The following is a 57,671-nucleotide window of genomic DNA, read 5'->3' on the forward strand; positions in this document are numbered from 1 at the left end:
TGCGCGTGCGCGGCCAGGGCGCTGATCTCGTCGACGGTGTACAGGGTGCCGAGCTCGGTCGACTGGGTGATCGAGACCACGAGCGGCTGGGCGCGGTGCTCGTCGCCCCAGCCCCAGGCTTCGCGGTCGACCAGTTCGGGGGTGAGCTTGCCGTCGTCGGTGGGGACGGTCAGCAGCTTGATCCCGCCGACGCGCTCGGGGGCACCGCCCTCGTCGACGTTGATGTGCGCGGTGGATGCCGTGATCACGGCGCCCCAGCGGGGGAGCATCGACTGCAGCCCGACGACGTTGGCGCCCGTGCCGTTGAAGACCGGGTAGGCCTCGACGCCGTCGCCGAGCAGGCCGGTGAACAGCTCCTGCAGGCGGGCGGTGTAGACGTCTTCGCCGTAGGCCACCTGGTGGCCCTCGTTGGCCGCGGTGATCGCGGCGAGGACGTCGGGGTGGATGCCGGAGTAGTTGTCGGAGGCGAAGCCGCGCACCGATGCGTCGTGGAGGGGAGTCACCGCTCCAGCGTAACGACCAGGGGCGCAACCCCTCCTCCCCAGGGCGCGAAGTCGGACTCCGCTCCCCATTCGGCCCGGCGCGCCGACCGGAGGTCGTCTGACCCGACGAGAATGAAGGGATGCACATGGACCCCGAGGCGCTCAGCATCGCCGGCGAGTTGTTCTCGCCGTCGGCGATGGCGCGTGCCGACCGGCTCCTCGTGTACGGCTCCGTCGAGGTCGGCGAGGTCAGGACGCTCGACGGTGTCCTCGTGGTGACGGCGCAGTCGTTCGGAGCCGCGGGCTACGAGCACCTCGAGCTGCGGGTGCCCACCGACCTCTCCCGTCTCGCCGGGTGGTGCTCGTGCGGGCGCGGACCCGAGTGCGAGCACGGGTGCGCGGCCGCGCTCGTGCTGTTCGATCGCGTGCTGTCGGCGGGTCGCCCGACGCGTCCGGAATGGCAGCGGTCTCTCGACGAGCTCTTCGCGGTCGCGCCCGCGGCGGCCACCGACGAAGACCCCGTCGAGCTCTGTCTGTTTCTCGCCGTCCGTCGCGGGGGTGGGCATGGCCGCAGCACAGCCCTCACCCTCACGGCACGTCCCGGCATGCGCGGAACGCGCGGAACCTGGATCAAGGGGCGGGCCGGCTGGGCGGCGCTGTCGTCGCTCCCCGCCGATCCGCGGGCGCGCGCCGCCCTCGACAGTCTGGGCCGCGTCGGTCGATCCGGCCCCGGCGCGTTCCTGTCCGACGAGTGGATGCCGTTGTCCGCCGTTCCCCCGCACTCGCTGTGGTTGCACCTCGAGAACGTGCTCGCGGCCGGAGTGCCGATCGTGTCGAGCGCGGGCGCCCACCACCCGGTTCACCTCCCCGACGACCCGGCGGTGCCCGCGATGGCCGTCGATCGCCGTGGCTCCGCGGTGCTCCTGCGGGGGATCGTCGAGGGGATGGCCGACGAGGTCGCGGCGCGGCCGTCGTGGGTCGTGGGAGACCCCGCCGTGGCGGTGGCCTTCGTCGCGGATCGCGACGGAGACGACGAGCGCATCACCCTCGCTCGCCTGTCGACGCCGGTGGCCGACCCGCTGCGCGGTCTGCTCGCGCGCACGGGAGCCCTCACCATCGACGATGGCGGGTCCGAGACCTTCTTGCGCGAGTATCTGCCCCGTCTCCAGCTCGAGGCGCCCGTGGTGTCGCCGCGCGGCACCGTCGAGCTCCCCCCGGCGCCGCGGCCGGTCCTCGAGGTGCTCGTGGCGCACGGCTCGGGCTCGGCGACGCTCGCCACCCGGTGGGACCGTTCGGCGACGCGCGGACGCCGCGACGACGAGCACGAGCGCGGGGTGATCGCCGCCGTCGACGCCATCGGCGCCGACCTGCGCATCTCCCTTCCCCGTCCCCCGGCGACGGGTACGACTCCCGCCCGGGCGCTGACCGCGGCCGATGCCGCGATCCTCGCCGTCGAGGCCGCACCGCGCCTCGAGGCGCTCGACCACGTGCGGGTGCTCGTCTCCGGCGACGCGCTGACCTACCGGATCGCGTCGGAGGCCCCGTCCGTGCAGCTGAGCACGGGAGCCGACGACGGGAGCGACTGGTTCGACCTCCACGCCCGCGTGACCGTGGGCGACGCCGAGGTCGACTTCACCGATCTCTATACGGCCCTCGCTCTCGGCGATCGGGCGCTCTTCCTCGGCGACGGAACGTACGTGCGGCTCGACACCCCCGAGTTCGACCGACTGCGCGCGGTCATCGACGAAGCGCGCACCCTCGCCGATCGCCCCGAGGCGGGGATGAAGCTCAACCGCTACAACGTGGGACTGTGGGACGACCTGGCCGAGTTGGGCATGATCGCCGCGCACGAGGCCGAGTGGTGGCTGCGCGTCCGGGGCCTCACCGACGAGGCCGCCCTCGCCTCGATCGACCCGCCGGCCGGACTCCGCGCCACGCTGCGCGACTACCAGCGCGCGGGCCTCGACTGGCTGCACTTCCTGCGCGCGCAGGGGCTGGGCGGGATCCTGGCCGACGACATGGGCCTCGGCAAGACGGTGCAGACGATCGCGATGATGCAGGCGGCGCTCGAAGCCGATCCGCTCATGCCCCCCTTCCTCATCGTGGCTCCCACCAGCGTGGTGGGCAACTGGGCGCGGGAGTGCGCCACGTTCGCCCCCGGGCTGCAGACGGTCACGGTCACGGCCACGCGGGCGCGACGGAAGACGAGCATCGCCGAGGCCGCCGCCGGGGCGCACGTCGTGGTGACCAGCTACGCGCTGTTCCGTCTCGAGCAGGAGCAGTACGCCGAGGGGGAGTGGTCGGGCCTGGTGCTCGACGAGGCGCAGCAGATCAAGAACCCCGCCTCGCGCGGGTACCGTGCGGCACGGGCCCTGTCGGTGCCCTTCACGCTCGTGGTCACGGGCACGCCGATGGAGAACAACCTCCTCGAGCTCTGGGCCCTGGTGTCGCTCGTCGCTCCCGGTCTGCTGGGCACCCGCGAGTCGTTCACGACGCTGTACCGCACGCCGATCGAGAAGCATTCCGATGGCGCACGGCTCGACCTGCTGCGCCGGCGCATCCGCCCCTTCCTGCTCCGACGCACCAAAGAGCTGGTCGCCGCCGAACTCCCGCCGAAGCAGGAGACGATCCTCGAGGTCACCCTGCACCCCGCGCATCGCAAGCTCTACGACCGTCGCTTCCACCGGGAGCGTCAGCGGCTGCTGGGGCTGCTCGACGACGCCGACGGCAATCGCTTCGCGATCTTCCGCTCCCTGACGATGCTGCGCCAGCTCGCCCTCGACCCGGCCCTCGTCGACGAAGGAGAAGCGCCGTCGGCGAAGCTCGACGCGCTCGAAGAGCTCCTCGTCGAGGCCGCCGCCGAGGGGCACCGCGTCCTGGTCCTCAGCCAGTTCACGCGGTTCCTGCGCGCGGCGCGGCAGCGGTGCACCGACGCCGGGCTCGCGTCGGGCTACCTCGACGGCACGACGACCCACCGCCAGGCCGAGATCGACCGCTTCCGCGACGGCACCGATCCCGCGTTCTTCGTCTCGCTCAAGGCGGGAGGCGTGGGGCTCAACCTCGTCGAAGCCGACTACGTCGTGCTGCTCGACCCGTGGTGGAACCCCGCGGTCGAGGATCAGGCCATCGACCGCGCTCACCGCATCGGGCAGACGCGCCCGGTGATCGTGTACCGGCTCGTGTCGTCCGACACCGTCGAAGAGAAGGTGGTGGCGCTGCGCGAGGCCAAAGCCGACCTGTTCTCGCGCGTGCTCGACGGGGGCTCCGACGAGGGCGACGGCGTCTTCGCGGGTGGCCCGCGCCTCACCGCCGACGACATCCGCAGCCTGCTCGACTGATCGTCCCGCCGGCGGCGCCGAGCGCCGGGGTCTGGCCGATGTCGGAGGTCGGGTCTACCGTGTGGCTATGTCCGCATCGCCGCCCTCCGCCGCCGCCCCGGCCGGCGCTCCGACGACCGGGAACCGCACCTTCCTCGCGGTGCTCGTCAACACCGCCGCGGCGAACGTCACGACCAGCTTCCTGTGGTTCGCGCTCACGTTCTGGGTCTATCTCGAGACCCGCTCGGTGCTGGCCACCGGAATCGTCGGCGGGGCGTACATGCTGCTGCTCGCCGTCTTCGCGATGTTCTTCGGGTCGCTCGTCGACCGCCACCGCAAGCATCGGGTCATGGTGTTCTCCGGCCTCGTCACCCTGACGGCGTTCCTCGTCGCGGGCGCCCTGTGGCTGGCCTTCCCCGAGGCGGCGCTGCTCGATCTGGGCGGTCCCTGGTTCTGGCTCTTCGCCGGCGTCATCCTGGCCGGAGCGGTCGTCGAGAACATGCGCAACATCGCGCTGTCGACCACGGTCACGCTCCTCGTCCCCGTCGAGCGCCACGCGAACGCGAACGGTCTGGTCGGCACGGTGCAGGGTCTGGCCTTCGTGGTCACCAGTGTCTTCAGCGGCTTGTCGGTGGGCTTCCTCGGCATGGGCGGCACCCTGGCCATCGCCATCGCGCTGACACTCGTCGCGCTGGTGCACCTGTTGACCATCCGCATCCCCGAAGAGCGCCCGGCCGCGGGCGCCGAGCCCGGCCCCCTGGTCGACGTGCGCGGGGCGATCCGCGCGGTGCGAGCGGCTCCCGGACTCTTCGCGCTGCTCATCTTCTCCACCTTCAACAACCTCATCGGCGGCGTCTACATGGCCCTGATGGACCCCTACGGTCTCGAACTGTTCGACGTGCAGGTCTGGGGCGTCGTCCTCGGCGTCACCGCGACGGGGTTCATCATCGGCGGCGGGCTCGTGGCGCGGTTCGGACTCGGCCGAAACCCCATCCGCACGATGCTGTGGCTCGTCATCGCGATGGGGGCGCTCGGTGCGATCTTCACCCTGCGGGACTGGTGGTGGCTCTACGTCGCCGGCATCTGGGTGTACATGGCGCGCATCCCCCCGGTCGAGGCCGCCGAGCAGACGATCATCCAGAAAGTCGTGCCGTTCGAGACGCAGGGGCGGGTGTTCGGTTTCGCCGCCGCCTTCGAGTCGGCGGCCGCGCCCGTCACCTCGTTCCTCATCGCCCCGATCGCCGAGTTCGCGATCATCCCCTACATGCGGGGCGGTGAGGGTCAAGCGACGTGGGGCTGGCTGGTCGGCGACGGAGCCTCGCGCGGCATTGCGCTCGTGTTCGTCTTCGCCGGACTGTTCATGGTGGTGGCCGCGTCGCTCGCGTTCCTGACGCGCTCGTACCGCACCCTCTCGCGGCAGTACCGCACGGCCGAGGTCAACGCCGACGTGGCGGACGGGCCCTCTCCCGTCGATGACCGCGAGGTGTCGGTGCACAACGCCGCCGCCCCGCCGATCGCCGACGCCGCAGCGACGACCGCGGCGTCTCCCGCGCGGACCGCCGACGCCGCAACGTCGACCGCGCACGCGACGCCGACCGCGCTTGCGACGCCGGACGACCCGCGCGGCTGACCCTGTCCGCGACGCCGCGAGACGCGCGCGGCTGACGCTGTCCGCGACGCCGCGAGACCCGCGCGGCTGACCCTGTCCGCGACGCCGGGAGACGCGCGCGGCTGACGCTATCCGCGACGCCGCGGAACCCGCACCGCTGACGCGGTCAGGCGGGAGCGTCGATACCGATCGTCACGTCGTTCCAGGCGGTCGCGTCGTCGTCCCAGAGGGCGATGAACGACGCGGCGAGGGCGTCCTCGAGCCCCGACAGGCTGGTGACGCGGAAGATGACGGCCGCGGCCGTCGGCTGCCGCCCGGCGTCGCGGGCCGCTTTCGAGTAGCCCTGCGCAACCGCGCGCACCCAGGTCTCCGATGCCGCCTTGGCCGTCGCGTAGTTCGCCCCACCCGCGAGCGGACGTTCCACCGCGTTCGACGACACGATCGCCAAGCGCCCCGCGGAGGAGGCGCGCAGGTCGTCGTCGAACGCGCGGCTCACGTGCCGGAGCGCCGTCACCGACTGCAGCAGGAAGGCGAAGTCGTCGTCGCTCTGTCCGGCCAGACCCCCGCCGCCCCGCCAGCCACCGACCAGGTGCAGCAGGCCGTCGATGGGACCGTACTCGGCGCGCACGCGATCGCGCAGTTCACCGACGGCACGCTCGTCGGTCAGATCGCAGCGTTCGACGGCGATGCCGGGCAGGTCCGCCACCATCGCCGCCAGACGTTCGTCGGAGCTTCCCACCACGACGACGCGCGCCCCGGTGTCGAGCAGTGCGCGCGCGCAGGCGTGTCCGGCGGCGCTCGTTCCGCCCGCGAGCAGCACCGTGCGCCCCCGCACTCCCTCGTCGTCGTTCCGTGCGTCGGTCATGGTCATCCCCTCGCCCCCAGCGGGCCCCGTCGCCCACGTCGTCGATCCCGCGAGAGCCAGGGTACGGCCGTACCCCGCTCCCGCGTCAGTCCGTCCCGCGGATCCCCTCGGTCGATGCGATCACGGGCCGCATCTTCTTCTCGAGCGCTTCGAAGAACATCGACAGCGGGAACTCGTCATCCAGGACGGCGTCGGTGTACCCCTTCGGGAGCCCCGCGAGTACGTCATCCGAGAGTCCCCGCGCCCACACCGAGGCGGGGTGCGGGGTGACGACCGCGCGCACGAGGTCGTACGCGGCGAGCCAGTGCGCGACCTTGGGGCGGTCGATCGAGCGCCAGTACAGCTCGTCGATCGCGTCGGCCAGCGCGATGACCGCGGCGGGCACCTCGTCCCAGTCGAACGCGAGCGAGGTGTCGGTCCAGTGCAGCACGCGGTGCTGGTGCAGCCAGGCGAAGAGCAGCTGTCCGCCGAGGCCGTCGTAGTTGCGCACGCGCGAGCCGGTGATGGCGAAGCGGAAGATACGGTCGAAGATCACGGCGTACTGCACGAGGCCGGCGTGCTCGCGCATGGCGATCTCGGCGGCATCCAGGTCGTCGCGGGCCGACAGTCGGGCCTGCAGCGACACGCACTCGCGGAACGCCGTGAGGTCGCAGCGCAGCTCTTCGAGCGAGTAGAGGAAGAACGGCATCCGCTGCTTGATCATGAACGGGTCGAACGGCAGGTCGCCGCGCATGTGCGTGCGGTCGTGGATGAGGTCCCACATGACGAACGTCTGCTCGGCGAGGTCCTGGTCATCGAGCAGACGCGCGGCCTCGGCGGGCAGCTCGAGCTTGGTGATGTCGGCGGCGGCGCGGGTGACGCGACGGTAGCGCGCGGCCTCGCGGTCCTGGAAGATCGCCCCCCACGTGAAGGTGGGGACCTCGCGCATGGCGACGGTCTCGGGGAACAGCACCGCGGAGTTCGTGTCGTACCCGGGTGTGAAGTCGATCAGCCGCAGCGAGACGAACAGGCGGTTGGTGTACTCGGTCTCGAGGCGCGCGATGAACTCGGGCCAGATGGCCTCGACGAGCACGGCTTCGACGTGGCGGTTGCTCGAACCGTTCTGGGTGTACATCGGGAAGACGACGAGATGACGGATGCCGTCGACCCGGTGCTCCTGCGGCTGGAAGGCGACGAGCGAGTCGAGGAAGTCGGGTGTGCCGAGGCCCTCGTCCTGCCAGCGCCGGAAGTCGGCGACCGAGGCCGTGAGGTAGGCGTCGTCGTGGGGGAACAGTGGGGCGAGGGCGTCGATGGCCTCGGCGATCTCGTCGACGAGGGGACCGGCGGCGGCGGTGTCGTCGATCGAGCCGTCCTTCGCCTGCAGCGTGTGCAGCGCGGTGGCGGCTCGTTTGAGCTGAGCCCACGCGGGGGTGTGTTCGACGTCGTCGACGGCTCGGCCGTCGAGCAGATCGTGCGCGGCACGGGAAGGCGTGGCGATGGTCATGGCATCCTCCGATCAGGCTGTAAATATTCCTGCTGAAGTGGCATGCTAACGGAAAACTTACGGACACCGCCAGGTCGGCCCCCGCACGCCCTGCTACTGTCGAGCGCATGACCGAGGCCCCTGCCCGCGCCGCGCGCCTGGAGGACTCCGTCGACGCCGCGATCGTCCGCGAGATCTCGCTCGACGCGCGCGCCACGCTCTCGCACCTCTCGGAGCGCGTCGGGCTGTCGGTGTCGGCCGTGCAGTCCCGACTGCGCCGACTGGAGTCGCGCGGCATCGTGCGCGGATACCGCCCCGTGCTCGACGCCGAGGCGCTTGGCCGGCCCCTCGCCGCCTTCGTCGAGATCACGCCGCTCGATCCGGCCCAGCCCGACAACGCCCCCGAACTCCTGTCGCACCTGACCGCCATCGAGGCGTGCCATTCCATCGCGGGCGAGGCGGCGTACATGCTCTTCGTGCGCGTGCCCACGCCGCGCGACCTCGAGACGCTCATCCGCGACATCCGGGCGGCAGCCCAGGTCAACACCCGCACCACGGTGGTGCTGCAGACCTTCTTCGAGGCGCGCCCGATCGAGCCCGCCGCCTTCCCCGCGTGAGCGCGGCCGAGATACATCGCGAGACGGATGCCCAGCCCACCCGCGGCGCGTAGCGTGGCCGCGATGTTCACTCCGCGCCCGCTGCAGCGATACCAACTGGTCACCGACCTCGGCATCGCCCTCGTCTTCGGCCTGCTCGCCATCGCCACGGAACTCGCGGGCGGGTCGGGCGCCACCGCCGGCGTCGACCTGGCCCTCGAGACGCTCGGCGGGATGCTGGTGGCCGTGGCCCTGACTGTGGCCGTGGCGCTGCGCCGCCTGCAACCGGCCCTGGCGCTGATCTTCGCCTGGGCGGGGGCGCTGCTGCAGATGGGTTTCGGGCGGCAACCGTCGCCCAGCGACGTCGCCATCTTCGCGGTGCTCTACGCCACCGCGGCCTACGGGACGCGCCGCGTGTTCTGGGGCGGCTTCGCCTCGGCGATCGCTGGGGCGATCATCGTGCCGTTGTACCTCGTCGGTCGCGGGGTGACGGCGCCACTCACCGCGAACGAGTGGTTCGCGGTCGCCGCGTTGCTGCTGGCATCCGGGTTCGCGCTCATGCTGGCGTGGGTGTCGGGGGCGCTGGTGCGCACGGCCATGCGTGCGACCGCCAACAGCAGGGCGCAGCGGGCGGCCGAGGCCGAGACGATCGCCGAGCAGCAGCGGGTGCGCATCGCCCGCGACATGCACGACGTCGTCGCCCACTCGCTCGCCGTCGTCATCGCGCAGGCCGACGGTGCGCGCTACGCTGCCGCGACCGACCCGCAGGCCACGACGGCTGCGCTCTCGACGATCTCGTCGACGGCGCGCGCCGCCCTCGGAGACGTGCGCCTGCTGCTCACGCAGCTGCGCCACAGCCAGGCCGAGGGGCCGCAGCCCACCCTCGCCGACATCGAGACGCTGTACACCCGCATGCGCGCGGCGGGCCTCGTGGTCACGGCCGAGGTCGATCCCTCCCCGCCCGGCGAGCCGCCCGCCGCCATCCAGCTCGCGGTCTACCGCATCATGCAGGAAGCCCTCACGAACGCCCTGCGGCACGGCGTCGACCCACGTGTCCGCGTGCACCTGGCGTGGTGGCCCGACCGGGTGGAGCTGTCGATCCGCAACGCCCGTGCCACGGCATCCGTCGCCCCGGCCGCGCCGGGCGGTCACGGCCTCATCGGCATGCGCGAGCGCGCGCAGTTGGTCGGCGGCCGACTCACGGCCGAACCCGAGTACGGCGAGTTCGTGGTGCGGGCGATCCTGCCGATCGGGCGCCCGGCGTGAGCCCCGCCCCCGCCCCCGCCGGACTCGATCGGCGCCAGGGATGCCGCACCCTCGCTCGACCAGAAGAGGAACCGCCCGCATGACCGCTCCCATCCGTATCGTCCTCGTCGACGACCAGGTCCTGTTCCGCGCGGGCATCCGCATGGTGATCGACTCGCAGCCCGATCTCGAGGTGGTGGGCGAGGCCTCCGACGGGCGCGAGGGCATCGACGTGGTGCGGGCGACCCGCCCCGACCTCGTGCTCATGGACGTGCGCATGCCCGTCATGGACGGCCTGACCGCCACGGCGGAGATCCTGAGCGAACCCGCGCCCCCGCGCGTCGTCGTGCTGACCACCTTCGACCTCGACGAGGCCGCCGCGCGGGCCATCCAACGCGGAGCGAGCGGGTTCCTGCTGAAGGACTCGGAGCCCGAGTTCCTGCTCTCGGCGGTGCGCACCGTGCACGCCGGCTCCGCCGTGATCGCCGCCGAGGCGACGCGGACGCTGTTCGCGCACATCGCCGAAGGCGGCGCCGAGCCGGTGCCCGCGAGCTACGCGAGCCTCACCGACCGCGAGCGCGAGATCTTCGCGCTCGCCGCGGCGGGCCTGAGCAACGCCGAGATCGCGGAGCGCGAGTTCCTGTCGGAGGCGACGGTGAAGACGCACATCAGCCGCGTGCTCACCAAGCTCGCCCTGCGCGACCGCGTGCAGCTGGTGGTCTTCGCGTTCCGCCACGGCCTGGCCTGACCCGCGCCTCGCGTCGAGTCCGCGCCTGCCTGCACCCCACGCCGGCGCGAAGCGGTCAGGGCGTGGAGGGAGATGCCTCGGGGTCGTGGGCCCAGGTCGGGGCGAGCGCCCGGATGCGTGCCGCGCGCCACTGCCACGTCGCCCACAGTCCCGGCCAGAGCGCCGGGGCGGCGGCGCCGCCGATGGTCAGTCGCTCGCGCCAGAGGGTGCGGCCCGCCTCGCCCGGGGCCGCCGAGACCGCCATCTGGTGGTCCCAGACATCGAGGCTCGCCAGCGGGCCGGTCAACGGGACCCCCCAGTCCCGGAACACCCGCACGCGGCCGTTGCCGTCGTTGGTCTCACGATCGGCGACCGAGATCAGCTGCCGGCCGACGGGGAAGATGCCCGCGACGCTCATCTGCACCGGAACGTCGTCCCCCGACTCGAACGAGGTGGGCATCGTGCCGAGCGCGTCGACCTCGAGCAGGGGGCCGTACAGCTCCGCGACGGCGCGCGGGGAGTGCAGCGCCCGCCACGCGGCATCCGGGTCGCAGTCGATGACGAACTTCAGCAGAATGCGCATGTCACCGATCGTGCCCGACGTGGCCGTCTTCGCCGGTACCGCTTGACGAACACGCGGTGACGCTCCACCGTTCTAGGCTCGAAGGATGCCGAAACACCCCGCCCTCTCGCAGTCCGACTACCAGGTGCGGCTGGAGTGGGGTGGCGCGGGTCTCTCCCGCCTGGCCGACGCCCACGTCGTGGTCCTCGTGCAGACCCTCGGCCTGTCGGCGCGCGCCCTGGCGGCGGCCGAAGCCGGGGCGCCCCTCGACGCCGTCGACGATGGGGCCGCGGCCCTCGTCCGCGCCTCGGCCGCGACCGGGGCGCACGTCGTGGTGGGAGGCCTGCGCAACGCTGCCGCCGTCGCCGCGCACGTGCTCGAGGTGCAGCGCACGCGCGGCGAGCGCACGAGCATCTCGATCGTCGCGGCGGGGTACCCCGACGGCGCGGACGCCGAGGGACTCCGCTTCGCCGTCGACGACCTGCTGGGCGCCGGGGCCGTCGTCGCCGCTCTGGGCGACCTCGGTATCGACCACGCCTCGCCCGACGCCGCCGTCGCCGGCGAGGGTTTTCGCGCTCTCGGCGGGGCCGTGCGCCACCTGCTCACGGCCAGCGGCACGGGGCGTCGGCTCGCCGCCGACGGGCAGCGCGAGCAGGTGTTGGTCGCGGCCGCGCGCGACGCCGCATCGGTCGTGCCAGTACTGCGCGACGGAGCGTTCGTCGCCCCCTGACGCGCGCTCAGCGCGGCGTGGAGGCGGCCAGGCGCACCGCGGGCGAGATCTCGCGCCGCACCCACGACAGGGCGAAGCGCGGCTCGAAGGTGGGCGCGCACTTCGCGCACGAGGTGGGACGCGTGGCCTTGCGATGCCGGTAGGCGACGTGGCCGGCGGGACAGGTGCCGACCCACGGCGCGAGCTCGGTGGCCGTCTCTCCCGCGTGCGTCGTTCCGCCGACGTACCCCAGCTCGCGCGCGGTGCGTTTCCACGCCGCGCCGTGGCCGGCCCGGGCTCCGGCGAGCGCGTGCGCCACCTCGTGCAGCAGCGTCTGGTGGTTCGTGTCGTCGTCGTAACGCGCGGTGAGGTAGCGCGAGACGCTGATGCGCTTGCGGCCGTAGTCGCACAGACCCGCGCGGCGCTTGGCGTTGTCGAACGCGAACGTCCACGACGCGTCGAGGTGCAGGGCGATCAACGCCTCGGCCCAGACGCGTACGCGGTGCAGATCGGACATGACGGGAAGCCTAGGCGGGGCCTACGACACTCAGCTCGCGACGACCTCGCGCGTGCGTCGACGCTCGGCGGCATCGATCGCCAGCAGGGTCGACTCGAGCTGCGCATCGGTGGCGCCGGCGTTCTGGCGCAGGAAGAGCGCCTGCTTGAAGTCGCGGCGCGCGGCGTCGTAGTCGCCCTCGTCGTAGTGCACCTTGCCGCGGTGCTGCAGGGCGAAGGCGGCGATGCTGGCCCACCCCTGGCCCTCGGCCTCGTCGGCGCACATGGTGAGTTCCTGCTCGGCGGCGGCGAACGCCCCGCGGCACTGCAGGATCGTGGCGTGCAGGATGCGGGCGCGCAGCAGGTCGCGGCGGGTGCCGGCCATGCGGGCGACGCGCACCGACTGGTCCGAGATGACGAGCGCCTCGTCGAAGCGGTCGAGCACCTTCAGTAGCCACACGCGTTCGAGCAGGGCGTGGAGGCTGCGCTGCGAACCGATCTCCTCGAGTCGTTCCGCGCACTCGCGAGAGTCGGTGACCTCGCGCAACGTGTCGGGGTCGTACCCGTGGATGTAGCTCACCGTCGCTCCTCTCGGTCGGGCAGGAGTTCCAGTTTGCGTGGCAGGCGCGCTCAGAACGCCCGCGCCACGCGGTCGGGGCGCGAACACGCCGCCGTCACCGTTCGAAGATCGACGCCGAGGGCTTGGGCGACGGCGTCGCGTCGGCATCGGTGGACGCCCGCGCCCCGCGCATGAACTCCTCGATCTCGGCCCCCTGGGCCACTTTCGCCGGGTGGGGACCGGCCGCCATGAGACGCGGGAGCCATTCGACGGGCAGGGGAGCGGCGGAGGCGGCGACGACGAGATTGCCGAAGCGGCGGCCCTTCAGCACCTGCACCTCGGCGAGCACGATCACCTCGGGCAGCACCGCGCGGATCGTGGCGACCTGTCGGCGGGCGAAGGCGAGGCCGGGGCCGTCCGACACGTTGACGAGCAGGACGCCGTCGGGGGCGAGCAGCCGCGCGGCGTCACGGTAGAACTCCACCGTGGTCAGGTGCGCCGGGGTCTGCGCGCCCGAGTACACGTCGCTCACGAGCAGATCGACGGCGCCGGTGAGACCGGCGGGGAGCTTGGCGAGACCGGCGCGCGCGTCGCCGATGCGCACGCGGATCGCGGCGCCGCGGGGAAGGGGGAGGTTCTCGCGCACGAGATCCCACAGCGCCGGCTCCAGCTCGATCACCTGTTGGCGGGAGCCGGGGCGGGTGCTCTCGACGTAGCGGGGGAGGGTGAGGGCCCCCGCGCCCAGGTGCACCGCGGTCAGCGGCTGTCCCGGCATCCGCAGGCGGTCGATGACCGCTCCCATGCGCGCGACGTATTCGAAGTGCAGGTGGGTGGGATCGTCGAGGTCGACGTGCGACTGGGGGGTCGCGTCGACGACCAGCTCCCATCCCGAGACGAAGCCCGACGGCGACACCCGCGCGGTCGATCCGTCCGACAGTCGCGCCGTGGGGGCGTCGTCGGGTTCGATGCGCATGCGTGCCATCCCTCCACGCTAGCCGGGCCCCGTCGCGCGAGATGCCGAACCCCGACGCACGCATTGGCCGCGAAGCGACGACTCTCGGCTCCTCGCGCTGCCCGAGGCGGGCAGGGTGCGCACCGCGGCGGCGGGGGGATGGGCGGAATGCGCCATCGGTGGCCTGCGAGGGCATCAGGATGCCGGATTCTCGAAACACGATCGATACACGCGGGCAATGGGCACGACGCCGCCCGCCCTGTACGGTCGGGGGAACACAGCAAGCGGAGCGCGGCACGATGACGTGACAGCGCCGTCGTTCTCCTCCCTTTCCCCCCGGAAGGTGTACCGAAAATGCTCAGTTCTCTTCGACGACGTCTGCTCGTCGGCGGCGCCACCGTCGCCATCGGCGCGCTCGCCCTGTCGGGCTGCACGAGTCAGCGCGACGACGACGGCGGCGGCGACGCCGGCGGTGACGTCGACTCCACATTCGTGTTCGGCGCCTCGGGCGATCCGTCCAGCCTCGACCCCGCCTTCGCCAGCGACGGAGAGTCGTTCCGCATCTCGCGCCAGATCTTCGAGGGCCTCGTCGGCGTGGAGTCGGGCACCGCCGACCCCGCCCCCATGCTCGCCGAGAGCTGGGAGCAGTCGGACGACGGCCTGTCGTACACCTTCACGCTCAAAGAGGGCGTGACCTTCCACGACGGCACCGAGTTCAACGCCGACGCCGTCTGCTTCAACTTCGATCGCCAGAACAACTTCACCGGCATCGCGCAGTCCGAGAGCCTGTCCTACTACTGGGGCAAGATCATGCGCGGATACGCCGACACCGGCACCTCGATCTACGGCGGCTGCGAGGTGGGAAGCCCCACCGAGGTCACCATCACGCTGACCGAACCGTTCGCCGGTTTCATCCCCGCGCTGTCGCTGCCCGCGTTCGCGATGCAGAGCCCCACCGCGCTGCAGGAGTACCAGGCCGACGAGGTGGGCGGAACCTCCGAGGCGCCGACCCTCAGCGAGTACGCCCAGGGCCACCCCACCGGCACGGGTCCGTTCCAGTTCGACTCGTGGGAGCCCGGCGCCGAGGCGACCGTCAACGCCTACGAGGGCTACTGGGGTGACCAGGGCCAGGTGCAGAAGGTCATCTTCCGCGTGATCGGCGACACCACGGCTCGTCGCCAGGCGCTCGAGTCCGGCTCGATCGACGGGTACGACCTCGTGGCCCCCGCCGACCTCGGCGCGCTCGAGTCCGCGGGCTACATGCTCACCAACCGCGACCCGTTCAACATCCTGTACCTCGGCATGAACCAGGCCGACCCGGCGCTCGGCGACATCCGCGTGCGCCAGGCCATCGCCCACGCCATCGACAAGCAGCAGCTGGTCACCCAGGTGCTGCCCGAGGGCACCACGGTGGCCTCGCAGTTCATGCCCGAAAGCGTCATCGGCTTCAACTCCGGCGTGACCACGTACGACTTCGACCAGGCCGCCGCCAAGGCCCTGCTCGCCGAAGCCGGCTTCACCGACGCCAACCCGCTGACGCTGACCTTCAACTACCCGGTCAACATCTCGCGCCCGTACATGCCGAACCCCGAGCAGATCTTCACGAACCTCCAGTCGCAGCTGCAGGCCGTCGGCATCGTGCTCAACCCGGTGTCCAACGAGTGGGGCGAGTACCTCGACCTGATCCAGGGCGGCAGCGAGCACGGCATCCATCTGCTCGGCTGGACCGGCGACTACAACGACCCCGACAACTTCGTGGGCACGTTCTTCGGCGGCACGTCCAACGAGTGGGGCTTCGACAACGCGGAGCTGTTCTCGGCTCTCACCTCGGCCCGCGGCCTCGCGACCGAGGCCGAGCAGGACCCGGCCTACCAGGCCGTCAACGAGCAGATCGCGACGTTCCTCCCCGGCATCCCGCTGGCCAACCCCGTGCCGACGCTCGCGTTCGCACCCCGGGTGAAGTCGTACCCCGCCAGCCCCGTGCAGGACGAGGTCTACAACGAGATCGAACTCACCGAGTGATCCGGATGCCGCGGGCTCCGCGTCGTGACGACGCCGGGGCCCGCGGTTCCGCGTCCCCCCGTTCCCGACACCCTGTGAGAACCCGTGCTCCGCACCATCGGCAGGCGCCTGCTCCTGCTCATCCCCACTCTGTTCGGTCTGTCCGTCCTGCTCTTCGCCTGGGTGCGCGCGCTCCCGGGCGGCCCCGCCGTCGCCCTGCTGGGTGAGCGGGCCACCCCCGCCGCCGTCGCTCGCATCAACGAGCTCTACGGCTTCAACGAACCCCTCTACGTGCAGTACTTCACGTGGCTCGGGCGTCTGATGACCGGAGACTTCGGCTCCTCGATCCAGACGGGCCGGCCCGTGCTCGAGGAGTTCGTGCGTCGATTCCCCGCCACCCTCGAGCTGTCGATCGGCGCGCTCATCGTCGCGGTGGGCATCGGCATCCCGCTCGGCTATTGGGCCGCGCGCCGTCACGGCAAGATCTGGGATCACACCGCCGTCGTGCTGAGCCTCATCGGGATCACCATCCCGGTGTTCTTCCTGGCGTTCATCCTCAAGTACGTCTTCGCCGTGCAGCTCGGCTGGCTGCCCTCCGACGGTCGCCAGAACCCGCGCATCGACGCGACGCACTACACGAACCTCTACGTCTTCGACGGGCTCATCACCGGGGAGTTCGACGCGTCGTGGGATGCCGTGCTGCACCTGATCCTGCCCGCGGTCGCGCTCGGCACGATCCCGCTCGCGATCATCGTGCGCATCACGCGCGCCTCGGTGCTCGAGGTGCAGAACGCCGACTACGTCCGCACCGGCCGCGCCAAGGGCATCGGCCGCTCGACGCTGCGCAACCGCTTCATCCTGCGCAACGCCATGCTGCCGGTCATCACCACCGTGGGACTGCAGGCGGGCCTGCTCATCTCGGGGGCGGTGCTCACCGAGACGGTGTTCGCCTTCCCGGGCATCGGGCAGTTCCTCGCGCGGGCCATCTTCACGCGCGACTTCCCCGTGCTGCAGGGGTTCATCATCTTCATCGCGATCGCGTACGCGCTCATCAACCTGCTGGTCGACCTGTCGTACAGCGTCATCGACCCGAGAGTGAGAGTCCAGTGAGCTCCGGCATCCTCCCTCCCGCCCCCAGCGGCGGTCCCGTCGACGACAACGCGATCGTCGACGGCCAGCTCCTCGCCGCCCAGGCGCGCGGGGGCGGATTCTGGCAGGACGTGTTCCAGCGGCTCCGCCACAGTCCCGTCGCCTGGATCGGCGCGATCATCGTGCTGGCGTTCCTGCTCGTGGCGGCCCTCGCGCCGCTGCTCGCGCCGTACCCGGCCGAGTCCCTGCCCGGACAGCGCTTCATCACGCCCACCGACATCCCGGGGCCGGGCGAGATGGCCGAGTTCCCCCTCGGCCTCGACCGCTTCGGCGGCGACGTGCTGTCGAAGCTCATCTGGGGCGCCCAGGCGTCGCTGCAGATCGGTGTCATCTCGACGGCGATGGGCCTCATCGGCGGCATGGCGCTGGGGCTGCTGGCGGGCATGTTCGGCGGGTGGGTCGACGCGGTGGTCATGCGCTTCGTCGACATCCTGCTCTCGGTGCCGAACCTGCTGCTCGCCGTTTCGATCGCCGCCATCCTCGGCCAGAGCCAGCTCGCGATCATGATCGCGATCGGTGCGTCGCAGGTGCCGGTGTTCGCGCGGCTCCTGCGCGCCTCGATGCTGCAGCAGCGCGGCGCCGACTACGTGCTGTCGGCGCAGACCCTGGGCCTCAGTCGACGGACCATCACGATGACCCACGTGCTGCCCAACAGCGTCGGGCCGGTCATCGTGCAGGGTACGCTCACCCTCGCGACCGCCGTCATCGACGCGGCCGCACTGTCGTTCCTGGGCCTCGGTGGCGGACTGCCGCAGACCGCCGAGTGGGGCCGCATGCTCACGTACGCGCAGGCCGAGCTGGCGATCGCGCCGTGGCTGGCGTTCCTGCCGGGCATCTGCATCGCCGTGACCGCGCTGGGCTTCACGCTGCTGGGCGAGTCGCTCCGCGAGGCGATGGACCCCCGCACCCGCGCGCGGTAGCGGGCGCCCGGCCCCGGCCCGCTCGCGCGGGTCGGGGCCGCGGCGTTGTCGGCGCGGCATCCATGTCCCACTTCGTGCAGTGTCATCGACCGTTTCTCGCACGAAGCGGGACATGCCCCGGCGCGTGAGCCGCTGCGCCGCCGGCGGTGGGTGCCATGTCCCACTTCGTGCAGGTCTGCCGACCTTTGCTCGCACCAAGTGGGACATGCCTCAGCGCGCGTGCCGCGGGGCCGTGGGCCAGCGGGTGCCGGGGGACATCGCCCGCTGCACCGCGAGCTGCCTCAGCCCGCCAAGCCCAGCTCGTTGCCCGGGATCGACGCCAGCAGGCGGCGCGTGTACGGGTCGCGGGGGTTGGTGAAGACCTCTTCGCTGGATGCCGCCTCGACCAGGCGTCCGTCCTTCATCACGCAGACGTAATCGCTGATCAGGCGCACCACCGCGAGGTCGTGCGAGATGAAGAGGTAGCTCAGGCCGTACTCGCGCTGCAGGTCGCCCAGCAGGTCGAGGATCTGCGCCTGTACGAGCACGTCGAGCGCCGACACCGGCTCGTCGCACACGATCAGCTCGGGCGAGAGGGCGAGGGCCCGGGCGATCGCGACGCGCTGCCGTTGCCCGCCCGACAGTTCCGAGGGGTAGCGGCGCAGCATGGATGCCGGCAGGGCCACGTCGTCCATCAGCTGGCGCACCCGCTTCGCGCGTTCCGCCTTCGAGCCGCGCTTGTAGAACGACAGGGGCTCCTCGACGATGCGCTCGACGGTGAACATGGGGTTCAGGCTCGAGTACGGGTCCTGGAAGATCGGCTGCACCTTCTGGCGGAACTGCCGCAGGGCGTCGCCCTTCAGAGCCGCGACGTCCTGCCCGTCGAACGTGATCGATCCGCTCGTGGGCTCGACGACCTTCAGCAGCATGCGCGCGGTCGTGGTCTTGCCCGACCCCGACTCGCCGACGATGGCGACGGTCTGACCGCGGGGGATCGCGAGCGACACGTCGTCGACGGCGCGGAAGTCGTCGCCCCGCCCCCTCGTCGGGTACACCTTGGTGAGGTTCGAGATCTCGACGATGTGGTCGCGTACCGGCTCGGCGGCGCGCGAGCCGCGGAAGTCCTCGGGGCGCAGTCGCACGGCCGCGACCGAGGGCGCCGCCGCCACCAACGACTTCGTGTACTCGTGCTGGGGGTTCTCGAGGATCTGACGTGCGGGCCCCTGCTCGACGACGCGCCCGCGGTGCATGACCACGACTCTCGATGCGCGCTCCGCGGCGAGACCCAGGTCGTGGGTGATGAGGAGCACGGCCGCGCCCAGCTCGTCGGTCTGCTTGTCGATCTGGTCGAGGATCGTCTGCTGCACGGTGACGTCGAGCGCGCTCGTCGGCTCGTCGGCGATCAGCAGGCGCGGTCGGCAGGCGAGGCCGATCGCGATGAGCGCGCGCTGGCGCATGCCGCCCGAGAACTCGTGCGGGTACTGCGTCGCCCGCTTCTCGGCATCCGGCAGTCCCGCGGCCTCGAGCGCCTCGACGACCTTGCCCTTGACGTTCGCGCGTTCGGCCAGGCCGTGGGCGAGCAGCGTCTCGGCGACCTGCGTGCCGATCTTCGCGACGGGGTTGAGGTTCGACATCGGATCCTGGGGCACCAGGCCGATCTGCCGGCCGCGTACCTGACGCATGCGGGCCTCGCCGAAGGTGGTGAGGTCCTCGCCGTCGAGCAGGATCTGGCCGCGGGCCACGCGGCCCCCGGAGGCGAGCAGACCGATGATCGCCATGGCGGTCGTCGACTTGCCGGAGCCGGATTCGCCGACGATGGCGATGGTCTCACCCGCGTGGATGTCGAGATCCACCCCATCGACGGCCCGCACGGGGCCGTCCATGGTGGCGAAGTCGACCGCGAGATCACGGACCGAGAGAAGGGGCAGGGGGGATGCCGGAGCGGGGGGACCGGCGACATCGGAGGTCATCCCACCATCCTCGCCCGCGCCGCCCGTTCTGCCCACCCCCTCCGCCCGATCGTCACACCCCCGTAACGCGCTCGGATCCGCACGACTCCGGCGGATGCGCCCGCTCACCGTCGGTGTGCGCCCGCCGCGCGGACGGTGCAGGAGCTGTGCGCGCCGTGCGCCGGCAACCGTCCGCGACGGGCCGCGCCGCCCCGCGCCGCCGACCCCCGTGCGCGCGCATCGCGGCGTTACGGTGGCACCATGCGCGTGGACCTCAACGCCGACCTCGGCGAGACCGTCGACGGGATGCCGACCGCCGACGACGAGGCCATGTTCGCCGTCGTCTCCAGCGCCAACGTCGCCTGCGGGGGACACGCCGGAGACGCCGTCTCCATGCGCGCCTCGGTCGAACGGGCGGCGCGGTTCGGTGTCGCGGTCGGCGCGCATCCCTCGTACGACGACCGCGCGAACTTCGGCCGTGTCCGGCGCGACCCCGCCCCGGACGATCTCCGGGCGAGCATCGCCACCCAGCTCGACGCGCTCGCCGCGGCCGGCGCCGACCTGCGCTACGTCAAACCGCACGGGGCGCTGTACCACGCGGTGATCGACGACGCCTCGCAGGCCGCAGCCGTCGTCGCCGCGGTCGCCGACCTCTCCGCCCGGCTCGGCCGCGCCCTGCCGGTGCTGGGTCTTGCGGGGGCGATCGCCGAAGCCGCGGCAGCGGCGGGCCTGCCCTTCGTGCGCGAGGCGTTCCTCGACCGCGGGTACACCGCCCACGGGCAGCTCGTGCCCCGCGGTGAACCGGGGGCGCTCGTCGACGACCCTGCGCGCGTCGCCGAGCGGGCGCTGCGTCTGGTGCGCGAGGGTGAGGTCGTGGCCGTCGACGGCACGCGCATCGCGGTCGAGGCGGCCTCCCTGTGCCTGCACGGCGACACTCCCTCGGCGGTCGCGATGGCCCGGGCGGTTCGCGGGGCCCTCGACGCCGCCGGCATCGAGGTGCGCGCGCCGTGGTGACGCTCCGGCCGATGGGGGAGCGGGCCGTGCTCGCCGAGGTCGCCGACCTCGCCGCGGTCCTGGCGCTCCACGCCGCGCTCGCCGCCGACCCGCCCGCCGGCGTCGACGAGCTCGTCCCCGCCGCACGGACCGTCCTCGTGGGCTTCGATCCCGCGCGCACGTCGGCCGACGCCGTCCGGTCCTGGATCCGCTCCGCCGCCGGCACGACGGCGGATGCCGTCGCACCCGGCCCCCTCGTCGAGGTGCCGGTGCGCTACGACGGCGCCGACCTCGACGACACCGCCGCGCTCCTCGGCATCCGCGTCGCCGATCTGGTGGCTCGGCACACCGGGGTGGAGTGGACGGTGGCGTTCACGGGCTTCGCCCCCGGGTTCGCCTACCTCGTCAGCGCCGACTGGCCGTTCGACGTGCCGCGCCTGGCGCAGCCGCGCACCCGCGTGCCCGCGGGGGCGGTGGCTCTGGCCGCGGAGTTCAGCGGAGCGTACCCGCGCGAGACCCCCGGCGGCTGGCGCCTGATCGCCTCGACCGACGCCGTGCTCTTCGATCCGGATGCCGCCGACCCGGTGCTTCTCCCGCCTCGCTCGCGCGTGCGGTTCGTGGCGGAGCGCGCCCGCGTCGCCGCCGCCGCACCCTCCGCGCCGGGATCGGGGGCGAGCGGAGGGCGAGGGGCGAGCGGAGGAGGGGATGCCGGTGACTCGCCCTCCCCTCATCCCTCGCCCTCCCTTCGTCCCGCGCCGGAGGCGGATCCTCCGCCCGCCCTCCGCGTGCTCGCCCCCGGCGGCTTCACCACCGTGCAGGACCTGGGTCGACCCGGCCGCGCCGCCCTCGGCGTCGCGCGTTCGGGAGCGCTGGACCGCGCCGCGCTGCGCATCGCCAACCGCCTCGTCGGCAACGACGGGGGTGCCGCGGGCCTCGAGATCGCCCTCGGCGGCTTCCGCGCCCGGGCCGAGAGCGACACGTGGGTGTGCGTCACGGGCGCGTTCGCCGAGGTGCGCGTCGAGGGAAGGACCGTGGATGCCTACGCGCCGGTGCTCGTGCCCGCCGGAGCCGAACTGCAGATCGGGGCCGTCCTCGCCGGGCTGCGCTGCTACCTCGCCGTACGGGGCGGCATCGTCGCACCGGTGGCCCTGGGCTCGCGCGCGACCGACGTGCTGGCCGGGCTCGGCCCCGCGCCTCTCCGCGCGGGCGAGGGCGTCTGCGCGGGGGACCCGGCATCCCCGATCCCGGTCGTCGATGCGTTCCCGTGGTCGGTGCCGCCGAGCGTGATCGAGGTGCGCATCGCCGCCGGTCCCCGCGCCGACTGGTTCGCTCCCGCGGCGTGGGCGACGCTGGTCGACGCGGAGTGGACCGTGTCGACCCACTCCGATCGCGTGGGCATGCGTCTCGACGGACCCCCGCTGGAGCGCACGCGACACGACGAGCTGCCCAGCGAGGGCATGCGCCCCGGCGCGATCCAGGTGCCGCCGCACGGGCGACCGGTGGTGCTGCTCGCCGACGGGCCGGTGACCGGGGGATACCCCGTGATCGCCGCGGTGACGGATGCCGCGCTCGACGCGCTGGCGCAGGCGCGCCCGGGTGATGCGGTGCGATTCCGGCGTGCCTGACCGCCGATCCGGCCGCCCCGCCGAACAGGCGTGCGCGTTTATACCGCAGGTGTGCGAGGTCGTCAAGAATCGGACTGGACACGGCGCGTCCTCCCGCGTATGCTTGGACTTTGCGCTCCTCGATTCCCCCTGCCCTCATATGGTGGTCGGCTGAGCCTGCCCGTCCCCGCTTCATCGCGGTGTGCGACGGTGGGTTTTCGGGGCAGGAACGCACTCCACCTGACGACAAGGAATCACGAGCCCCTCGCCCGGGCTTCTGGAGGTTATTCCCTTGGCTGCTGCGAACACCGCATCCACCACCACCACCCCCAAGAGCGGACGCGGCGCATCCCGCCTCTCGTTCGCCAAGATCTCCGACAAGCTGACCGTTCCCGATCTGCTCGCCCTGCAGACCGAGTCGTTCGACTGGCTCGTCGGTAACGAGGCCTGGAAGGCGCGCGTCGCCGAGGCTCAGGCCGTCGGCCGTACCGACGTCCCCGAGATCAGCGGTCTGGAAGAGATCTTCGAGGAGATCTCCCCGATCGAGGACCTGAGCGAGACCATGCAGCTCTCGTTCACGAACCCCTATCTCGAGCCCGAGAAGTACTCGATCGAAGAGTGCAAGGAGCGCGGCAAGACGTACGCCGCCCCGCTCTACGTCGAGGCCGAGTTCATGAACCACCAGACCGGTGAGATCAAGACCCAGACGGTCTTCATGGGCGACTTCCCGCTCCAGACCGACAAGGGCACGTTCATCATCAACGGCACCGAGCGTGTCGTGGTCTCGCAGCTCGTGCGTTCGCCCGGTGTCTACTTCGACAAGACCCCCGACAAGACGTCCGACAAGGACATCGTGTCGGCCCGCGTCATCCCCTCGCGAGGTGCCTGGCTCGAGTTCGAGATCGACAAGCGCGACCAGGTCGGCGTGCGCATCGACCGCAAGCGCAAGCAGTCGGTCACCGTCTTCCTCAAGGCCCTCGGCCTGACCAGCGAAGACATCCTCGCCGAGTTCGCCGGCTTCGACTCGATCGAAGAGACGCTCTCGAAGGACACCATCCTCACGAAGGAAGATGCCCTCCGCGACATCTACCGCAAGCTGCGTCCGGGCGAGCAGGTCGCCGCCGAGGCCGCCCGCGCGCTGCTCGACAACTTCTACTTCAACTCGAAGCGCTACGACCTCGCCAAGGTGGGTCGCTACAAGATCAACCAGAAGCTCGGTCTCGACAAGCCGCTGAGCGACTCGGTGCTGACCGTCGACGACATCGTCGCCACGATCAAGTACATGGTGCGTCTGCACCGCGGCGACGCGTCGTTCGACGGCGTGCGCGGTGGCCAGTCCGCCGACATCCGCCTCGACACCGACGACATCGACAACTTCGGCAACCGCCGCATCCGCGCTGTCGGCGAGCTCATCCAGAACCAGGTCCGCACCGGTCTGTCCCGCATGGAGCGCGTCGTCCGCGAGCGCATGACCACGCAGGACATCGAGGCGATCACGCCGCAGACCCTGATCAACGTGCGCCCCGTCGTCGCCGCGATCAAGGAGTTCTTCGGAACCTCGCAGCTGTCGCAGTTCATGGACCAGAACAACCCGCTCGCGGGTCTGACCCACAAGCGTCGCCTGTCGGCGCTGGGCCCGGGTGGTCTGTCGCGTGAGCGTGCCGGCGTCGAGGTCCGTGACGTCCACCCCTCGCACTACGGCCGTATGTGCCCCATCGAGACGCCCGAAGGCCCGAACATCGGTCTGATCGGCTCGCTCGCCTCGTTCGCGCGCATCAACGCGTTCGGCTTCATCGAGACCCCGTACCGTCGCGTCGTCGACGGTCGCGTGACCGACCAGATCGACTACCTGACCGCCAGCGAAGAGAGCGACCACATCGTCGCTCAGGCCGGTGTCGCGCTGCAGGCCGACGGTCACTTCGTGGAGGACCGCATCCTGGCCCGCCGCGGTCAGGGTGGCGAGGTCGACCTGTTCCCGAACGACGAGATCGGCTACATGGACGTCTCGCCGCGCCAGATGGTGTCGGTGGCGACCTCGCTCATCCCGTTCCTCGAGCACGACGATGCCAACCGCGCCCTCATGGGTGCGAACATGCAGCGTCAGGCCGTGCCGCTCGTGCGCAGCGAGTCGCCCATCGTCGGAACCGGTATGGAGGGCTTCGCCGCCATCGACGCCGGTGATGTCGTCACCGCCGACAAGGCCGGCGTGGTGCTCGAGGTCTCGGCCGACGTCGTGACCGTCCAGCTCGACGAGGGTGGCACGCAGGACTACTTCCTCCGCAAGTTCGACCGCTCCAACCAGGGCACGTCGTACAACCAGCGCGTGGTCGTCTCGGCCGGCGAGCGCGTCGAGGCCGGCGAGGTCATCGCCGACGGTCCCGCGACCGAGAACGGCGAGCTCGCCCTCGGCAAGAACCTCCTCGTGGCGTTCATGACCTGGGAAGGCCACAACTTCGAGGACGCGATCATCCTCAGCCAGGACCTCGTGAAGGACGACACGCTGTCGTCGATCCACATCGAGGAGTACGAGGTCGACGCGCGCGACACCAAGCTCGGCAAAGAGGAGATCACCCGTGACCTCCCCAACGTCAGCCCCGACCTGCTGAAGGACCTCGACGACCGCGGCATCATCCGCATCGGTGCCGAGGTCCGCCCCGGCGACATCCTGGTCGGCAAGGTCACGCCCAAGGGCGAGACCGAGCTCTCGGCCGAGGAGCGTCTGCTCCGCGCGATCTTCAACGAGAAGAGCCGCGAAGTCCGTGACACCTCGCTGAAGGTGCCCCACGGCGAGCAGGGCACGATCATCGCCGTCAAGGAGTTCAACGCCGAAGACGGTGACGACGAGCTCGGCTCGGGCGTCAACCGCCGCGTCGTGGTCTACATCGCCCAGAAGCGCAAGATCACCGAGGGCGACAAGCTCGCCGGCCGCCACGGCAACAAGGGTGTCATCGCCAAGATCCTCCCGATCGAGGACATGCCCTTCCTGTCCGACGGCACGCCGGTCGACATCATCCTGAACCCGCTCGGCATCCCGGGTCGAATGAACTTCGGCCAGGTGCTCGAGCTGCACCTCGGATGGATCGCCCAGCAGGGCTGGAAGGTCGAGGGCACGCCCGAGTGGGCGGCGAAGCTGCCCGAGGCTGCCCGCGAGGCCGCCCCCGGCACGAAGGTCGCCACCCCGGTGTTCGACGGTGCGTTCGAGGCCGAGATCGCGGGTCTGCTCGATTCGACGATCACGAACCGCGACGGCGACCGTCTGGTCGACTCCACCGGAAAGACGCTGCTGTTCGACGGCCGCTCCGGAGAGCCGTTCCCGGCGCCCATCTCGGTCGGCTATATGTACATCCTGAAGCTGCACCACCTCGTCGACGACAAGATCCACGCGCGTTCGACGGGCCCGTACTCGATGATCACCCAGCAGCCGCTCGGTGGTAAGGCGCAGTTCGGTGGCCAGCGCTTCGGTGAGATGGAAGTGTGGGCGCTCGAGGCCTACGGTGCCGCGTACGCGCTGCAGGAGCTCCTGACGATCAAGTCCGACGACATCCTCGGCCGCGTGAAGGTGTACGAGGCCATCGTAAAGGGCGAGAACATCCAGGAGCCCGGCATCCCCGAGTCGTTCAAGGTGCTCATGAAAGAGATGCAGTCGCTCTGCCTGAACGTCGAGGTCCTCTCGGCCGACGGCACGGTTGTGAACCTCCGTGACACCGACGACGACGCCTTCCGCGCTGCGGAAGAGCTCGGCATCAACATCTCCAGCCGCTTCGAGTCCTCGTCGATCGACGAGATCTGAGCTCCTAGCTCAGCGACCCAGCTCAGATTTCAGAGAATTCCGACACAGGAGAACCAGTGCTCGAATCAACCACTTTCGATCAGATCCGTATCGGTCTGGCCACCGCCGACGACATCCGTCGTTGGTCCTTCGGTGAGGTCAAGAAGCCCGAGACGATCAACTACCGCACGCTGAAGCCCGAGAAGGACGGCCTCTTCGGCGAGCAGATCTTCGGGCCCTCCCGCGACTGGGAGTGCGCCTGCGGCAAGTACAAGCGCGTGCGCTTCAAGGGCATCGTCTGCGAGCGCTGCGGCGTGGAGGTCACCAAGAGCTCCGTCCGTCGCGAGCGCATGGGCCACATCGAGCTCGCCGCGCCCGTCACGCACATCTGGTACTTCAAGGGCGTCCCCTCGCGCTTGGGCTACCTGCTCGACATGGCGCCGAAGGACCTCGAGAAGGTCATCTACTTCGCCGCCTACATGGTGATCTCGGTCGACGAAGATGCTCGTCACCGCGACCTCGCCATGCAGGAGAACAACATCCGCCTCGAGCTGAAGACGCTCGGCGACCGCCGCGATGCCCGCATCGCCGCCCGCCTGGCCAAGCTCGAAGAGGAACTCGCCGCCCTCGAGGCGGAAGGCGCCAAGGCCGACCAGAAGAAGAAGGTCAAGGACGCCGCCGAGAAAGAGATGACGGCCACCCGCAAGGGTGCCGACGAGCAGATCGCCAAGCTGGAGCGCGTGTGGGAGGACTTCCGCACGCTCGAGGTCGGTGCCCTGAAGCCCGAGGACGACGTCTTCCACGAGCTGCAGGACCGCTTCGGCCAGTACTTCGAGGCCCACATGGGCGCGGAGTCGATCAAGCGTCGCCTCGAGATCTTCGACCTGGCCGCCGAGAGCGAGAACCTGCACCTGCAGATCTCCGAGGGCAAGGGCCAGCGCAAGATCCGCGCGATCAAGCGACTCAAGGTCGTCAACTCGTTCCTGCAGACCGGCATGTCGCCGGCCTCCATGGTGCTCGACGTCGTTCCGGTGATCCCGCCGGAGCTGCGTCCCATGGTGCAGCTCGACGGTGGCCGCTTCGCGACCTCCGACCTCAACGACCTCTACCGTCGTGTGATCAACCGCAACAACCGCCTCCGTCGCCTGATCGATCTCGGTGCCCCCGAGATCATCGTCAACAACGAGAAGCGCATGCTGCAGGAGGCCGTCGACGCCCTGTTCGACAACGGCCGCCGTGGTCGCCCCGTCACCGGTACCGGCAACCGCGCCCTGAAGTCCCTGAGCGACATGCTCAAGGGAAAGCAGGGTCGCTTCCGCCAGAACCTGCTGGGCAAGCGCGTCGACTACTCGGGCCGTTCGGTCATCATCGTCGGACCCCAGCTCAAGCTCCACCAGTGCGGTCTGCCCAAGCAGATGGCTCTCGAGCTGTTCAAGCCCTTCGTGATCAAGCGCCTGATCGACCTGGGTCACTCCCAGAACATCAAGGCCGCCAAGCGTGCGGTCGAGCGCTTCCGTCCCGAGGTCTGGGACGTGCTCGAAGAGATCATCCGCGAGCGCCCCGTGCTGCTGAACCGTGCACCCACCCTGCACCGTCTCGGCATCCAGGCGTTCGAGCCCCAGCTCGTCGAGGGCAAGGCCATCCAGCTCCACCCGCTCGTGTGCGCGGCGTTCAACGCCGACTTCGACGGTGACCAGATGGCTGTGCACTTGCCCCTGTCGGTCGAGGCTCAGGCCGAGGCTCGCGTGCTGATGCTCGCGTCGAACAACATCCTGAAGCCGTCGGACGGCCGTCCGGTCACCCTGCCCTCGCAGGACATGATCATCGGTCTGCACCACCTCACCACCCTCAAGGAGGGTGCGTCGGGCGAAGGCCGTGCGTTCGGTTCGGTGGGCGAAGCGATCCTGGCCAAGGACGAGGGCACCCTCGACCTGCAGGCCAAGGCGCGCATCCGCATCCCGGGTCTGACGTTCCTCGAGGGCCAGGCGCCCGAGGGCTACGAGAAGCACGGTCTCGTCGACGCCTCGCTCGGTCAGGCGATCTTCAACGACACGCTCCCCAAGGGCTACCCGTTCGTTCGCGAGCAGGCCGACAAGGGCAAGCTGTCGCAGATCGTCAACAAGCTGGCCGAGGAGTACCCCAAGGTCGAGGTCGCGGCATCGCTCGACCGCATCAAGGACGCCGGCTTCTACTGGGCCACGCGCTCCGGTGTGACGGTGGCCCTGAGCGACATCCTCACGCCCCCCAACAAGGGCGAGATCGTCGCGGGCTACGAGAAGCAGGCCGCGAAGGTCCAGGCGCAGTACGAGAAGGGTCTCACCACCGACGCCGAGCGTCGTCAGGAGCTCATCAAGATCTGGACCGAGGCCACCGACGAGGTCCAGAAGGCGATGCGGGACAACTTCCCCGCCGACAACACCATCAACCGCATGGTCTCGTCGGGCGCCCGTGGTAACTGGCTGCAGATCCGCAACATCGCGGGTATGCGCGGCCTGGTGAACAACCCCAAGGGTGAGATCATCCCGCGTCCGATCATCTCGTCGTACCGTGAGGGTCTCTCGGTCGCCGAGTACTTCATCGCGACGCACGGTGCTCGTAAGGGCCTGGCCGACACGGCTCTGCGTACCGCCGACTCGGGTTACCTGACCCGTCGTCTGGTGGACGTCTCGCAGGACGTCATCATCCGCGAGGAAGACTGCGGCACGTCGAAGGGCCTCGAGCTCCCGATCGCCGCGGCCGACTCGAGCGGTGCGCTGGTCATGGATGCCAACGTCGAGAACTCCGTGTTCGCCCGCACGCTGGCGACCGAGGTCGTCGACGCGCAGGGCACGGTTCTGGCCGAGGCCGGCGACGACGTGGGCGACGTGCTCATCGACAAGCTGGTCGCCGGTGGCATCGAGTCGATCAAGGTCCGCTCGGTCCTGACGTGCGACTCCGCCGTCGGTGTGTGCGCGAAGTGCTACGGCCGTTCGCTCGCGACCGGCAAGATCGTCGACATCGGCGAGGCCGTCGGCATCATCGCGGCCCAGTCGATCGGTGAGCCCGGTACCCAGCTGACGATGCGTACCTTCCACACCGGTGGTTCCGCGTCGGCCGACGACATCACGCAGGGTCTGCCCCGTGTGCAGGAGCTCTTCGAGGCTCGTACCCCCAAGGGTGCGTCGCCGATCGCCGAGGCCGACGGCCGCATCACGATCGACGAGACCGACAAGGCCAAGAAGGTCATCCTCACGCCCGACAACGGCGACGAGCCGGTGGTCTACCCCGTCCTGAAGCGCGCGACGCTCCTGGTCGAAGACGGCCAGCACGTCTCGGTGGGTGAGCCCCTCCAGGTCGGAACGCTCGACCCCAAGGAGGTCATGCGCGTGCAGGGTGCCCGCGAGGTGCAGAAGTACCTCGTGAACGGCGTCCAGGGCGTGTACCGCTCGCAGGGTGTGCCGATCCACGACAAGCACATCGAGGTCATCGTCCGTCAGATGCTCCGCAAGGTCACCGTCGTCGACCACGCCGACACCGACCTGCTCCCGGGTGAGCTCGTCGACTTCAAGCGGTACCAGAACATCAACCGCGCGGCGGTCGGCGAGGGCAAGCGTCCCGCGTCGGGTCGTCCCGAGCTGATGGGTATCACGAAGGCGTCGCTCGCGACGGAGTCGTGGCTGTCGGCCGCGTCGTTCCAGGAGACCACCCGCGTCCTGACGCAGGCGGCCATGGAGGGCAAGAGCGACCCGCTCGTCGGCCTCAAGGAGAACGTCATCATCGGAAAGCTCATCCCCGCCGGAACCGGACTTGCGAAGTACCGCAACGTCACGGTCGAGGCGACGGAAGAGGCCAAGAGCGAGCGGTACCCCAACCGCATCTTCGCCTCGGACGGCGCGTACAGCGACGCCGACCTGAGCTACGTCGATTTCGACAGCTTCTCGTCGGACGACTTCACGCCCGGTACGTACAACTGAATCGACGGATGCCGCACCTCGGTGCGGCATCCTGATTCCCCCGAAGGCCCCCGGTTCACGCCGGGGGCCTTCGTCGTGTCGGCGAGGATGGCGTGCGCGACCGGATCATGTCCGTGCACGGCGGCCGTCGCGACCGCGCCCCGTTCCGTCGATGTGAGAGCGCACGCGGGTCGGGCGCGCTCCCACGGCGTGTCGAGGACCGCGTCGGCGGGGGGAGTGCGCCTACCGTGGTCGAGGAGGAACGAATGGCTCGAATCGGGGGGCGGAGCCTCTGGCTCGCATGGCCGGCCGGACTGCTGTCGGCGGCCGCGGTCGCCGCGCTCTTCGTGCTCGCGGCCCCCGGGGTCCCCGCGCTCGTCACGTTCGTCGGTGACACCCTCCGCGCCGCCACTTCGTCCTCGCCCGCCGCCGCTCCCGAGCCGGTCGGGCCCGCGGAAGATTGTCGGCATCTGTACTCGCAGCCCCTCTGGTCGTCGCTGGTCTGGTCGCCCGAGGCCCTGCTGTCCCAGCGGCGCACGCCGGCGCTGTCGACGCCCGAGGCCGTGGCGGCGGCGTCTCCGACCGTCGTGGTGACGTGCCACTGGCGGGGCGAGAGTGGACGCTTCGTCGAGACGACCGTGTCGACCGTCACGCCCGAGGCGGCGACGGCCGTGCCCGCCGTCTTGACGGCACAGGGCTTCGACTGCGAGACCGCCGAGGTCGCGACGCACTGCGAGCGGCAGGTGGGGGACCTCGTCGAGGTGCACGACCTGCGCGCGGACCGCTGGGTCTCATCGACCCTCTCGGGGTGGATGCCGATCGACTACGCCGCGATCGTGGCATCCCACGCCTTCGGCGAGTAGTACTCCTCCGCGCGCGAAGGGGGCGCTCAGGCGGACGGTGAGGGGGATGCCGTGGGCGACGGGGTCGCCGCGGGGAAGATCGAGGCGATGACGCTCGCCGTGTAGCCCGTGGGGGCGAGGTTCGAGTACTGGGTGTCGATGAGCACGCCGTCGCGCCAGAAGAGGGTGCGGCCGTCGTTGACGGGGTAGGTGTCGTTGATCCAGGTCTTCTCGCAGCGCGTGCCGTCGTCGGGCGTGTAGCAACTGAAGCCCTGCGTGGCCACGAGGTCGTTCAACATGTCGAGGGCGGGTCCGCGGTCCATCGCCGAGATGCGGGTGACGAGTCCCGTGGTGTCGGCGGCGGGGTCGCGCCAGATGCACACGAGGGTGCCGTCGTCGAGCGTGCCCGAGGGGCCGGCCGCCGGATCGTTCAGCGGCGTGGATCCGAGCTGGGCCAGCACGTCGGCCGACAGCAGGGCGCGGCAGTCGGTGGGAAGGGTCACGGGTTTCGCGGACGGGGTGATCGTGGGGATCGGTGTCGGGCTCGCGCTCGTCGCCGCGGCGCTGGGGCTCGCGGGCGCGGCGTCGCCGCCGGTCTCGGGGGCGCACGCGCTGAGTGCCAGCGCGGCGACGCCGATCACCGCGACGGTGGCGACCTGGAGGAACGGGCGACGGGGCATGGGAACACCCTAAGCGCCGCCGCAGACACGGTCGAGACGCGGATCGCACGGCACGCCTGCGCGCTCGGGCGCGGTGCCCGGGATAGCCTTGCGCCGCAAGCACCGCGTGAGGAGACACCGATGAGCGACCACCAGTCGTACGGCAACCCCGTCGACGAGCCCAAGGATGAGCCGCGCGACGTCGTCGGGCAGGCCCACGAAGGCCTCGCCGATGCCGAAGCCGCCCGTCGTGACGCGGTCGACCCGGCGGTCGCCGAGGCCGCCTGGGACGAGCGCGAGGCGCACGAGCGCGACGCCACCTCCCTCAGCCAGCACGCCCCGGTCGAGCACCAGGACGCCGGCGACTCGTCGGCGCGGGGCGAACACCCCGCCCCGGTGGTGCACGACGCGTCTCCGGTCGAGCCGGTGACCGCGTCGGCATCCGCCGGTTCGTCCTCCAGCGACCTCGACGACGAAGACGCCCGCTGGGCCGCCTACGCCGCGTCGGCCGAGCCGGAGCCCACCACGACCTCGCGCACGTCCGACACGACGCCCACCACCGAGGCGCCCCGGTACGACGATGACCGCACGACGGCGTATCCCGCCGCCGCGGGGGTCACCGCCGCCGGCGCCGCCACGGCGGCGACCACCCCCGTCGCGTCCTCCGTCGCCGACGAGCCCACCCGCGTCGTCGGGGGCCCTCAGCCCATCTTCGTGCAGGCACCCGAGGCGCCTCGCCCGCGCGGCAACCGCGGCGCGGCCGGCGCGATCGGCCTGCTCGCCGCCCTCGTCTTCGCCGTGCTGTACCTGGCGGCCACGCTCGGTCTGCGTCTGCTGGCCGGTGACGTGCAGGTCGCCGACCTCGGCCAGGCCGCGCTGTCGACGCTGGCCACCTGGGGCCTGTGGGTGCCGACCGTCGCGTTCTACTTCGGTTTCTGGTTCCTCGGCGCGCTCATCAACCGCGGACGCTGGGGGCACTGGGTCGTCTGGGGCCTCGTCGTGGGCGTCATCGCGTGGCTCGGGCACCTGCTCGGCGTGCTGCTGGCCGCCCCGTTCTGGATGGTCACCGCGCGCGAGTCGGCCGAACTTCTCCGCGACAACGCGCTGGCACCGTTGGCCATCGTCGCCTTCGTGCTCGGCCGTGAGCTGACGATCTGGTTCGGTGCGTGGGTCGCCGCGCGCGGTCGCCGCGTCACCGAGATCAACGCCGAGGCGCAGCGCGAGTACGAGCGCACGCTCGAAGCGGGTCCCCAGCTCGCGGGCTGACGGATGCCATGACGAACGAACCGCGACCGGCCGGGGTGACCCCGCCGGTCGCGGTCGTTTTCGCGTCGGTGACGTTCATCGCGTTGTCGATCGGCGGGCTCGGTGTCATGAGCCTCGTGCTCGACGCCGACGTCATCCCCGTGCGCGGGCTCGGCGCGATCCCCGGCGTGATCGGGCAGCTGCTGGCGCTGCTGGCGTTCGCCGGCGTGCTGTGGTGGGGCCTGCGCGCCGACCCGCCGGGGTACCTGACGGCGGTGCCCTGTGCGGTCGGTGCCTACGTCGGCGAGGTGCTCGGGATCGTCGTCGGCGCGGTCGTCGGGGGTGCCGACCCCGCCCGCGGCCTCGCCGCCGCCGGCAGCGTCGCCCTCGGCTTCCCGGGTGCGGTCGTCGCGGGTGCGGGCCTGCTGGCGGGCCTGTTCGGGGTGCTGCTCGTCCGCTCGCGGTCGAACGGCCCGCGGTGGCGCTGGGAAGACGACGACGAGACGCGCTGAGACGTCGACGACCGGGGCGGGCCTGTCGTGCCGCCGGGTGATGCCGACGCGCCCGGTCGCGGCATCCTGACTTCTCCGGGCGTGTCGCACTAGCGTAGGGGCCGTGGAGCGGTCGCTCGAAAGCCAGGTCGGTCAGGCGGTGGATGCCTGGCTGCGTTGGCTGCCCCGGTGGGAGCCCGCCCATCACCGCGGCCGGGTCGCCCCGTGCCGTCGCTGTTTCGGTTCGCCCGTGCTCTCGGCGGCCGGCCTCGGGTCCGACGTGCCCCACGGGGTGCAGCACGGCCTGTCGACGCGGGTGAAGGCCATCGTCGATCACGCGGTCGCCGACTACACCGCTCGAAACCTCCCCATGCTGCAGAACGAGCTCGATCAGCAGGCCGATCGCAACCGGCGGCGGTCGTACCGGCCGGCCGAGGGGCTCGAGCCGGAGTTCGAGGGGATGCCGCTCGACCCCGACCCCGAGCCGGGTTCGCCGTTCCTGTTCACGTTGACGGGCTTGGCCGCCGAGGAGGAGGCGTCGCTTCCGGTCCTGCCCCCGCTGTCGGATGCCGCGAAGGCGGCGCTGCGGCAAGAGGTGGGCCTCGCCGACGACTACGCCAACATGATCGGTCGCGAGGTGTGCACGGTGTTGCTGCATCATCGGCTGCGCATCCAGGCGGCGGTCGCCGAGTACGTGGAACCGCAGATCGCCGCGATGCTCGACGACCTGACGCGTTCGCTCGACGCCCCGTTCGATCCGCGCGAACCGGGCCCCTCGGCATCCTGAATCGCAGGGCTCGGGAAACCACCCCCGAGCCGGTCGGAGCGCTCGCCTCCGCCCTGTGGGGGAGGGGTGGTGGGGACAAGCTGCGGGGCACACAAAGGCGCTTTTGTTAGCATGCTCCAGTTGTCCGCCCGCTGAGTCGCGGGCGCGTCGTCCGGGAGGGGGCTCGATGCCGCAGCGGCTTCCGTCGTCGCCGCCCATCCTGCCCGGGCTGGCCTACATCCGCCCGCTCGGCTCGGGCGGCTTCGCCGACGTCTTCCTCTACGGGCAGGACATGCCCCGCCGCGACGTCGCGGTCAAGGTCCTGCCCAGCGATGCGCGCGACGCCGACCTGCTGCGCATGTTCAACGCCGAAGCCGACGTGCTCGCGCACCTGTCGGCGCACCCGTCGATCGTGACCGTCTACCAGGCGGGCATCTCCGCCGACGGGCGGCCCTACATCGTCATGGAGTTCTGCCCGGGGTCGCTGGCGCAGCGCTACCGCGTCGAACGCATGCCCGTGGCCGAGGTGCTCTCGATCGGCGTGCGCATGGCGGGCGCCCTCGAGTCGGCGCACCACGCCGGGCTCATCCACCGCGACGTCAAGCCCAGCAACATCCTCGTCACCACGTTCGGTGCCCCGGTGCTCGCCGACTTCGGCATCTCGTCGTCGCTCGCGCCGCACGGTGCCGACGAGATGCTGGCGATGTCGGTGCCGTGGAGCGCTCCCGAGGTGGTCGCGGAGCAGACCGCCGGAACCGTCGCGAGCGAGGTGTGGAGCCTCGGGGCCACCGTGTACTCGCTGCTGGCGGGGCACAGCCCCTTCGAGCGCCGCGAGCGCGGGCAGAACTCGCGCGAGCAGCTGCGCCGCCGCATCGCCCGGGCGACGTACACCGACATCTCGCGCACCGACGTCCCGCCCTCGCTGCAGGCGGTGCTGGCGACGGCGATGTCGCGCAACCCCGGTGATCGCCAACCCAGTGCCCGCGCGTTCGGCGAGGCCCTGCAGCGGGTGCAGTCCGAGCTCGGATCGCCGGCCACTCCGCTCGAGGTGCCAGCGGCCGAGTGGACGCCCGGTGCGCGCACGGTCGACTTCGCCGACGCCACCCAGCGCGGGCCGGTGCGCTCGCGCCTCGAGCGCGAGGGATCCCGCAAGGTCCGCGGCGCGTCGGGCATGGCGGGTCTCGCGCGCGACGAGGACACCGACATCGCCTCTCCCTCCTCGCCGACGTACCGGGTGCTGCCCTGGGTGCTGGCCGGCGCCACGCTCGTGACCGCGGGCGCCGTCGCCGTGGCCGCGCTCTACGCCACGGGGGTGCTGTGATGAAGCGTCGCACCCTCGTCGGTCTGGGCTCGAGCCTCGCGGCCGTCGCCCTCGTGGTGACCGCCAGCATCGTCTGGCCCGGTCTCGACGCCCAGCAGACGCCCGAGGTCGACACGTCGGTGTGGGCGCTGCAGACGGGCGAGGGGCAGCGGTACGCCCGCGTGAACACGACGGTGGGCGAGCTCGACACCGTCCGCACCGCGGGCAACCCCAGCCAGGTGGCCCAGAGCGGCGACGGGGCGTACCTCTTCACCGACAGCTTCAGCAAGCTCACCCGCATCGATGAGGCCCAGCCGATCGATCTGCAGCGGGAGCAGCTCGAGTCCGCGCCCGACACCCCGGCCGGCACGACGTCGGTGGTGACGGCGGGCGACTACGCCGTGTACCGCACCGACACCGGCACGCTGTTCGCGGGTCGGCTGAGTCGGGCCGGTCAGAGCACGACCGAACTCGATCCCTTCGGAACGGCCGGCGACGAGGGCGCCCAGTCCTACACCGCGGATGCCATCGCGCTCGACGCGAGGGGAATGCTCTTCGCGTACTCCTCGGCGGACGCCTCGGTCATCCGATACGACCTCGAGGCCGACGAGGTCCGAGCCCGCGACGCGCTCGACGTCGACGTGGCGGCCCCCGTGCTGTCGGCGGCGGGAGACGCCTGGGTGCTCGTCGACCCCGACGCCGGACGCGTCTGGGTCCGAGGGGCGGACCCCGTCGACATCGACACGGGCGAGCAGACGGTCGTCGGTGAGGCCGACGCCGATGCGCGGTCGGTGTACATCGCCGACGAACAGTCGCTGTGGAGCGTTCCCGCCGACGGATCGGAACCCCGTCGCGAGGTGGGCGGCGGGGGCGCCGTGCTCGGTCAGCCCGCGCGACCGCTCACCCACCAGGGCGTCGCGTACGCGGCATGGCTGCTGCCCGGAGACGCGCGCGGCACGCTGTGGCGCTCCGACCAGGGCGAGACCGACCTCGACTACGGCGGGGCGACCATGCCCGACCAACGGCGACCGGTCTTCGTCGCGACCGACCACGCCGTGATTCTTAACGAGACGCGATCGGGGTGGGTGTGGACGGTGCCCGACGGCGCCCTCGTGGCCTCCAGCCAGAACTGGTCGCTCGACGACCGCACCGAGCAGGCGGCCGTCCAGAGCGAGGAACAGCTCAGCGTCGTGCTCGACCCGAAGCCGCCCGTCGCCGAACCCGACTCCTTCGGCGTGCGCGCCGGGCGTCTCGTCACGCTTCCGGTGCTGCTGAACGACCACGACCCGAACGAAGACGTGCTGAGCATCGTGGCCGAGAGCGTCACCGGTCTCGACCCCGGCTTCGGCTCCCTCACCGTCACCGACGCCGGGCAGCGCCTGGCCGTGCGGGTGACGCCCGGGGCGACCGGGACGGCGACGTTCTCGTACGCCGTGACCGACGGCACCACGGCCGATGGGCTCACCTCGCCCCCCACCACCGTGACCCTCTCCGTCTCGCCCGCCGACACGAACTCCGCCCCCGTCTGGTGCGGCGTCGAGACGTGTCTGCAGCAGTGGCCGACCCCCGAGGTCGCGCGCGGGGGCACCATCACCGTCCCGGTGCTGCCCGGGTGGGTCGACCCCGACGGAGACCCGCTGCTGCTGCTGTCGGTCGACAACCCGGGCGGCGTCGGCACGGTCGCCGCGACCCCCGCCGGCGACGTCGTCTACCAGCACGCCGACGACGGCTCCGGCGGCGAGCAGAACGTCCAGCTCGACGTCACCGTGGCCGATACCGCGGGAGCGACCACGACGAAGCCGCTCATCATCCGGGTGGCGCCCGACCCCACCCTGTCCGTGCAGTCGTTCACCCGGCTCGACACCGCCGGCTCGTCGCTGACCGTCGACGTCGGGCCCCACGTGACGGGAACGGCCGGTGGCGTCACCCTGACCTCGGTGCGCGTGCTCGACGAGGCCACCGCCAACGCCACCGTCGTGGGCGGCAGCACCACGTTCGATTTCTCGGCGTCGCAGCCGGGGGTGTACCGCGTCGACTTCACCGTCAACGGCGGAGGACGCGACGCCGACGGCACCGCGCGCATCACGCTGCTCCCGGGCGATGCCCCCGCGCAGCTGTCGACCTCGCCGGTCGTGGCGTTCGTGCGACCGCAAGAAGATGCCACGCTCGACGTGTTCTCGGCCGTGTCCAACCCCACCGGCCGAGTCCTGCTGCTCAGCGACGTGCAGCCGGCCGCCGAAGACGGCGCGTCGTTGACGGTGGACACCGTCGGGCAGAACGATCTGCGCGTCTCGGGCAGCACGGCCGACGGCAGCGCCGGTCTGCTCGGAACGGTGGGGTACACCGTCAGCGACGGCACCGACGACGAGGGATCCCGGGTGACCGGTGAGGCCACCGTGTACCTCCTTCCGCCCGCCCCCGAGATCGCGCCCATCGCGGTCGACGACACCGTGACGGTGCGCGCGGGCGCGCAGATCGACATCCCCGTGCTCGACAACGACATCTCGCCCGCCGGGGGGCGACCCACCCTCGACCCGTCGAGCGTGCAGGCTCAGCCGGCCAGCGACGCCCTGGCCTTCGCGTCGGCAGGGGTGCTGCGCTACCTCGCTCCCACCGCGCCGGGGTCGTACGAGGTGACCTACCGCGTCTTCACGACCGGCACCCCGGCGCTCTGGGACGAGGCGACGGTGCGCATCACGGTGCTCGGCGGCGAGGCCAACCGCGCCCCGCTGCCCGACACGCTCGAGGGCCGCGTCCTCAGCGGCGGGACGACCACGGTGGAGTTCCACGGCTTCGGCGTCGACCCCGACGGCGACGCCGTCACCCTCGATCGCATCGTGAGCCAGCCCGACCGGGGTACGGCATCCGTGACGCCGGACGGTTCCTCGATCGTCTACTCGTCGGTGCCGGGCGACCGGGGGCAGATCACGTTCCGCTACCGGGTCTCCGACACCGCCGGCGCGACCGGTGAGGGCACGGTGCGCATCGGAGTCCTCGACGCCGAGGCCAACCCGAGTCCCATCACCTTCACCGACTACGTGCAGGTGCAGGCGGGGGCCGACAGCGAGATCCGCGTCAGTCCCCTGGCCAACGACATCGACCCCACGCAGGGCCGCCTCACGCTCACCGGGGTGCGCCCCGATCTGCCGCAGACCCTGGTCGACGGCAGCGACAACCCGGAGTACGCGCGCCTGAACGGTTTCGTGCGGACACTGACCGACACGGGCGTGGTCCTGCGCGCCGGTGAGTCGCCCGGCACGATGTCGTTCCTCTACGACGTCGAGTCGGACTCGGGCAACACCGGGCGCGGGCTCATCGTGGTGAAGGTCGTGCGCGAGAGCGTGCCCGACTACCCGGTCGTCGCCGACACCGTGCTGACCGTCGAGAACCGCGACGACTTCACCTCGGGCGTCGACGTGCTCGCGGGCAAGGCGACCTGGTCGGCGGGCGACGTCGGGTCGCTCGACGTGGCGCTGTGGGGACAGCCCGCCGACCTCCGCGTCGACGGGCGGCAGATCTCGGGCGAACTGCCCGCCACCCGCCGCGTCATCCCCTTCGCCGTCTCGGGGCGTTCGGGTGACACCGACGTCACCACGTACGCCTTCCTGCGCGTGCCGGGCGACGACGACCTGAGCCTGTCGTTGCGCCCGGGAACGGCCCAGCGGGTCGACGAGCTCGCCTCGGTCGAGTTCGACATGGCCTCGCTGGTCGCCCTCCCTCGCCGCGCGACCCTCGAGGTCGGCCCCGACGTCACGACCACCGGCGTCCGCGCCGAGGGTCGCTGCAGCGTGACCGGATCCGTGGTGCGCTACGACGCGGGTACCGGTTCCCCCTGGACCGACGCGTGCCAGGTGCCCGTGCGGGTCGCCGGCACGCAGGACTGGACCGTGCTCTCGGTGCCGATCGGTGTGATCGCCCGCGATCCGCAGCCCGAGCTGCGGCCGGGCGCGCTCAGCGTCGGACCGGGCGAGACGGCGACCTTCGATCTGCGCAACATGACGTCGTGGCAGCTGGGACGTGAGGACTGGGGCGCGATCCGCTACGCGCTGGAGTACTCGGGCTCGGCCTTCCAGGTCGCGCTCGACGGGTCGACGGTCACCGTGACCGGCACCGACCGCGCCGTGCCGGGGACCGACAACGCCGCCATCATCTCGGTCACCAGCCACAACGCCGTCGCCCCGGCCCGACTCGTGCTGCGCGTGGGCGCGGCCCCCTCGACCCTGCCGCAGGGCGGCACGACGTCGTCGCAGTGCTCGCAGGCCTCGGGGTCGAGCTGCAGCATCGGCGTCATCGGCATCACGGGTGAGGTCAACCCGCTGCCGCGCACTCCGCTCGAGGTCGTAGGCGTGCGCCCGACGGCCTCGTGCACCGGGGTGAACTTCTCGGTGGCGTCGTCGTCCAGCATCGTCGCCTCGTGGGCGGCCGATGCTCCCGGTGCGACCTGCGGCGCCAGCGTCACCCTGCGCGACGCCCAGGGGCGCACCACCGCCGCCACCCGCGACGCGCGGGTCGTACTCGACCTGCTGGGCTATCCCCGTGGCCCCGCGAGCGTGCGGCAGACCGCGTACTCCGACGGCTCGGTGACCCTGCGCATCGACCCGGGCGAGGCCCGTCGCGCCTACCCGTCACTGGCCGGCTACACGGTGCGGTGGCGCGGCGAGGTCGTCGCGCAGTGCGGCCCCGACGGCGCCTGTCCGACCATCGGCGCCCCCAACGGCGAGCAGCGCGAATACGTCGTCAACGCCGTGAACAGCGTGGGGGAGTCCACTGCGTCGGTGCGCACGACCGCGTGGGCCTACGACACCCCCAACCGCCCGGCCGGGGCGAGCTTCGTGCCCGTGCAGACCGGGGGCGACGGCAAGGTCGCCGACCTGACCATCACCGGCATCGAATCGGCCGAGACCGGCACGCTCGAGGTCAAGAGCGCCTCGGGTGAGACGAAGAAGGTCGACGTCGGCCGCAATCAAGACAGCGTCACGCTGCGGGGCTTCGCCGTCGGCAGCAACACCGGTACCGAGGTGGCGGTCACGCCCATCTCCCGCTTCACGGTGCCCCCCGGGCTCGGCGGGTCGCAGACGGGGCAGGCGCTGGTGTTCACGGCCCACGGGGTGGGAAAGCCTACGCAGTTGAAGCTGACACCCACGTCGGCGCAGACCGGAGGCGGAAAGGTCACGATCAGCGCCGAGGGCTCCGCGTTGACCAACGGCGACGACTCGACCCTGCGCTACGGCTTCGCCCTCGATGGCGCCTGCCGGGTCGACGGCGAGAAGAAGCGCGCCGAGTTCCCCGGCAAGGACGACGGCAAGACGTACACGGTGCGGCTGTGCGTCGACTCGGTCTACGACGGGCGTGTCTACGGGTCGGAGACCATCGAGCAGTCGGTCGACGCCACGCAAGACCTCTCCGCGCCGCGCGGCTACACTTTCCGGATCGGAGCGAGCCCCGACGTGGAGGGCGACGAGGCCCATTGGCGGATCAGCGGCATCCAGGAGGGCAACGATCCCCCGCGCAACAACGACGTCGTGTACGACCCCGCGGACGGGACGAGTTCCGTCTTCGGTAGCGACCCGAACATCGGCGTCTACTTCCAGCACAACGTCTGGCAGACGCGCTCCGAGCGCGGCTCGGTGACCGCGGCCCCCGGCAGCGCGCCCTACCAGGTGCAGGCCCGCGCCTCCATCGACTCCTGCGTCGCCGGGAGCCAGCTGAAAGCAAAGTGGGACACCAGCAACGACATCGGCAACGGAACCCCGTCGTACGCCGGGGCGACCTACCGCGACAAGAACGGCAACAAACTCGGCACCGGGGACCATCCCCGCACCGTCCCACCCGGCGCGATCAGCGTGACGGGCGTGACCGTCAAGATCGACTGGTCGTCGCGCGACTGGGGGCTCGAATCCGCCACTCTCAAGGTCAACGGCTCCTGCGATCCCGGCAAGCCCGCCGAGCCCTCCCAGCCTCCCAAAGACACCCCGCCCGACTGACGCCCCGTCCGCCGACGTCCGGCACCCGACACCCCGCCCCCCCCGCCACAGGAAGACACCACCGACATGACGATCACCCAGGAGCAGGCCACCTGGTTCTCCCAGACCTTCTCGCAGATCGCCGACAACGTCGAGCGCGCCGTCCTCGGCAAGCGGCACGTGGTCGAACTGGTGCTCACCGCCATGCTGAGCGACGGACACGTGCTGCTCGAAGACGTCCCCGGCACGGGCAAGACCTCGCTCGCGCGCGCCGTCGCGCAGTCGGTGCAGGGCACGAACACCCGCATTCAGTTCACTCCCGACCTGCTCCCGGGCGACATCACCGGCATCACGGTCTACGACCAGAAGACGGGCTCGTTCGAGTTCCACACCGGCCCGATCTTCGCCAACATCGTCCTCGCCGACGAGATCAACCGCGCGAGCCCGAAGACGCAGTCGGCGCTGCTCGAGGTCATGGAAGAGGGCAGCGTCACCATCGACGGCGTCTCGCGCGAGGTCGGCGTGCCGTTCCTCGTGCTGGCGACGCAGAACCCCGTCGAGCAGGCCGGCACCTATCGCCTGCCCGAGGCGCAGCTCGACCGCTTCCTCCTGCGCACCTCGCTCGGCTACCCCGACCACGCCGCGACCCTCCGCATCCTCGACGGCGGCGCCGTCGCCACGGCCGACCTCCGCCCGATCATCACGCCGCAGGCCCTCGTCGGCATGGCCGACCTCGCGGCATCCGTCTACGTCGACGCGCTCGTGCTCGACTACATCGTGCGACTCGTGGATGCCACCCGCACGGCCGACGAGGTGCGGCTCGGCGTCAGCATCCGCGGTGCCCTGGCCCTCACCCGCGCGACGCGCGCCCGTGCGGCGTCGCAGGGCCGCACGTACGCGACCCCCGACGACGTGAAGGCGCTCGCCGTGCCCGTGCTCTCGCACCGGCTGATCCTCCACCCCGAGGCGGAGTTCGACGGCGTGACGCAGGAGGCCGTCGTCGGTCAGGTGCTGCTCGACACCCTGCCGCCCACGCAGCGCGAAAGCGCGTGACGATGGCGGCGACCGTGGCATCGGAACCCCCGGGGGTCGGGTCATGCCCGATGTGAACCTCACCGAGTCGCGTCTCACGCGCACGTCGGCCGGCACGATGGCGACCGGCTCGCGCACGTCGATCACCTCAACGTCGACCCGCCGGCAGCGCCGGATCGTGCGCGCGGTCGTGCAGGTCGCCGAGGCCTGGCGCGTGGCGACCGAGGCAGTGGCTACGGCTGCGCGGTGGGCGGGCAGAACCGTACGCCCGGCCGGTGCCGTGGTCGTGGTGGCCGCTTCGCTCGGGCTGGCGTTCGGACTCATCTTCGGCTGGGTCGAGTGGATGGTCGCGGGCAGCGCCGCCCTGCTGCTGCTGGTGATGGCCGTGCCGTTCCTGTTCGGCGCGCGCGCGTACGCCGTCGACCTGGCCCTCACCCACGAACGCGTGGTCGCCGGCCACTGGGTGACCGGCGAGATCGTCGTGCGCAACGAGAGTGCGCGCCCCACGCTCCCCGGTCGTCTCGACATCCCGGTCGGTCGCGGGCTCGTCGAGTTCGGGGTGCCGCTGCTCCGCCCGGGTCAGGACACCACCGAGCCGCTCGAGATCCCGCCGCTTCCGCGCGGGGTCGTGCGGGTCGGCCCCGTCACCACCGTGCGCAGCGACCCGATCGGTCTGCTCCGACGTGAGCACGCCTTCGACGACGTGCACGAGGTGTTCGTGCACCCCCGTACGGTGGGGCTCCCCTCCACCAGCGCCGGCCTCATGCGCGACCTCGAGGGCAACGCCACCCGCCGACTCGTCGACGCCGACATGTCGTTCCACGCGATCCGCGAGTACGTTCCGGGGGACTCCCGGCGTCAGGTGCACTGGAAGTCGACGGCGAAGACGGGCCGGCTGATGGTGCGCCAATACGAGGAGTCCCGTCGCTCGCGCATGGCGGTGGTGCTCGCCGCCGCGACCCAGGAGTACGCGGATGCCGACGAGTACGAGCTCGCGGTGTCGGCCGCCGCCTCGCTGGGTATCCGGGCGGTCCGCGACGCGCGCGACATCGACATCGTCACCGGGTCCGAGATCCCGCGCGTGGTGAAGGGGCGCCTGCGCGCGATCCGCCATGTGCCGGTGATCTCGCCGCGTGCTCTGCTCGACGGGTTCAGCGGACTCGACCGGCACGAGAACACGATGCCGGTCGAAGACGTCTGCCGTTTGGCATCCGAAGCCAACGAGCGCCTCTCGATCGCGTTCGTCGTCGTCGGGTCGGCCGTGCCGCTCGGGCGTCTGCGGCAGGCCGCGTTGGCGTTCCCGGTCGACACGGCGGTCGCCGCCGTCATCTGCGACGAACGCGCTCATCCGCGCATGCAGAGCATCGCGGGTCTGACGGTGCTGACCATCGGCACCCTCGACGATCTGTCCGGGCTGCTCGCGCGGGGAGCCACGTCATGAGCGCGCGGCGCCGAGACACCTCGGCCCGCCGTCGACGCGAGGCGTCGTCGGTTCCGCGATGGGTTGCGGGGGCGTTGTTCACCGCCGCGTGCATCGTGCTGGCGGCGGTCGCGGCGTGGCCGATCTACGCGTCGGCGTCGTTCCTGGTCCTGGTCGTCGGGGCGTCGATCGTCGCGGCTGCGGTGGTCGCCCTCGTCGCGTGGCGGCGCGGGGGCGGGTGGGCGCTCGCGGGCGGCCTGGCGGGGGCGTTCGTGCTCCTCGCGGTACCGCTCGCCGTGCCGTCGCGCCTCACCTCGCCGCTCGACGTGCTGCGCGGCCTCGGAGAGGCCCTTGCCGGGCTCGTCGTCGCGTGGAAGGACCTGGTCACGGTCGACCTGCCGGTCGGCTCGTACCGCAACCTGCTCGTGCCCGCCCTCGTCGTGTTCCTGGTCGGCACGGGGGCGACCCTCGCGCTGGCGTGGCGCGGCGACCGTCGCGCGACCGGTGCCGTCGTGAGCGGTCTGGCCATGGTCGGCTTCGGTCTGTTCTTCGGCCGCACCGCGACCAGCGCGCCCCTCGTCGTCGGTCCGCTGACGTTGGCGTCACCGGTCGAGACGGCGGTCGGACTGTGCGCCCTGCTGGTGGCGGTGCTGTGGCTGGCCTGGCGCGCGCACGACGAGCGCCTCCGCGCGCTGCAGCGGGCGAGCGACGTGTCGGCGGCTCCCGTCGCGCCCGGCAGGTCGGCCACCGACCGTCGCCGCGCAGCTCTCGGGGTGGCGATGCTCGGGGTCGCGGTGGTGGCGACGACCGCGGTCGTGCCGTGGGTGGCTCGGGATGCCGACCGGCAGGTGCTGCGCTCCGCCGCCGGCCCCGACGCCCAGATCGCCGAGGCGGTGAGCCCGTTGGCCCAGTACCGCGCGATGTTCGCCGATGCGCGCGCCGACGACGTGCTGTTCCGCGTCAGCGGCGAGGGTTCCCTGCCCGAGCGCATCCGTGTCGCAACCCTCGACATGTACGACGGTGAGATCTTCCGCGCCTCCGGCGACACGGGCGGGGGGTTCCTGCGCCTGCCGTCGGTGCGCGACGCGGGGGAGGGACGCCCGGTCGACGCTGACGTCGAGATCGTCGACGGCGAGGGAATCTGGATGCCGACCGCCGGGAGCCTCGCCTCGGCGACGTTCGAGGGGGACCGGCGCACCCTGCTCGCCGACCGGTTCTACTACAGCGCCGCCGCCGAAGCCGGCGTCCAGACCGCCGACGGAGGCCTGATCCAGGGGGACCGCTACCGACTGTCGGCCGTCGAACCGGAGGCCGTCGACCTCGCGACCCTGACCCCGCCGGGAGTGGCCGACGGGGTGTCCGGCGGAGACAACCTGCGGCGCTGGGTGCAGGAGCACGCCGCCGGCTCCGACGGGGCCGCCCTGCAGTCGCTGGTGCAGATGCTCCGCGCGCGCGGATACCTGAGTCACAGTCTCGCGCCGCAGGGCTCGGCGACCCCGGCCTGGGCGGCCGAGCTTCCCGGGTACCAGGTGCAGCCGAGCGCCTCCGGGCACTCGCTGGCCCGCATCGACGCGATGTTCGAGCGACTGCTGGAGCGGGAAGAAGATCCGCGGGCCGAGACCTCGGGCAACTTCGTCGCCGCCGTCGGCGACGACGAGCAGTTCGCCGTCGCGACCGCCCTCATCGCGCACGAGCTGGGATTCCCCGCGCGGGTCGTGGTGGGCACGCGCCTCGTCTCGGCCGACGCCGAGCTGTCCACGTGCGCGGCCGGCGAGTGCCGCGCCCGTGATCTGAGCGCGTGGACCGAGGTGCAGGGCGTCGACGGGCGGTGGGCCGCCATCGACGTCACGCCGCAGTGGGAGCAGTCGCCGAGTCTCGAGGTGACGCAGCAGCAGGACCCCGAGAACGTCACCGAGGTGCGTCCCGACACCGTCGAAGAAGTGGTGCCCCCGGCGCCCGTGCAGGAAGACAATGCGCTCGACGACGACGTCCCCGCCGACGACGGCCTCGATCTCGCCTGGCTCTGGCCCGTGCTGCGGGTGGCGGGGATCACCGCGCTGGCGCTGCTGGTGCTCTTCGGCCCGTTCCTGGCCGTCGTCATCGCGAAGGTGCTGCGCCGGCGCGGGCGCCGCCGCGACCCCGACCCGCGTGCCGCCATCGCGGGCGGGTGGGACGAGTACGTCGACGCGGGCATCGACGCCGGCCGGACCGTACCCCTCGCGCCGACTCGCAGCGAACTGGCCCGAGCCTTCGCCACCCCGTCCGCGACCCGTCTGGCCGAAGACGCCGATCGGGCGGTGTTCGCCCCCACCGCGGTGAGCGCCGACGAGGTCGCGGCCTTCTGGCGCATCGTCGACGCGGATCGCCGCGTGCTGCTGCGTCAGCGGGGTTTCTGGCGGCGCGTCCGCGCGGCCGTATCGTTGAGATCGTTCCTGCGGTTCCTCGCCCCACGCCGTCCGCGGCGGGGGTCGCCGCATCGCGACGAGAGGGGGAAGCGTCCCACCGCCCCGGCGGGACGCGACACGACATGACCGATTCCACCGGCTGGATCCTCGGCGCGGCTTCGCTCGCGCTCGCCGTCATCCTCTACCTCTGGCTCGCGCTCGCGCTCGCCGCGGTCTTCCGCAAGATCGGGGAGCCCACGTGGAAGGCCTGGATCCCCGTCCTGAACGTCGCGACGGTGCTGAAGCTGGGCGGCTTCTCGCCGTGGCTCGTGCTGCTCAACATCGTCCCGATCTTCGGCGGGATCGCTTTCATCGTCGTCTTCATCGTCGCGGTGCACCGGATCTCGGTCGGCTTCGGTGCCGGCGCGGGCATGACCGTCGTGGGTGCGCTGTTCCCCGTGATCTGGGCGAGCATCCTCGGCTTCGGCTCGGCGCGTTGGGAGGGCGACGACGCGGCCGCCCCCCGCTCGGCCGTCGACGAGGATTCCGCCCCGGCGCGCCGCGGTCGTGACTTCGACGGGCCGTACGTGCCGCTGATCGGCGGCTGGACGCCCGACCCCGCGGACTCCGCCCGTGATCAGGATGCCGCGGGCCCGGCCGAGTCCGTGCCCGTCGCTGTGCCGGGCACGGCGCCGGTCGCGGTGCCGTTCGCGGCCCCCTCCGGATCGCTCTCCGACGCCGCCCCGTCGCCGAGCGACTGGGCCCCGCCCGCCGACCTCCGCCCCGCGAACTTCGACGGTCCGCGCCGCGCGAGCGGGTTCCCGCCCGCCGCCGACGTCCCGTCGACCGCGACCTCAGCGGCCGACGCGCAGCCCGCGTCGCCCGCCGTCGAGCCCGCCCCCGTCGCCCCGACTCGCGTCGCCCCGACCCCGCCGGTACCGACGTCGGTCTTCGACGTGCTCGACGCCCTGCGCGACGAGGCTCCCGCCACCGGGGAGACCTCTCTTCCGCGCGAGCCCGCGGCCGCCCCCTCGGCGCGCGGTGAGGTGCGACCGGACTCGCGCGAGACCGACGACGACGCCTCTCGCGTCCGCGACGAAGGCTTCTCCCCGGTCAGCGACCGCCCGCTTGCCGGCGCACCGGCGCGCGGCGACGCGGCCCCGGCGTGGACCCCTCCCGCGACGTTCCCCGATGCCGCGTCGGCGGCCGGCGTCGACGAAGACTCCGACGGTTCCGAGGCAGCGCCGTGGGCGAACCCGCCGCGGCGCACGCCGCGACCGGATGCCGACGGCGCGACGCCCGCGTCGGGCACTCCGCTCACGCGTCCGGCGCCCGAGCCCGTCCCCGCGCCGCGCGCAGCGGTCAGCGCCGTTCCCGACGACTTCCCTGAGCTGTCCGAGGCCGTGTCGGCGGTCTCGGAGGCCCCGGATGCCGGGTCGCCGCGATCGGCGCGCACCTCGGTCTCGGCGTTGTACACCCAGCCGGAGGTGCCGTCCGATCAGGCCGACGACGACTTCGACGAGCTCGATCGCACCGTCGTCACGCGGCGCAAGCGCATCCCGTGGGCACTGATCCCGCCGGGCGGTGCCCCCGTCGACCTCACCTCGTCCGTCGTCATCCTGGGGCGTCGCCCGGCCCTCGACCCGTCGCGCCCGGACGCGCAGCTCGTACCGATCTCGGATGACACCCGCACGGTGTCCAAGACGCACGCGCGCCTCGAGCTGCGCGGCGACACCTGGTTCGTGACGGATCTCGACTCGACCAACGGGGTGCTCTTCGCCACCCTCATGGGGACCGAGGTCGAGGCCCCTCCGGGGGAGGAGATCGAGGCCGGCGAACGCTTCTTCCTCGGCGACGCGGAGGTGCGTCTGTCGCGGAGGGACGTGTGAGCGGCCCCTACGACCGCCCCGACGATCCCGACGAGGTCACCCTCTGGTCCGGTCGGCTGCGGCCCTGGCCGGCGGCCCCGGTCCCCGAGGGAGACCTCGACGACGAGACGGTGCGCTCGGGAGGGACCGACCTCGACGACGACACCGTGGTGTCGGGTCGCCTCGCCCACGACGACACGGTGCGTTCGGCGCGACCCGAGGTCGACGACGACACGCTCCGGTCGGCTCCCGCCCTCCCCGACGACGACACGGTCGTATCGCGAAGCGCGCGCATCGACCCGGGTGCGGCGGCTTCGGATGTCGACTCCTCGGATGCCGATGACCCGGCGGACGCCTTCACCACCACCGCTCCGCGCCGCCCGCTCGCGTCGATCCCCGACGTCGATGAGGTGACACGGCGTCGCGCGGCGCCGGTGCCCGATGTTGACGAGGTGACTCGTCGCCGTCCCGCGTCGGTCCCCGACGTCGATGAGGTGACACGGCGTCGCCCTGCCCCGGCCCCCGATGTGGGCGAGGTCACGCGCCGCCGTCCGGCTCCGGCAGCGACCCCCGACGTCGACGAGGCGACCCGCCGCCGACACGTCGCGCCCGACCCCGACCTCGACGACACCACGGCGCCGGGCGCGCGAGCACGTTCCGCCACTCCCGACGCCGCGTCCCCCACGACGCCGCCCGCTCCCGATCTCGACGACCAGACCGCCTCGGGCGTTCGTCGCCGCGCGGCGCGCGCGGCCGACGGCGCGGTAGGCGGCGCCGCGGCACCCGACCGCGAGGCGCCCGCTCGCACCTCGCCCGCCCGAATCGCGCCCGACCGAGAGGTGCCCGGCACCGTCCGCGCCGCGCACATCCCGATCGCGGGGGAGCAGCAGGCCTACGCCCCGCGCACGGGCGAACCGGTGCGGGTGGAACGCCGCCCATCGGCATCCGCGGTCCGTTCTGAGACCGACGTCCCCGCCAGCCGTCGCCGCACGGGTCGTCGCGGTGCGCTCCGCGCACTGATCCTCGCGGGCGTGATCGTCGTGCTGCTGGGTGTCGCGGTCGCCGCCGCGGTGCTGCTGCTCGGCTGAGCGCTCGGCACCCGGCACACTCCCAGCCCGAGGGGCCGCACACGTTTGCCCCGCTCCCGGGGAGCGCGTATCATTGGCCGGGTGTGCGTTCACGCGCGCCGTGCGTCATGCCTCCGGGCAGGTCGTTCGGATCAACGCTCGCACCATCTCAGGGATTGGCCTGCGAACAGGTCACCCCCACGGCATATCCACCACGACCGCGTCCGATCATTCTGGCGCGTGGCGGATTCCACGTGAGCCCGACACGTCACGAATCGCAAGATCCACGACGTTTCGGGGGAGACACGACGCTGTCACCGTGCAGCACCCTGCGCAGAACCGCAAGGAACCGCGCAGCACAATCAAGGAGAGAACGTGCCAACCATTCAGCAGTTGGTTCGCAAGGGCCGCTCGCCGAAGGTCACAAAGACCAAGGCTCCCGCGCTGAAGTCGAACCCCCAGCAGGCCGGCGTGTGCACCCGCGTGTACACGACGACCCCCAAGAAGCCGAACTCGGCCATGCGCAAGGTCGCCCGCGTCAAGCTGCGCAACGGCACCGAGGTCACCGCCTACATCCCCGGCGAGGGCCACAACCTGCAGGAGCACTCGCTCGTGCTCGTCCGCGGCGGTCGCGTCAAGGACCTCCCCGGTGTCCGTTACAAGATCGTCCGCGGTGCACTCGACACCCAGGCCGTCAAAAACCGTAAGCAGGCTCGCAGCCGCTACGGTGCGAAGAAGGGCTGAGTCAGATGCCTCGTAAAGGTCCCGTCACCAAGCGTCCGGTCGTCAACGACCCGGTCTACGGTGCTCCGATCGTCAGCCAGCTGGTCAACAAGATCCTCGTCGACGGTAAGAAGTCGATCGCAGAGTCGATCGTCTACACCGCCCTCAAGGGTGTCGAGGCGAAGAACAGCCAGGACGCCGTCGCCACGCTGAAGAAGGCGCTCGACAACGTCCGTCCCACCCTCGAGGTCAAGAGCCGCCGCGTCGGTGGCTCGACCTACCAGGTGCCCGTCGAAGTCAAGCCGCACCGCGCGAACACCCTCGCGCTGCGCTGGCTCGTGAGCTACGCGAAGGGTCGTCGCGAGAAGACGATGACCGAGCGTCTGCAGAACGAGATCCTCGACGCCTCGAACGGCCTCGGTGCCGCGGTCAAGCGCCGCGAAGACACCCACAAGATGGCCGAGTCGAACCGCGCCTTCGCGCACTACCGCTGGTAACAGCTCCTTCTTCGACGGGCTCGGGCGGCCGACCCGGCCCGCGAGCCCGTCGAAGAACCCACGACATCCGCCACCACACGTAAGGACACCCCGTGGCACAAGACGTGCTCACCGACCTCACCAAGGTCCGCAACATCGGCATCATGGCGCACATCGATGCCGGCAAGACGACGACGACCGAGCGCATCCTGTACTACACGGGAACCAACCACAAGATCGGCGAGACGCACGACGGCGCTTCGACGACCGACTGGATGGAGCAGGAGCAGGAGCGTGGCATCACGATCACCTCCGCTGCTGTGACGTGCTTCTGGGACAAGAACCAGATCAACATCATCGACACCCCCGGGCACGTCGACTTCACCGTCGAGGTGGAGCGTTCGCTCCGCGTGCTCGATGGCGCCGTCGCCGTCTTCGACGGCAAAGAGGGCGTCGAGCCCCAGTCGGAGACCGTGTGGCGTCAGGCCGACAAGTACAACGTCCCCCGCATCTGCTTCGTCAACAAGATGGACAAGCTCGGCGCGGACTTCTACTTCACCGTCGACACCATCATCAACAAGCTCAAGGCGAAGCCGCTGGTCATCCAGCTGCCCATCGGCGTCGAGAACGACTTCATCGGTGTCGTCGACCTCGTCGAGATGCGCGCACTCGTCTGGGCGGGCGACGCCAAGGGTGATGTCACCATGGGCGCCAAGTACGACATCCAGGAGATCCCGGCCGACATGGCCGACGTCGTCGCGAAGTACCGCGAAGAGCTCCTCGAGACCGTCGCCGAGACCGACGAAGAGCTCCTCGAGAAGCACTTCGGTGGCGAAGAGCTCACCGTCGCCGAGATCAAGGCCGCGATCCGCAAGCTGACGGTCAACTCCGAGATCTACCCGGTGCTCTGCGGCTCGGCGTTCAAGAACCGCGGTGTGCAGCCCATGCTGGACGCCGTCATCGACTACCTGCCGTCGCCCCTCGACGTGCCGGCCATCGAGGCGCACGACCCGAAGAACGAAGAGACGATCATCGAGCGGCACGCCGATCGTGAAGAGCCCTTCACCGCGCTGGCGTTCAAGATCGTCACGCACCCCTTCTTCGGTCGTCTGACCTACATCCGCGTCTACTCCGGTCACCTCGACTCGGGTGCGCAGATCGTCAACTCGACGAAGTCCAAGAAGGAGCGCATCGGGAAGATCTTCCAGATGTACGCCAACAAGGAGAACCCGGTTCCTTCGGTCACCGCCGGCCACATCTACGCGGTCATCGGCCTCAAGGACACCACGACCGGCGACACCCTCTGCGACGCGCAGAACCAGGTCGTCCTCGAGTCGATGACGTTCCCCGAGCCCGTCATCGAGGTCGCGATCGAGCCGAAGACCAAGGCCGACCAGGAGAAGCTGGGTCTCGCGATCCAGAAGCTCGCCGAAGAAGACCCCACGTTCCGTGTCGAGCAGAACAACGACACCGGCCAGACGGTCATCAAGGGCATGGGTGAGCTGCACCTCGACATCCTCGTGGACCGCATGAAGCGCGAGTTCAAGGTCGAGGCTAACGTCGGCAAGCCGCAGGTCGCGTACCGCGAGACGATCAAGAAGACCGTCGAGCGTCACGACTACACGCACAAGAAGCAGACCGGTGGTTCGGGTCAGTTCGCCAAGATCCAGTTCGCGCTCGAGCCCCTCGAGGTCACGGCCGAGAAGATCTACGAGTTCGAGAACAAGGTCAGCGGTGGTCGTATCCCCCGCGAGTACATCGGACCCACCGACCAGGGCTTCCAGGACGCCATGAACGTCGGCGTGCTCGCCGGCTACCCCATGGTGGGCGTCAAGGCGATCCTGCTCGACGGCGCGTCGCACGACGTCGACTCCTCGGAGATGGCGTTCAAGATCGCCGGCTCCATGGGCTTCAAGGAAGCGATCCGCAAGGCCAACCCCGTCATCCTCGAGCCGCTCATGTCGGTCGAGGTGCGTACTCCCGAGGAGTATATGGGCGACGTCATCGGTGACCTCAACTCGCGTCGCGGACAGATCCAGTCGATGGAAGATGCCCAGGGCGTCAAGGTCGTGCGGGCGCTCGTTCCGCTGTCCGAGATGTTCGGCTACATCGGTGACCTGCGCTCGAAGACCTCGGGCCGTGCCGTGTACTCGATGGAGTTCGACAGCTACGCCGAGGTTCCTCGCGCCGTTGCTGACGAGATCGTCCAGAAGAACAAGGGCGAGTAACACCTCCCTCGCGGATGCCGGGAGCCCCTGCTTCGGCACGGGTTCCCGGCATCCACTCAAACTGAATACCGACTCTCTAGTAATCTGAGAACAACCCCCGCGAAGAACCGGTCGCAATCCAGTGCCCGAGACCTCGCAACCAACGTCCTGAGGAGGACCCAGTGGCTAAGGCCAAGTTCGAGCGGACCAAGCCGCACGTGAACATCGGAACGATCGGTCACGTCGACCACGGCAAGACCACGCTCACCGCTGCCATCTCGAAGGTGCTCGCCGACAAGTTCCCGTCGGCCACCAACGTTCAGCGTGACTTCGCGTCGATCGACTCGGCGCCGGAAGAGCGTCAGCGTGGTATCACGATCAACATCTCGCACGTCGAGTACGAGACCCCCAAGCGCCACTACGCGCACGTCGACGCGCCCGGCCACGCCGACTACATCAAGAACATGATCACCGGTGCCGCGCAGATGGACGGCGCGATCCTCGTGGTCGCCGCCACCGACGGCCCGATGGCTCAGACGCGTGAGCACGTGCTGCTCGCCAAGCAGGTCGGCGTTCCCTACCTGCTCGTCGCGCTGAACAAGTCGGACATGGTCGACGACGAGGAGATCCTGGAGCTCGTCGAGCTCGAGGTTCGCGAGCTCCTCTCGTCGCAGGACTTCGATGGCGACAACGCCCCCGTCGTCCGCGTCTCGGGCCTCAAGGCTCTCGAGGGCGACGAGCAGTGGGTCAACGCCATCGTCGAGCTCATGGAAGCCGTCGACGAGTCGATCCCCGACCCGGTGCGTGACAAGGACAAGCCGTTCCTCATGCCCATCGAGGACGTCTTCACCATCACGGGCCGTGGCACGGTCGTCACGGGTCGCGCCGAGCGCGGTACCCTCGCGATCAACTCCGAGATCGAGATCGTCGGCATCCGCCCGACGCAGAAGACCACGGTCACGGGTATCGAGATGTTCCACAAGCAGCTCGACGAGGCCTGGGCCGGCGAGAACTGTGGTCTGCTCCTCCGCGGCACCAAGCGTGACGACGTCGAGCGTGGCCAGGTCATCGTGAAGCCCGGTTCGGTCACCCCGCACACCAACTTCGAGGGCACGGCGTACATCCTGTCCAAGGAAGAGGGCGGCCGCCACAACCCGTTCTTCACGAACTACCGCCCGCAGTTCTACTTCCGCACCACCGACGTGACCGGCGTCATCACGCTGCCCGAGGGCACCGAGATGGTCATGCCCGGTGACACCACCGAAATGTCGGTCGAGCTCATCCAGCCGATCGCCATGGAAGAGGGCCTCGGCTACGCGATCCGTGAGGGTGGCCGCACCGTCGGCGCCGGTACGGTGACCAAGATCGTCAAGTAAGTCTCTTTCGACTTCACTCGGCACAGGCCGGGCCTTCGGGCCCGGCCTTTGTCGTTCCTGCGCGAGGCATCGTCGCAGCTGTGACGGACTCCGGATGCCGTGCGCCCACCCGTTCTGCGTGATGGCGGGTACTGCGACGCGAGGCCGTGCTCTTCGCGAATCGGGCCTCGCGGGTGAAACCCGTAAGCTGAACGGGTGAGTGACACCCCCTTCGAGCCGAGCCGACGCTCCCGTCGCGAGGCGCGGGCGGAGGTCGACACCGCCCCCTCCGAGCCCTCGCTGAGCGTCGGCCACGATGACCGTGGCGCGTCCGACCGTCCCGCCGACCGCCCGCGTGCCTCGAACGATCGTCCGGCTCGACGCCCGGCATCCGGGTTCTTCGGTACCTGGAAGCCCCTGGCGGCCGCTGCCGCCGCGCTCGTCGTCGCCATCGTCGTCGGGCTGTTGGCCGGAGTCGCCTTCAACGGAGCCGCGGGTCGCAGCGTCGGCAGTGTCCTGGCATCCGTCGTCGTCGGGGGGGCCGGCCTCGGGCTGATGGCCCGCATGCGGCCCGCCGGATTCTTCTCGCTGCGGGGCCTCGACGTGCTCTGGGCACTCGTGCTCGGCGCGATTCTGCCCTTCGTCACCGGCATCGCGGCGGGGTCCCTCGGGTGGCCGGCGTTCGCGGCACTGTCGCCGCGGTGGCTGCTGCTGGGTGTCGTGGCGCCGTTCGTCGTCACCGTAATGCTGGCCTTCTTCGCCATCGGCTTCGTCTTCCCGGCGGCTCTGAGCTATGCGTCGACGCGCTTCACCCCGACCATCGCTCGCGTGGTGGGCGGCGTCGTGTCCGCCCTCGCATTCGCGATCATCCCGCTCGTCTTCTCGGGCACCGTGTCGGGCATGCCGACCGCGCTGTTCGTGGGCCTCGGCATCGCGGCATCCGTCTTCGTGGGGCTCTCGCTGCGCTTCTGGGGGCCGCTGCTGCTGAGCCTCGTCTTCCCGATGGTCTGGGTCGCGCTCTCGGTCGCCGGCTACCTGCTGGCCTGAGGGCTCAGCGTCTGCGGAGCACCGGTACGGCGGTGACCGACAGCGCACCCAGCACGGCGAGCTGCACCGCGGCGACACCCGCGGCCGCGCCCGCGACGCCGAGCGTCGATGCGCCGATGAGCACCGCGGGCACGATCAGCACCGCGCCGACGCACACCGCGGCGAGGTAGGCGCCGTCGCGCCCCGCGGGCAGCACGACGCACATGCCGAGCGCCGTGGCGATCGTCATCGCCGCCAACGCGATCCCGCCGAAGAGGGCGGTGAGTGACGAGATCTCGAATCCCGGGCCCAGCACGATGGGCGTGGCCCACGGGATGACGAGGGCGAAGCCGGCGCCGAGCGCGATCGCGAGCAGGGCGTGCAGGCCGACGGCGCGGCGCATGCGGCGGAGCCCTGCCTCGCCGGTGGCCGACGAGACCCACCCCTGGAACGAGCCGGTGATCATGTAGACGCCGATGTAGCCGTACTTCAGCACGCGGTCGAACGGGGCGAAACCGATGGCCGCGGGCGCGCCGGCGATACCGAGCGTCGAGAGGGGCGCCGTCTCAGAGAACGTCAGCAGCCCGGCGGCCAACGCCGTGCGCCAGCCCCCACGGTAGGCCGCTCGCGCGTCGGCGATCGCCGCACGCGTCGAGAAGCGTTCACGCAGTCCGATGAGCCACGTGGCGACGAGGAACGCCGCGAGCGTGCCGACGAGCAGCACCGCCGGGTAGAGCAGAGGGATGCCGGTGGCCAGCGCCGCGATTGCTCCGGCGAGGTTGAGCACGATCCGGGGGACCGCGTCGAACACGAGCGCCAGGAGCGGTCGACCGACCCCGACGGCGTACCAGCTGAGCGACAGGCCCTGCAGCGAGAACGCCAGCGCCGAGACGATCGCGAGCGCGTGATCGTCGGCGTGGCTGGCCAGGGCGGCGGCGACGGCGACGAGGGGCAGCACGACGAGGCTGTTCGCCCCGCGCACGACGATGCTCGCGCGGAAGACCCGCGAGGGGTGCGCGGACCGCGCCGCCTCGACCGGGCCGCGCACGGCCCACCCGAAGGTGATGAGGGTGGCCGCGAGCGTTCCCAGGGCCTGCCCGATGGCGATCTCAGCGAAGCCGGTGGGGCCGGCGGCGCGTGTGATGAGCGGGAGGGCGATGAGGGGCGAGATCGCCGACAGCGCCGACACGGCCGTCAGCAGGGCGACGCTGCGGGCCCGGTGGGGCCGCGGCGGCTCAGGCGCGACCGAAGACACGGCCGGGTTCGCGCGCGTCTCCGCGCCCACTGTCACGTGAGTCGTTGCGCTCGTCGTCACCGAGGGGGCGCAGGATCACCGCGATGAGGATCCAGGTGATCGCGAACCAGAACATGCTCGTGAGCGTCGCTGACAGCAGATACGAGGCCAGGAGCCCCGCGGCCACGGGTTTGCGTTCGCGGGGGACGCAGACGAACACGGTGACGAAGAGGGCGACCAGCAGGCCCAGGCCCACGATCCCGCCGTCGTAGAGGACCTGCACGGGCAGCATGATGATGTGCCCGCTGATGCCCGGGGTGCCCGGCTGCTCGTGCCTCAGCCCGAAGGTGTTCGTGCCGTTGCCGAACCACAGGTTGACGCCGTGCATTTCCTGCGCCGCGAGTCGGGCGACCTCGAGGCGGAAGCCGATCGTGCCGCCCTGGAAGTCGACGTCGCCGATCTTGTTCTGCTGCTCGGGGTTGGTGGGGTCGGGGATGCGAGTCGCTTCGGGAGCGGGGGCCGACGGGGTGATGGAGTCGACGGGCTCGGTGGGCGTCGTGGTCTCGGCGGGGGCGGCGGCCGAGGTGGCGGGGCTGGCCGACGGCGGCAGCGTGCGGTCGGCGGGGGCCGCATCTCCCACGGCGGCGATGATGCCGTAGGTCACGACGAGGGTGGCCGCGAGCACCGCCGTGGGCAGGATGCGCAAGAGTCGTGAGCGCCACGACGAGCGCGACGACAGGAGCGTGAAGAGGCCGAAGACGCCGAGGCCCAACACGAGGCTGAAGACGGCCGTCCGGGTCTGCGAGGCGACGAGACCGAGGGGCACCGCCACGGCGATGGCCGCGGTCTCCCAGCGGCCGATGCCGCGCCGGGTGATCGTGAGGAGCGTCCAGAAGACCAGGATGCTGGCGTAGATGTTCGCTTCGATGGCGGTCAGCCGAGAGACGTACACCTCGTACAGCCAGTCGAAGTCGGTGCCGAGGGCGATCTGGCCGCGGGTCAGGTTCGCGACCACGAAGGCAGCGAAACCCACCAGTGCCCAGGGGGCGACGGACCAGCGTCCGAGACGCCCGGCGAGGTCTGCGCCCTCGCTGAGCGCCATCAGCGAGACGAGCAGCAGCAGGTCGATGACGAGCCAGATGAGGATCGACGCACTCCATGACAGGCTCGGCGAGAACACCAGGGTGGTCACGACGTTCCAAACCACGAAGGCCGCGTAGACGAGGGGCACGGGATGCCGCGCCGCGCGGAGGAACGCTTCGCGCAGCACCGGGTGCACCAGCGTCCAGGCGGCCAGGAGGAGCGGGACCACCTGCTCCACCCGCACGCGGAATCCGGCGATCTCGGCGTCGTAACGCCCGAGGAACGAGCTGATGACGACGGCGACGATGAGTCCGAGGGTGATGAGACGCGTGCGGCCGGTGAGGGCGGGACGCGCGTAGGCGGTGGTGGGCGTGAACGTCATCGGGGTGTTCCCTCGCTCCACAGCTCGTCGAAGATCCGGCGGTCGAAGGTGGCGCGCGAGAACAGTCTCTCGAAGCGGTCGCGGGCGGTGGAGGCCGCCGCCCGGATGCTGTCCTCGTCGAGTGCGTCGAGCGCTGCCGCCCAGGCGTCGACGTCTCCGGGGGGAACGAGGAGGGGGCTGTCGCCGACGATCTCGCGGAGGCCTCCCGCGTCGCTCGCGAGCAGCGCGCGTCCGGCGCCGAGCGCCTCGATGGCGATGGTCGGAAGCGGGTC

General features: G+C 71.1%; 41 protein-coding genes (2 of these 41 running past the window's edge). 29 read left to right on the plus strand and 12 right to left on the minus strand.

Annotation, left to right across the window (positions count from 1 at the left end; genetic code table 11):
* Positions 1-503, minus strand: partial view of a threonine aldolase family protein gene (locus IFU19_RS07965; protein WP_055833516.1) — the beginning only. 565 nt of this gene lie to the left of the window's left edge; 503 of the gene's 1,068 nt are visible here — the first part of the coding sequence; it begins with the start codon at positions 501-503; the stop codon falls past the left edge of the window.
* Between the two features lie 119 nt (positions 504-622).
* On the opposite strand from IFU19_RS07965, the gene IFU19_RS07970 reads away from it, so the two are divergent.
* Positions 623-3,820, plus strand: a complete 3,198-nt coding sequence (locus IFU19_RS07970; RefSeq protein WP_199858690.1) for a DEAD/DEAH box helicase — start codon at positions 623-625, stop codon at positions 3,818-3,820.
* A gap of 67 nt (positions 3,821-3,887) precedes the next feature.
* Positions 3,888-5,429 carry an MFS transporter gene (locus IFU19_RS07975; protein ID WP_192013400.1) on the plus strand — a complete coding sequence of 514 codons (1,542 nt, stop codon included), beginning with the start codon at positions 3,888-3,890 and terminating at the stop codon, positions 5,427-5,429.
* Between the two features lie 145 nt (positions 5,430-5,574).
* Here the strand turns inward: IFU19_RS07975 and IFU19_RS07980 are convergent, their stop codons facing one another.
* Together IFU19_RS07980 and IFU19_RS07985 are read right to left on the minus strand one after the other, a co-directional pair.
* Entirely contained in the window at positions 5,575-6,273 is a 699-nt protein-coding gene (locus IFU19_RS07980) for an SDR family NAD(P)-dependent oxidoreductase (RefSeq protein WP_192013401.1), read from the minus strand.
* 85 nt (positions 6,274-6,358) lie between these two features.
* Positions 6,359-7,756: a DUF6421 family protein gene (locus IFU19_RS07985; protein WP_192013402.1), complete on the minus strand. Its 1,398-nt coding sequence runs from the start codon at positions 7,754-7,756 to the stop codon at positions 6,359-6,361.
* Positions 7,757-7,863: 107 nt separating this feature from the next.
* On the opposite strand from IFU19_RS07985, the gene IFU19_RS07990 reads away from it, so the two are divergent.
* The 3 genes from IFU19_RS07990 to IFU19_RS08000 all read left to right on the plus strand — a co-directional run bounded on the left by IFU19_RS07990 (position 7,864) and on the right by IFU19_RS08000 (position 10,324).
* Complete coding sequence (locus IFU19_RS07990; RefSeq protein WP_181016003.1) at positions 7,864-8,352, plus strand: Lrp/AsnC family transcriptional regulator; 489 nt, start codon at positions 7,864-7,866, stop codon at positions 8,350-8,352.
* Positions 8,353-8,415: 63 nt separating this feature from the next.
* Positions 8,416-9,597, plus strand: coding sequence for a sensor histidine kinase (locus tag IFU19_RS07995; RefSeq protein ID WP_192013403.1), 1,182 nt, complete (start codon positions 8,416-8,418; stop codon positions 9,595-9,597).
* Positions 9,598-9,676: 79 nt separating this feature from the next.
* Complete coding sequence (locus tag IFU19_RS08000; RefSeq protein ID WP_055935912.1) at positions 9,677-10,324, plus strand: response regulator; 648 nt, start codon at positions 9,677-9,679, stop codon at positions 10,322-10,324.
* Between the two features lie 55 nt (positions 10,325-10,379).
* Here IFU19_RS08000 and IFU19_RS08005 read toward each other — a convergent pair whose 3' ends face one another.
* Complete coding sequence (locus IFU19_RS08005; protein WP_192013404.1) at positions 10,380-10,886, minus strand: hypothetical protein; 507 nt, start codon at positions 10,884-10,886, stop codon at positions 10,380-10,382.
* A gap of 85 nt (positions 10,887-10,971) precedes the next feature.
* On the opposite strand from IFU19_RS08005, the gene IFU19_RS08010 reads away from it, so the two are divergent.
* Complete coding sequence (locus IFU19_RS08010; protein WP_192013405.1) at positions 10,972-11,595, plus strand: 2-phosphosulfolactate phosphatase; 624 nt, start codon at positions 10,972-10,974, stop codon at positions 11,593-11,595.
* 7 nt (positions 11,596-11,602) lie between these two features.
* Here IFU19_RS08010 and IFU19_RS08015 read toward each other — a convergent pair whose 3' ends face one another.
* The 3 genes from IFU19_RS08015 to IFU19_RS08025 form a co-directional block, all read right to left on the minus strand.
* The gene (locus IFU19_RS08015) at positions 11,603-12,091 is read right to left on the minus strand and encodes a SprT-like domain-containing protein (protein WP_192013406.1); all 489 of its coding nucleotides are present in this window, start codon (positions 12,089-12,091) and stop codon (positions 11,603-11,605) included.
* A gap of 30 nt (positions 12,092-12,121) precedes the next feature.
* The gene (locus IFU19_RS08020) at positions 12,122-12,649 is read right to left on the minus strand and encodes a tetratricopeptide repeat protein (protein ID WP_055833535.1); all 528 of its coding nucleotides are present in this window, start codon (positions 12,647-12,649) and stop codon (positions 12,122-12,124) included.
* A gap of 94 nt (positions 12,650-12,743) precedes the next feature.
* Positions 12,744-13,610, minus strand: coding sequence for a spermidine synthase (locus tag IFU19_RS08025; RefSeq protein ID WP_055833538.1), 867 nt, complete (start codon positions 13,608-13,610; stop codon positions 12,744-12,746).
* Between the two features lie 324 nt (positions 13,611-13,934).
* Between IFU19_RS08025 and IFU19_RS08030 the strand changes: the two genes are divergently transcribed.
* From IFU19_RS08030 to IFU19_RS08040, 3 genes are all read left to right on the plus strand, one after another.
* Positions 13,935-15,602, plus strand: a complete 1,668-nt coding sequence (locus IFU19_RS08030; protein WP_192013407.1) for an ABC transporter substrate-binding protein — start codon at positions 13,935-13,937, stop codon at positions 15,600-15,602.
* An 84-nt stretch (positions 15,603-15,686) separates the two neighbouring features.
* A complete protein-coding gene (locus tag IFU19_RS08035; protein WP_055833544.1) occupies positions 15,687-16,691 on the plus strand; it encodes an ABC transporter permease in 1,005 nt (334 codons plus the stop codon).
* A 53-nt stretch (positions 16,692-16,744) separates the two neighbouring features.
* On the plus strand, positions 16,745-17,650 hold the full coding sequence (locus IFU19_RS08040) for an ABC transporter permease (RefSeq protein WP_235560547.1): 906 nt from the start codon (positions 16,745-16,747) through the stop codon (positions 17,648-17,650).
* A gap of 281 nt (positions 17,651-17,931) precedes the next feature.
* Here the strand turns inward: IFU19_RS08040 and IFU19_RS08045 are convergent, their stop codons facing one another.
* Positions 17,932-19,599 carry an ABC transporter ATP-binding protein gene (locus tag IFU19_RS08045; RefSeq protein ID WP_055833549.1) on the minus strand — a complete coding sequence of 556 codons (1,668 nt, stop codon included), beginning with the start codon at positions 19,597-19,599 and terminating at the stop codon, positions 17,932-17,934.
* Positions 19,600-19,839: 240 nt separating this feature from the next.
* Between IFU19_RS08045 and pxpA the strand changes: the two genes are divergently transcribed.
* From pxpA to IFU19_RS08070, 5 genes are all read left to right on the plus strand, one after another.
* Positions 19,840-20,592: a 5-oxoprolinase subunit PxpA gene (gene pxpA / locus IFU19_RS08050; protein WP_192013408.1), complete on the plus strand. Its 753-nt coding sequence runs from the start codon at positions 19,840-19,842 to the stop codon at positions 20,590-20,592.
* 11 nt (positions 20,593-20,603) lie between these two features.
* Positions 20,604-22,196 carry an urea amidolyase family protein gene (locus tag IFU19_RS08055; RefSeq protein WP_192013409.1) on the plus strand — a complete coding sequence of 531 codons (1,593 nt, stop codon included), beginning with the start codon at positions 20,604-20,606 and terminating at the stop codon, positions 22,194-22,196.
* Positions 22,197-22,467: 271 nt separating this feature from the next.
* Positions 22,468-25,965 (plus strand): DNA-directed RNA polymerase subunit beta, encoded by a 3,498-nt coding sequence (gene rpoB / locus IFU19_RS08060; protein ID WP_192013410.1) that lies wholly within the window; start codon positions 22,468-22,470, stop codon positions 25,963-25,965.
* 56 nt (positions 25,966-26,021) lie between these two features.
* Positions 26,022-29,897, plus strand: a complete 3,876-nt coding sequence (rpoC, locus tag IFU19_RS08065; RefSeq protein ID WP_055833560.1) for a DNA-directed RNA polymerase subunit beta' — start codon at positions 26,022-26,024, stop codon at positions 29,895-29,897.
* Between the two features lie 245 nt (positions 29,898-30,142).
* Positions 30,143-30,739 (plus strand): hypothetical protein, encoded by a 597-nt coding sequence (locus IFU19_RS08070; RefSeq protein ID WP_192013411.1) that lies wholly within the window; start codon positions 30,143-30,145, stop codon positions 30,737-30,739.
* 26 nt (positions 30,740-30,765) lie between these two features.
* On the opposite strand, the gene IFU19_RS08075 is transcribed toward IFU19_RS08070, so the two are convergent.
* Positions 30,766-31,398 carry a hypothetical protein gene (locus IFU19_RS08075; protein WP_191926961.1) on the minus strand — a complete coding sequence of 211 codons (633 nt, stop codon included), beginning with the start codon at positions 31,396-31,398 and terminating at the stop codon, positions 30,766-30,768.
* Positions 31,399-31,518: 120 nt separating this feature from the next.
* On the opposite strand from IFU19_RS08075, the gene IFU19_RS16600 reads away from it, so the two are divergent.
* The 15 genes from IFU19_RS16600 to IFU19_RS08150 all read left to right on the plus strand — a co-directional run bounded on the left by IFU19_RS16600 (position 31,519) and on the right by IFU19_RS08150 (position 54,721).
* Entirely contained in the window at positions 31,519-32,643 is a 1,125-nt protein-coding gene (locus IFU19_RS16600) for an ABC transporter (protein WP_249405397.1), read from the plus strand.
* Between the two features lie 8 nt (positions 32,644-32,651).
* Entirely contained in the window at positions 32,652-33,134 is a 483-nt protein-coding gene (locus IFU19_RS08085) for a hypothetical protein (RefSeq protein WP_192013412.1), read from the plus strand.
* A 103-nt stretch (positions 33,135-33,237) separates the two neighbouring features.
* Positions 33,238-33,900 carry a hypothetical protein gene (locus IFU19_RS08090; RefSeq protein WP_055833574.1) on the plus strand — a complete coding sequence of 221 codons (663 nt, stop codon included), beginning with the start codon at positions 33,238-33,240 and terminating at the stop codon, positions 33,898-33,900.
* Between the two features lie 166 nt (positions 33,901-34,066).
* Positions 34,067-35,200, plus strand: coding sequence for a serine/threonine-protein kinase (locus IFU19_RS08095; RefSeq protein ID WP_055833577.1), 1,134 nt, complete (start codon positions 34,067-34,069; stop codon positions 35,198-35,200).
* Positions 35,200-41,163 carry an Ig-like domain-containing protein gene (locus IFU19_RS08100; protein ID WP_192013413.1) on the plus strand — a complete coding sequence of 1,988 codons (5,964 nt, stop codon included), beginning with the start codon at positions 35,200-35,202 and terminating at the stop codon, positions 41,161-41,163. Before IFU19_RS08095 ends, IFU19_RS08100 begins: the two co-directional genes overlap by 1 nt.
* Before the next feature lie 66 nt (positions 41,164-41,229).
* The gene (locus IFU19_RS08105; RefSeq protein ID WP_055935947.1) at positions 41,230-42,195 is read left to right on the plus strand and encodes an AAA family ATPase; all 966 of its coding nucleotides are present in this window, start codon (positions 41,230-41,232) and stop codon (positions 42,193-42,195) included.
* Positions 42,196-42,238: 43 nt separating this feature from the next.
* Positions 42,239-43,615, plus strand: a complete 1,377-nt coding sequence (locus IFU19_RS08110; RefSeq protein WP_192013414.1) for a DUF58 domain-containing protein — start codon at positions 42,239-42,241, stop codon at positions 43,613-43,615.
* Positions 43,612-46,125 (plus strand): transglutaminase domain-containing protein, encoded by a 2,514-nt coding sequence (locus tag IFU19_RS08115; protein ID WP_192013415.1) that lies wholly within the window; start codon positions 43,612-43,614, stop codon positions 46,123-46,125. Before IFU19_RS08110 ends, IFU19_RS08115 begins: the two co-directional genes overlap by 4 nt.
* Complete coding sequence (locus tag IFU19_RS08120; RefSeq protein ID WP_192013416.1) at positions 46,122-47,867, plus strand: DUF5684 domain-containing protein; 1,746 nt, start codon at positions 46,122-46,124, stop codon at positions 47,865-47,867. The genes IFU19_RS08115 and IFU19_RS08120 overlap by 4 nt, the downstream gene beginning before the upstream one ends.
* On the plus strand, positions 47,864-48,934 hold the full coding sequence (locus IFU19_RS08125) for a hypothetical protein (RefSeq protein ID WP_192013417.1): 1,071 nt from the start codon (positions 47,864-47,866) through the stop codon (positions 48,932-48,934). Before IFU19_RS08120 ends, IFU19_RS08125 begins: the two co-directional genes overlap by 4 nt.
* 354 nt (positions 48,935-49,288) lie before the next feature.
* Positions 49,289-49,657: a 30S ribosomal protein S12 gene (gene rpsL, locus IFU19_RS08130; protein ID WP_017201609.1), complete on the plus strand. Its 369-nt coding sequence runs from the start codon at positions 49,289-49,291 to the stop codon at positions 49,655-49,657.
* A 5-nt stretch (positions 49,658-49,662) separates the two neighbouring features.
* On the plus strand, positions 49,663-50,133 hold the full coding sequence (rpsG, locus tag IFU19_RS08135; RefSeq protein WP_055833595.1) for a 30S ribosomal protein S7: 471 nt from the start codon (positions 49,663-49,665) through the stop codon (positions 50,131-50,133).
* 92 nt (positions 50,134-50,225) lie between these two features.
* Complete coding sequence (gene fusA, locus IFU19_RS08140) at positions 50,226-52,340, plus strand: elongation factor G (RefSeq protein ID WP_055833598.1); 2,115 nt, start codon at positions 50,226-50,228, stop codon at positions 52,338-52,340.
* Between the two features lie 161 nt (positions 52,341-52,501).
* A complete protein-coding gene (gene tuf, locus IFU19_RS08145; protein WP_055833601.1) occupies positions 52,502-53,695 on the plus strand; it encodes an elongation factor Tu in 1,194 nt (397 codons plus the stop codon).
* A gap of 195 nt (positions 53,696-53,890) precedes the next feature.
* Entirely contained in the window at positions 53,891-54,721 is an 831-nt protein-coding gene (locus IFU19_RS08150; RefSeq protein WP_192013418.1) for a hypothetical protein, read from the plus strand.
* 4 nt (positions 54,722-54,725) lie between these two features.
* Here the strand turns inward: IFU19_RS08150 and IFU19_RS08155 are convergent, their stop codons facing one another.
* The 3 genes in view from IFU19_RS08155 to IFU19_RS08165 are tightly spaced (each overlapping or abutting the next) and all read right to left on the minus strand, a layout consistent with a single transcriptional unit that may run on beyond the window.
* Complete coding sequence (locus tag IFU19_RS08155) at positions 54,726-55,955, minus strand: hypothetical protein (protein ID WP_192013419.1); 1,230 nt, start codon at positions 55,953-55,955, stop codon at positions 54,726-54,728.
* Positions 55,936-57,399: a hypothetical protein gene (locus IFU19_RS08160; protein ID WP_192013420.1), complete on the minus strand. Its 1,464-nt coding sequence runs from the start codon at positions 57,397-57,399 to the stop codon at positions 55,936-55,938. Before IFU19_RS08160 ends, IFU19_RS08155 begins: the two co-directional genes overlap by 20 nt.
* Positions 57,396-57,671: the 3' portion of a glycosyltransferase gene (locus IFU19_RS08165; protein ID WP_192013421.1), read on the minus strand. It continues 822 nt past the right edge of the window; only the last 276 of its 1,098 coding nucleotides appear in the window; its start codon lies beyond the right edge, outside the window; its stop codon occupies positions 57,396-57,398. Before IFU19_RS08165 ends, IFU19_RS08160 begins: the two co-directional genes overlap by 4 nt.

It is taken from the genome of Microbacterium sp. CFBP 8794, from assembly GCF_014841235.1.
Taxonomy (GTDB): Bacteria; Actinomycetota; Actinomycetes; order Actinomycetales; family Microbacteriaceae; genus Microbacterium.

Coding starts and splice junctions, on each gene's coding strand:
- IFU19_RS07970 (WP_199858690.1), top strand. CDS start 623: ATGCACATGGACCCCGAGGCGCTCAGCATCGCCGGCGAGTTGTTCTCG.
- IFU19_RS07975 (WP_192013400.1), top strand. CDS start 3,888: ATGTCCGCATCGCCGCCCTCCGCCGCCGCCCCGGCCGGCGCTCCGACG.
- IFU19_RS07980 (WP_192013401.1), bottom strand. CDS start 6,273: ATGACCGACGCACGGAACGACGACGAGGGAGTGCGGGGGCGCACGGTG.
- IFU19_RS07985 (WP_192013402.1), bottom strand. CDS start 7,756: ATGACCATCGCCACGCCTTCCCGTGCCGCGCACGATCTGCTCGACGGC.
- IFU19_RS07990 (WP_181016003.1), top strand. CDS start 7,864: ATGACCGAGGCCCCTGCCCGCGCCGCGCGCCTGGAGGACTCCGTCGAC.
- IFU19_RS07995 (WP_192013403.1), top strand. CDS start 8,416: ATGTTCACTCCGCGCCCGCTGCAGCGATACCAACTGGTCACCGACCTC.
- IFU19_RS08000 (WP_055935912.1), top strand. CDS start 9,677: ATGACCGCTCCCATCCGTATCGTCCTCGTCGACGACCAGGTCCTGTTC.
- IFU19_RS08005 (WP_192013404.1), bottom strand. CDS start 10,886: ATGCGCATTCTGCTGAAGTTCGTCATCGACTGCGACCCGGATGCCGCG.
- IFU19_RS08010 (WP_192013405.1), top strand. CDS start 10,972: ATGCCGAAACACCCCGCCCTCTCGCAGTCCGACTACCAGGTGCGGCTG.
- IFU19_RS08015 (WP_192013406.1), bottom strand. CDS start 12,091: ATGTCCGATCTGCACCGCGTACGCGTCTGGGCCGAGGCGTTGATCGCC.
- IFU19_RS08025 (WP_055833538.1), bottom strand. CDS start 13,610: ATGGCACGCATGCGCATCGAACCCGACGACGCCCCCACGGCGCGACTG.
- IFU19_RS08030 (WP_192013407.1), top strand. CDS start 13,935: ATGCTCAGTTCTCTTCGACGACGTCTGCTCGTCGGCGGCGCCACCGTC.
- IFU19_RS08045 (WP_055833549.1), bottom strand. CDS start 19,599: ATGACCTCCGATGTCGCCGGTCCCCCCGCTCCGGCATCCCCCCTGCCC.
- pxpA (WP_192013408.1), top strand. CDS start 19,840: ATGCGCGTGGACCTCAACGCCGACCTCGGCGAGACCGTCGACGGGATG.
- IFU19_RS08055 (WP_192013409.1), top strand. CDS start 20,604: ATGGGGGAGCGGGCCGTGCTCGCCGAGGTCGCCGACCTCGCCGCGGTC.
- IFU19_RS08070 (WP_192013411.1), top strand. CDS start 30,143: ATGGCTCGAATCGGGGGGCGGAGCCTCTGGCTCGCATGGCCGGCCGGA.
- IFU19_RS08075 (WP_191926961.1), bottom strand. CDS start 31,398: ATGCCCCGTCGCCCGTTCCTCCAGGTCGCCACCGTCGCGGTGATCGGC.
- IFU19_RS16600 (WP_249405397.1), top strand. CDS start 31,519: ATGAGCGACCACCAGTCGTACGGCAACCCCGTCGACGAGCCCAAGGAT.
- IFU19_RS08085 (WP_192013412.1), top strand. CDS start 32,652: ATGACGAACGAACCGCGACCGGCCGGGGTGACCCCGCCGGTCGCGGTC.
- IFU19_RS08095 (WP_055833577.1), top strand. CDS start 34,067: ATGCCGCAGCGGCTTCCGTCGTCGCCGCCCATCCTGCCCGGGCTGGCC.
- IFU19_RS08100 (WP_192013413.1), top strand. CDS start 35,200: ATGAAGCGTCGCACCCTCGTCGGTCTGGGCTCGAGCCTCGCGGCCGTC.
- IFU19_RS08105 (WP_055935947.1), top strand. CDS start 41,230: ATGACGATCACCCAGGAGCAGGCCACCTGGTTCTCCCAGACCTTCTCG.
- IFU19_RS08110 (WP_192013414.1), top strand. CDS start 42,239: ATGCCCGATGTGAACCTCACCGAGTCGCGTCTCACGCGCACGTCGGCC.
- IFU19_RS08115 (WP_192013415.1), top strand. CDS start 43,612: ATGAGCGCGCGGCGCCGAGACACCTCGGCCCGCCGTCGACGCGAGGCG.
- IFU19_RS08120 (WP_192013416.1), top strand. CDS start 46,122: ATGACCGATTCCACCGGCTGGATCCTCGGCGCGGCTTCGCTCGCGCTC.
- rpsG (WP_055833595.1), top strand. CDS start 49,663: ATGCCTCGTAAAGGTCCCGTCACCAAGCGTCCGGTCGTCAACGACCCG.
- IFU19_RS08160 (WP_192013420.1), bottom strand. CDS start 57,399: ATGACGTTCACGCCCACCACCGCCTACGCGCGTCCCGCCCTCACCGGC.